This is a genomic window from Yersinia alsatica (assembly GCF_902170305.1).
Lineage (GTDB): Bacteria > Pseudomonadota > Gammaproteobacteria > Enterobacterales > Enterobacteriaceae > Yersinia > Yersinia alsatica.
Map to the genome: position 1 here is coordinate 1 of NZ_CABHWW010000013.1, position 40,882 is coordinate 40,882.

A 40,882-nucleotide genomic window follows, 5' to 3' on the forward strand; every position below is an offset into this window, starting at 1 on the left:
TCGCCAGCGACGTTCAATCCCGCTGCGCGGGTTGTCCGAGTCCGGGCACCCTATTTAGAGAAACCAGCCTAACAGCTGGTTTTTTGCTTCCTGGCGTTTGGACTCTTCATCGAACATGCCTGGTCAGGGGTGGCGAATCTGGAACGCAGCATTCGCTCCCCCATGTCGCTACCATCAAGTTGCCATCCGGTGTCAATGCCAAACTAACGGGGCTGCTCAGCCCGTCGGCGATGACGGTACGAACACCTTGCCGATTAACCCGGCTAGCGGCTCAGCACTAGCAGACGAAGTTAATGAACACGCCATAATGAGAGCAAACCACACAGAATAGAGAGATGGCCTCATAGGCTCGTCTCATGGGAGAAAACTTCTTTTGCTGCGAACAAACCGTTGAGCGCGGCAGGAAAACCCGCATAAACAGCCATTTGGATAATAACTTCAATTATTTCTTGCTGGGAGCAACCAACATTGCGAGCGCCATGAAGATGGACTTTAAGCTGTGGCGTAGCATTCCCCATTGCAGTCAAAGCAGCCACCACCGCAAGCTCTCGAGTTTTGAGGTCAAGCCCTGGCCTTGAATAAATATCACCAAATGGAAACTCAATGAGCAACTGTGCAAAGTCAGGGGCGATGTCTTTCAGACTGTTAATCACGCCCTCTCCAGCCTGACCATCTATCTCTTTGAGTTTTGCTAACCCTCGGGTATATCGTTCGTTATTCATGGACTCACTCCTTCAGTTTTTGATGACTGAAGTATATGTTTTGTCCAAAACACTCATCCAATACCATTTATGTGATACCTTTTCGGTATAGATATGTTTCCTCCACCCCTGATACCAATAGCCGCAGCGTGCCCATCAGCTTGGATTTTCTCGCTTCATGTAAGTGAAATTTACTTTCGCTCCCCATCACCATTTTGTTTGAATGTTGAACTACTCTTAAAAAAAATCAATAAGTAGCACTTTTACACAAGCACGCTATTAACCTATTGGACTAAAACTGTAAATGCGAATTATTTCCATCTAGAGGAGCGATAACATGTCTTTAAATGGTAAAGTGGCGCTGGTGACAGGTGCTGGACAAGGGATCGGTAGAGGGATTGCGCTTCGATTAGCACGTGATGGTGCTGACATTGCATTGGTTGATTTAAAAGATGAAAAAATCAAAGCAGTCGCGGATGAAATTCGTGCGCTAGGGCGCAAAAGCGTGACTTTTAAAGCCGATATTAGTGTACGTGATGAAGTTTTTGCCGCAGTTGACTACGCAGAGAAAGAGCTCGGTGGCTTTGATATCATGGTGAATAACGCCGGTATCAGCCAAACTAAAAACCTGCTGAGTGTTACGCAGGAAGAAGTCGAGAATATATTTAAAATCAACGTTCAAGGTACCCTTTGGGGTATTCAGGCAGCAGCGACAAAATTCAAAGCTCGCCAGCAGAAAGGCAAAATTATCAATGCCTCATCAATTGCCGGTCATGAAGGCTTTGCCCTGCTAGGCATTTATTCTGCTACCAAATTCAGTGTACGAGCACTCACTCAAGCAGCGGCAAAAGAGTTGGCCAGCTTCGGCATTACCGTCAATGCCTATTGTCCCGGAGTGGTCGGGACCGATATGTGGGTGGAGATCGATAAAAGAATGGCCGAAGAAACCGGCGCACCAATTGGCGCAACCTATAAAAAATATGTGGATGGCATTGCACTTGGTCGTGCAGAAACGCCGGAGGATGTCGCAGCCTTTGTTTCATACCTCGCCGGGCCGGATTCTGACTATATGACGGGACAAGCGCCATTAATCGACGGCGGTTTAGTGTTCAGATAATTCAGATCGCATCAGATCATGTTGTGATAAAAACCAGCCATTGGCTGGTTTTTTACGTTTAGCCGCCTACCCCTTCATGGTTAAAAAATGTTCAGCAGCCGCCCGACTATCTGCTAAGTTATCATTTTACGCCCACAGGAAGGAGCATGCCGATGTCCCGTCTTACCGCAAAAGATTTCGCCCCTGAATTGCTTGAACTCTATGACTATTATGCCCACGGCAGGATTACCAAGCGGCAGTTCCTTGAACTCGCGGCAAAATACGCCGTCGGTGGCCTGACAGCCATAACCATTTTGGGCCAACTCAGTCCAAATTATGCGCTAGCTCAGCAAGTTGAGTTCACTGATCCAGATATCATTCCTTCGTATATTACCTACCCCTCACCCAACGGGCACGGTGAAGTACGGGGCTATTTGGTGCGTCCCACCAAGGCAACTGGCCCCCTTCCTGCTGTGGTCGTTGTCCACGAAAATCGTGGGTTAAATCCGTATATTGAAGATGTGGCCCGCCGCGTGGCGAAAGCTGGCTTTATTGCACTCGCCCCTGATGGGCTCAGTTCTGTAGGTGGCTATCCCGGTAATGATGATAAAGGCCGTGAATTGCAGCAACAGATCGACCCAACCAAACTGATGAATGATTTTTTTGCGGCAATAGAGTTTCTGATGGCGAGTAAAGAAACCACCGGTAAAGTCGGGATTACAGGCTTTTGTTATGGTGGCGGTGTTGCCAATGCCGCCGCAGTGGCTTATCCCGAGCTTGCCGCCGCAGTGCCTTTCTATGGGCGTCAGGCGAAATCAGAAGATGTTCCCCGCATCAAAGCCCCGCTATTACTGCATTACGCCGAATTGGATACCAACATTAATGCCGGTTGGCCCGCTTATGAAGAAGCCCTTAAAGCGGCGGGTAAAACCTATGAAGCCTATATTTATCCGGGGGTAAATCACGGTTTTCACAACGATTCAACGCCGCGCTATGACAAAGCCGCTGCTGACCTTGCTTGGGAGCGCACAATAGCCTGGTTCCAGCATTATTTGGCCTAAACATGAGTTGGACTGAGCTAATGTCAATCTCATGGCGTTAGCTCGCCTTTCTGCCGTAGTCAGTATTTTCAATATTAAATGAAGATAATTCCACTTATCGGACGATAAAATTCCACAGAAAACTATCCAATAATCGCCAAACTTGTCAGATTTGAATGTTTTTCATTCTCATTTACTGATGCGGATCAAAATCTCTCACTTTAGCTGTTGATCAAATGATTATTATTATCATTTAATTCATCAACTACAGCTTAATGAGCCAACTATGAATATTGATCTGATGCCGTACCATGCCCGATTAGGGCCGCTGCCTTTTCCCAAACGCTGGGCAACGATGCCGTGGCGCGACAGCCGACCACTCCCTGCGGAGTCACTCCATGATAGCTGGCAGGCTTTGCTACAAAACGCACTTCCTCGCAATAAACGTTTGCTTTACTTACATATTCCGTTCTGCGCCACTCACTGTACTTTCTGCGGTTTTTACCAAAATCCGCTAAAATCTGACAGCACAGAGCGCTATACAGATTATCTGTTGCGAGAGCTGGGCATGGAGGCCGACAGCCCACTGCTGCAAGGCGGACCGATTCACGCAATCTATTTCGGGGGCGGGACACCAAGCGCCCTGTCTGCACAACAATTACATCGTATTATCAGCCAGTTGCGTAAAATATTGCCCTTAGCACCCGATTGTGAAATCACCGTTGAAGGGCGAATCTTTAATTTTGACGATGAACGAATTGATGCTTGTCTGGAAGCCGGCGCTAACCGTTTTTCCATTGGAGTTCAAACCTTTAATACTCGAATCCGTCAACGAATGGGCCGTAAAGCAGATCGTGACCAGACCATTCGCTTTCTGACTGATTTAGCGAGCCGGGATCGCGCTGCCGTCGTCTGTGACCTGATGTTTGGTTTACCTCATCAAACCCCGGAAACCTGGCAGGAAGATTTAGCCATTGTGCGTCAGTTGCCGCTGGATGGCGTTGACCTGTATGCCCTCAACTTGTTGCCAACCACTCCTCTTGCCAAGTCAGTGGAGAATAACCGGGTGGAGCTGCCGACATTGGCACAACAATGTGATTTTTACTGTAGCGGTGCCGATAGCCTTGCACAGGCGGGTTGGCATCAGTTGAGTAACAGCCACTGGGCGCGCACTACCCGTGAGCGCAACCTATATAACTTGTTGATTAAGCAAGGTGCTGATTGCCTCGCACTGGGTAGCGGTGCCGGTGGGTCTTTGCAAGGGCATGCCTATATGCAGCATCGCAGCTTAGATAACTACTACCGATTAATCGATAGCGGGCAAAAGCCCCTGATGATGATGACGCAAGCCAGCGGCGAGCATCCGTGGCGCGCCAAATTACAAAGTGGCATTGAAGTGGGTCGTTTAGATCTGAGCGAATTAGTGGCGAACCCGAATCCTTTGATGCCACTGATCGCGCAGTGGCATCAGTGCCACCTGCTGAAAGATAACAGTTTTTGCTTGCGCCTCACGGATAGTGGGCGTTTTTGGGCCAGCAATATGATGCAGGCACTGCAACACCTAATTCCTTCACTTATCACCGCGGAAAGCCACTCATGAATAGCCAATCACCAAATAATAAATTGCCACTCGCCGAGTTCCTTGCCACTCAACCGGACGGCACTCTTGAGCAAATTGCACAGGATTATCAGGTTAGCCCATTGGATGTGGTGCGCGTATTACCGGAACGAATATTGGCTGGAGCAGAGCAGTTTGGTCGCGTCTGGGACAGCATGACGGAGTGGGGGGATGTCACCACATTGGTGCATACCGCCGACATTATTCTGGAACACAAAGGCCCATTGCCGAGTGGTTTTCATCGCCACGGCTATTTCAACCTGCGTGATAAGCAAGGCCTCAGCGGCCATATCAGAGCACAAAATTGTCAGGCAATTGCCTTGCTGGAGCGCCCATTTATGGGGATGGCAACCGCATCGGTCCAGTTCTTCAATCAGAAGGGCGAAGTCATGCTGAAAGTGTATGTCGGCCGTGATGAACATCGTCAGCTACGCGCTGATGGACTTGCCGCATTTCATCAATTGGCGCAACAGCTTCAAGCTGAGCAACAAGTTGCCGCAAAAACAGCCGAGGAAACACCATGAAACCTTGGCTGATATTCGGCGCCGGTCATGGTGTAGGGGCGCATTTGCTGGCACTGGCAAATCAACATGCCAATGCGCCACTGAATCCTCGTCCCATCACCCTATTGATACGTCATCCGCAGCACGCTGAAGTGCTGCGCAGTCAGGGTCTGACGGTAGTCTGTGGCGATGCTTGCGATCCGGACGCGGTGCTTGAGGCCTGTAAATTAGCCGGCCCGGAAGCCGCGATTATTTCGACATTGGGTAGCCGCAGTGCCGACTATCAAGGCAATCGACTGATCATAGATACCGCCGAGAAACTTGGCCTGAAACGCATGCTTTTGGTGACGTCAATTGGCTGTGGTGATAGCTGGCCGACACTCTCTCCTGCGGCCCGTGCTGCTTTCGGTCAGGCGGTGCGTGAAAAATCGCTGGCCGAGAGTTGGTTACAGACCAGTAGCCTGATTTATACCCTGATTCGCCCCGGCGGTTTACTGGATAAGCCCGCGACGGGTAATGCCATCCGTCTGCAAGCTGAGGCTCATGGCATGATCACTCGGGAAGATGTAGCACGTCATATCAGTCAAATGATTGAAGACCCTACCACATATCACCAAATTTACGCGTTAATTGAGCCGGGATTAGCTCGTTAATTAAAAGCAAATTAACAATAAATATGTCTTGATGTAACATCGAGTCATGATTGATAATACTTATCATATTGATAGAGATTATCATTACTGGTTATATGGATAAACAGTTGAATAAGACGCCAATATTGAACGACGAACCTGCTGTCGAGTATCCGACGGCAAGTAAACCTTTGTCTGTCACCAGCGAACAGTTGCTGAGAGGGCATGGTGTGGCCTTTATCGTCCATCAGGGCGAGTGTTATCAACTGCGTCAAACTAAGGCCGGGAAACTGATACTGACTAAATAATATGCATCTAAACCTGAGTGATTGATGTTGCCGTAAACAGCGCATCAAGGCGAGGGGATGATGCTCAATGCAAGCCACCCAGATTCTATAATCAAGGCAGCCAGCAACCTATCTATTTGTTTTTGCATATTAATTTTTTTGCATAGAAAAATATGGAGAATTGCCGACATGCCTCGTTCCACCTCTGACCGTTTCCGCTGGTCGCCACTCAGTTTGGCAATCGCTTGCGCCCTGCCCCTTGCTGTTCAAGCTGCGGATACCACCACCAGCAGCAAAAAACACGCCACCGACACGATGGTAGTCACTGCTACGGGCAATGAGCGCAGTAGCTTTGAAGCGCCGATGATGGTGACAGTGGTCGAGGCAAACTCACCGACCAGCGAAACCGCCACTTCTGCCGCAGACATGCTACGCAAAATACCGGGACTGACCGTTACCGGAAGTGGCCGTGTTAATGGCCAGGATGTGACCTTGCGCGGCTATGGCAAGCAAGGCGTATTGACGTTGGTTGATGGGATCCGTCAAGGCACTGATACCGGCCATTTGAACTCGACTTTCCTCGATCCCGCGCTAGTCAAACGTGTCGAAGTGGTTCGTGGCCCATCCGCACTGCTCTATGGCAGCGGCGCATTGGGTGGGGTTATTTCTTATGAGACGGTCGATGCTGCGGATTTGCTATCACCGGGCCAAAATACCGGTTATCGCGTATATAGCTCCGCCGCCACTGGCGACCACAGCTTCGGTCTGGGTGCCAGCGCATTTGGTCGCACTGACGATGTTGATGGCGTTATCTCATTTGGTACCCGCGATATCGGCAACATCCGCCAGAGTGACGGTTTTAATGCCCCCAATGATGAAACCATCAGCAATGTTCTGGCAAAAGGTACTTGGCGCATTGATCAGGTGCAGTCATTGAGCGCAAATCTGCGCTACTACAACAACAATGCGATAGAGCCAAAGAACCCGCAAACCAGCGCGGCGTCTAGCAGCAATGTTCTGACAAACCGCTCAACTATCCAGCGCGATGCACAGCTCAGCTACAGCCTTAAACCTCTCGATCAAGAATGGTTGAATGCTACGGCGCGGGTTTATTACTCCGAAGTAGAAATCAATGCTCGCCCACAAGGTTCCCTTGAAGAGGGGCGCAAGCAGACAACGAAAGGCGGGAAGCTGGAAAACCGTACCCGCCTGTTCACTGATAGTTTTGCCTCACATTTACTGACTTACGGTACTGAAGCCTACAAACAGGAACAGACGCCGGGTGGAGCCACTGAAAGCTTCCCACAGGCAGACATTCGTTTTGGTTCTGGTTGGTTACAAGATGAAATCACTCTGCGCGATCTGCCGGTGTCCATTTTAGCCGGGACTCGCTATGACAACTATCGTGGTAGTAGTGACGGTTACGCTGATGTCGATGCGGATAAATGGTCATCACGCGGTGCGGTTAGCATTATGCCGACTGACTGGTTGATGCTGTTTGGCTCCTACGCCCAAGCATTCCGCGCCCCGACCATGGGTGAGATGTATAACGATTCGAAACACTTCTCTATGGGCCCGATGAGGACCAACTATTGGGTGCCAAATCCCAATCTGAAGCCAGAAACCAACGAAACGCAGGAATATGGTTTTGGTTTGCGCTTTAGCAACCTGTTGATGGCCGATGATGACCTGCAATTCAAAGCCAGTTACTTCGATACCAATGCTAAAGACTATATCGATACCAAGGTGAATATGGCAGCCATGACCACCACCTCGGTAAATATCGATCGAGCAAAAATCTGGGGTTGGGATGCCACCATGACTTACCAGACCAGCGTGTTTAGTTGGGATCTGGCCTATAACCGTACCCGCGGCAAAAACCAGAATACCAATGCCTGGCTCGAATCCATTAACCCGGATACCGTCACCAGCACTGTAGATGTTCCGGTGGCCAATAGCGGTTTTGCGGTCGGCTGGATTGCCACCTTTGCTGACCGTTCTCAGCCGTTAAGCACCGGTAAGCGTCAGGCAGGCTATGGCCTCAATGACTTCTATGTCAGCTATAAAGGGCAGGAACAGATGAAAGGTGTGACCACCACCGTGGTACTGGGTAACGCATTTGATAAAGAGTATTACGCGCCACAGGGCGTGCCTCAAGATGGGCGCAACGCTAAGTTTTTCGTGAGTTATCAGTGGTAGTCCAGAGAAAAAAGATAGTCTGAAATATCGCATCCGGTAATCCAATCTGTGGATTACCGGATTATCATTTAACACTGTCACCTGCATATAAAAAATCAATAGAACGAGGAAGTCATTATGAGCAAGTCAATATATGAGCAGTACGTCCAAGCCAAAGCAGATAATCCGGGCAAATATGCGCGCGATTTAGCCACCCTGATGGAGATTTCAGAAGCGGAACTGACCCACAGCCGGGTTGGCCATGATGCTAAACGTTTGCATGCTGATGCTCGCACTCTGCTGGCGGCCTTGGAAGCAGTGGGTGAAGTCAAAGCGATCACCCGCAACACTTATGCAGTACATGAGCAAATGGGCTGCTACGAGAATCAACACCTGAATGGCCATGCCGGATTGATCCTCAACCCGCGTAACCTGGATTTACGTTTGTTCCTCAATCAGTGGGCCAGCGCCTTTACTTTGACAGAAGAAACGCGCCACGGCGTGCGCCATAGCATTCAGTTCTTCGACCATCAGGGTGATGCTTTACATAAAGTGTATGTCACGGAAAAAACTGACATGGCCGCTTGGGATGCACTGCTGGCGAAGTTTATCAGTGCAGAAAACCCAGAATTACAGTTAGAGCCACTGCGTGCCACTGAGGTTACCGAACCGACTGCCACAGATGATGCTGTCGATGCTGAATGGCGTGCCATGACTGATGTGCACCAGTTCTTCCAGTTGCTCAAGCGCAATAATCTGACTCGCCAACAAGCCTTCCGTGCCGTCGGCGATGATCTGGCTTATCAGGTTGATAACAGCTCACTGACGCAACTGCTGCATATCGCACAGCAAGAGCAGAACGAAATCATGATTTTCGTCGGTAACCGCGGTTGTGTGCAAATTTTCACTGGCATGATTGAAAAAGTCACTCCACATCAAGACTGGATTAACGTTTTCAACCAGCGTTTTACGCTACATCTGATCGAAACAGCCATTGCTGAAAGCTGGATTACCCGCAAGCCGACCAAAGACGGATTTGTCACCAGCCTGGAGCTGTTTGCTGCCGATGGCACCCAGCTTGCTCAACTTTATGGTCAGCGTACTGAAGGCCAACCAGAACAAAACCAATGGCGTGAGCAGATTGCTCGCCTAAACAATAAGGATATCGCCGCATGAGACTAAGGTTGCTGTCACTCCCTTTCATTCTGTCACTGAGTGCCTATCTTCTGCCGCTGAATACATTAGCCGCAGAACGTATTGTCACCATTGGTGGCGATGTAACAGAAATCGCCTATGCACTGGGTGCCGGTGGCGAGATTGTGGCCCGTGACAGTACCAGTCTACAACCTCAGGCGGTGCAGAAGCTGCCTGATGTCGGCTATATGCGCATGCTCAATGCCGAAGGGATTCTGGCAATGAAGCCCACCATGCTGCTGGTGAGCGAACTTGCGCAACCTTCACTGGTGCTCAAACAAGTTGCTGACAGCGGTGTGAACGTCGTCACCGTCCCCGGTCAAACAACGCCGGAAAGTGTGGCGGTGAAGATAAATGCAGTTGCCGCAGCACTGCATCAGCAGGAAAAAGGGCAAGAATTGATTAAGGACTATCAGCAACGTTTGGGCGCAGTGAGCAATACGCCGCTGCCAGTCAAAGTGCTGTTCGTCATGAGCCACGCCGGCTTAACGCCAATGGCCGCTGGCCAAAATACCGCCGCCGATGCCATGATCCGTGCTGCGGGTGGCAACAATGCAATGCAAGGCTTCAGCCGCTATCGTCCATTATCGCAAGAAGGGGTTATTGCCAGCGCACCCGATTTATTGCTGATCACCAGTGACGGTGTAAGAGCACTGGGGGGCAGTGAAGGTATCTGGAAATTACCGGGCATGGCTTTAACACCTGCAGGTAAAAATAAACGCCTGTTAGTTGTCGATGATATGGCATTGCTCGGCTTTGGTCTGGAAACACCGCAAGTGCTGGCGCAACTGCGCAAAGGCATGGAACAAGCGCAATGAATTGCCGTGTCCATCCACGCCTGATGCTCGGCATCTTGCTGATGATTCTGATTCTATTAGCGCTCGGCTCGGCCAATATGGGGGCATTAACCCTCTCGTTTCGCACGTTATGGCATGCATCATTAGATGATGCCATGTGGCATATCTGGCTAAATATTCGTCTGCCCCGCGTGCTATTAGCTGTGGTTGTGGGTTGTGCGCTGGCGGTTTCCGGCGCCATTATGCAGGGGTTATTCCGCAACCCGCTAGCCGACCCAGGCCTACTGGGTATCAGCAGCGGCGCGGCCTTGTGTGTCGGGCTGATTATTGTCATGCCATTTAGCCTGCCGCCACTGTTGGCACTTTATAGCCATATGGTGGGAGCCTTTATCGGCAGTCTGGCCATTTCTGCCATTATCTTTACCCTCAGCCGCTGGGGGCATGGCAATTTATCGCGCCTGCTGTTGGCGGGTATCGCGATCAATGCGTTGTGTGGTGCCGCAGTCGGCGTGCTGACTTATATCAGTGATGACCAGCAGTTACGCCAATTCTCCTTATGGAGCATGGGGAGCTTGGGTCAAGCACAATGGTCGACACTTCTGGTCGCCGCATCGTTAATCCTGCCCGCTTGTGTGCTCGGTTTATTACAGGCGCGCCAGTTGAATTTATTGCAGTTAGGGGATGAAGAAGCGCATTACCTTGGCGTCAATGTGCGGCAAGCTAAGCTGCGCTTGCTGTTACTCAGCGCAATATTGATTGGTGCGGCAGTGGCGGTCAGTGGCGTTATCGGTTTTATCGGCCTGGTTGTCCCACATCTTATCCGCATGCGGATTGGCGCTGATCACCGCTGGCTATTACCCGGTGCTGCACTGGGTGGAGCTTGCTTATTATTGACTGCGGATACATTGGCGCGAACTTTAGTTGCTCCGGCTGAAATGCCTGTCGGGTTGATAACCAGTCTCTTAGGTGGGCCTTATTTTCTGTGGCTGATTTTACGTCAGCGGGAGCAACGCAGTGGTTGATATGGCAGGAATGAATAGCGCGGCAATAACATCGACGGCGTTATTAGAAGCAAATCAGCTGTCCTACCAAGTACAGGGGCGAAAACTGATTAATAACGTTTCACTACAAATTGCCAGCGGTGAAATGGTGGCGATTATCGGGCCAAACGGTGCAGGGAAATCCACGTTACTGCGTTTGTTAACCGGCTATCTGACGCCGTCAGATGGCGAGTGTCAGTTGCTGGGGAAAAACCTCAATAGCTGGCAGCCACAAGCATTGGCCCGCACCCGTGCGGTGATGCGCCAATACAGTGATTTGGCGTTTCCATTTAGTGTCAGTGAAGTGATTCAGATGGGGCGCGCACCTTATGGGGCGGCGCAAAACCGGCATGCATTACAAGAAGTGATGGCACAGACGGATTGTTTGGCACTGGCACAGCGTGACTATCGTGCACTGTCCGGTGGTGAGCAGCAACGTGTACAGCTTGCACGGGTATTAGCACAATTGTGGCAACCCGAACCAACGCCGCGTTGGCTGTTCCTTGACGAACCGACATCCGCATTAGATTTGTATCATCAACAACATACGTTGCGTCTACTGCGTCAGCTCACTCTCCAGGAACCTTTGGCAGTGTGCTGTGTGCTGCATGATCTGAATCTGGCGGCACTGTATGCCGATCGTATTTTGTTGCTGGCACAGGGTGAACTCGTTGCCTGCGGCACACCAGAAGAAGTGCTCAACGCCGAAACACTAACCCGCTGGTATCAGGCCGATTTGGGCATTTCACGCCACCCTGAAACTGCCCTGCCGCAGATTTATTTACGTCAATAAATCTGCGGCAAATTAAATGATGCCCAGAGCCAGCCTATGGTTGGTGAGCTTGATGACAAACTTATTTTGTCACTCCGAAACTAGCGGGGCGACTGCGCCGATGGGCGCTCCGACGGCTCACACCGTTACGACCCATTCGGCACATTTCCCCGCTTATCAACTTTGTCAGTTGCCAGAGCCAGTCTATGGCTGGTTCTGCTTTTCCAGCACTTGCGGAGATTCAATCTCTGCCAACAATTCATAAATCGTTTTACCCACTTTTTGCACTGCCCGCTCAATTTCTATCGTCATCGGCTTACTGTAGCTTAAGCGCAAACAGTTACGGTATTTCCCCGAGGCCGAACTAATAAGCCCGGCAGCAACCTGCACACCCAGCGGTAACAAGCAGCGATTGAGTCGCTGGCTATCAAATCCGTGTGGCAATTCGACCCATAACATAAAACTCCCCTGCGGCCTGCTCAGGCAAGTATTCGGTGGGAAATACTTCATCACCCAGCTGGTCATAATGTCGCGATTACGTTGGTATTGGCGGCGCATCCGGCGCAAGTGCTGCATGTAATGCCCTTGCTTGATAAATTCAGCCATTGCCAATTGAGGCAGAGAGGCGACCCGCCCGGCGGAAATATATTTCATATGCAGCGCTTTATCTAAATAGCGCCCAGGGGCAATCCAACCGATACGCAAACCGGGGGCGACGGTTTTAGAAAAGGAGCTGCACAGCAATACACGCCCATCATCGTCAAATGAAGCTATCGTGGGAGGGCGCGGATATTGATACGCCAAAGCACCATAAACATCGTCTTCGATAATCGCGATGTCATAGCGCTGGGCGAGTATCAGCAGCGCTTTTTTTCGCTCATCTGGCATATTGTAACCCAGCGGATTATTACATGTCGGTGTAAGCTGAACCGCCTTAATTGGCCATTGATCCAAAGCCATTTCCAACGCTTCCAAACTGATCCCGACCACTGGATCAGTTGGGATCTCAATGACTTTCATACCCATTCCTTTCAAGGTTTGCATCGCACCATGAAAACTTGGGGAGTCAACGGCAACAATATCACCGGGTTGGCAGACTGCACCCAGTGCCACAGCCAATGCGCCATGGCAGCCAGATGTAATAATGATATTCTCAGCCGATTGATGATTACCACTGTCCAGCATCAAGCGAGCTATTTGTTCACGCAATACCAAGGAGCCGTAAATATTGTCATACTCCAGCACTTCTTCACTCTGATGGAGGCTAACGCGGCTCAACAAGCGACTCAGTATTTTAAGCCCCGGAGCAGAAAGATCCGGCGAGCCAGCACCCAGATAAATAATATTTTCCTGCACACTTCTTTGCAGGAAAGCCAAGGTATTTTCCCACTGAGAGATTTCTACTGGCCGCTGTGCATGGGTGCATGTCGCAGGTAAAGAAGGTAGGTTTGAGCAGCAACGAACGAAATAACCTGATTTCGCTCGCGCTTCGATAAGCAAGCGTTCTTCCAATTGTCGATAAGCCTGCTGGACAGTACTGATGCTGACACCATGTTCGTCACTCAACACTCTGACGGAAGGGAGTCGTTCACCGGCGCTATACAACCCTTCTTTAATACGCTGACTAAGAATGTCAGCCAGTTGTTGGTAACGAGTCATTGATATCACCTAATCAGTAGTAACCAGTACAGATGGCATTAATTTGCACCATTCAGTTCATATATCTCACATCTGTATGGAAATAATAGTCCTAATTTGCATCTGTAATGTTTTACGCCAAAGCTTCATTCTAATGACTCAGCGACTGACGAGGAGTCATAATGAATAATATAATTGAAAATCAAATAGATGAATGCTGTTCGTCAACCATGCAGGCTGTAAAAAAACGCCGCAATATTTTTATTCGATTGTGGGGAAAAGCATACAGATGTGCATATCAATGGAATGAACGGCGTAAAACAGCCTATACACTGGAGCGATTGAGTTCAGCTCAACTAAAGGACATTGGCCTAAGCCGTGATGACATCAAACGAGATTACAGCCGCCCATTTTGGCGCTAAATGTGACTTGATGGACAAAAACGGGCTGCCCATTCAAATAAAGAGTCTCGTGTTATTACTTTATCCTTAGAGCGGGCAGCTCAGTTTTACGACTATTATTCCTCATTAGCTTGCCAATATGGTGCTACTGAGGAAGTTGGCTCTAATAAGGTTCAATTTTTTTCTTATCAACTAGATCTGAGAGTGGAAATAGTGAGCACAAATTAATATTGCTTCACTATCTTATTTAGCGCGGATATAAAGAAATCAATATCGTCCAGAGTGTTATACACCGCAAATGAAACTCTGACGGTTTCATTGACGCCAAAGAAAGCCATTAATGGCTGAGCACAATGACGACCGACCTGAACGGCAATTCCGGCCTTATCGAGTGCCAGGCCAATAACTCGCGCGGGAATACCTTCGGCAATAAAACTGACAACTGCGGCTTTTATCGGTGATTGACCTAAAATATAAATAGCAGGCAATAAGGAAAGCTGCTGCGTAAGATAATCTAGTAATTTTTGTTCATGCTGGGCAATAGCTTTAATCCCAAGCTCTTGCAGCCAGGTAATAGCGGCCCCCAATCCGATGATTCCAGCAATATTTGCAGTGCCAGCCTCAAAGCGCCGTGGAGGGTCAACAAAAGTAGATTGTTCAAAGTTAACATCTGCCACCATTCCACCACCACATTGCCATGGCGGCATATTCCGCAGAATATTGCTGCGACCATACAACACGCCAATACCCGTAGGCCCATAAACTTTATGGCCAGAGAAGACATAAAAATCTGAATCTAGCTCTTGCACATCAATGGCGATATGAGGCACTGCCTGGGCACCATCAATCAGTACTATGTTTCTTCTTTTTTGCCCCAATGCCTTTTGTCGTATGCCCTTACTGCTTGAATAATAGCCACTACTGGATTGATGGTACCCAGCACATTTGAGACATGAGAAAGTGCTAAAATCCGCGTGCGATGACTCAGTAATTGTTCAAGAAAACCGGTCTGTAATATCCCATTGTTATCTACCGGCAGAATTTTTAGCTGCGCGCCAACCTCTCGGCATAGCTGTTGCCACGGGATAATATTACTGTGAGGCTCCAGAGCCGAAATCAAGATTTCATCACCTGCATGCAAATATGTCTTCCCCCAACTTGCCGCCACTAAATTAATAGCCTCTGTTGTTCCTTGAGTAAAAACTATTTCATCTACCGACTGAGCATTAAGAAACAACCGCACTTGTTCTCTAACTTGTTCTAACTCTGTGGGTGCGAGTTGGGTGAATGTATCGACTCCCCGATGTGCATTTGCATAATATTCGCTATAACATTTTGTTATTGCATCAATGACCACCTGTGATTTTTGGACAGGAAGATGCATTATCTAAATAAACTAATGGATGACCATTTAACTGTTGTTTGAGAATGGGAAACTGTCTATAAATAGCATCAATATCCAATATCCCCCCATCTATTTGAGTATTTACCATAAGACACCTCAATATTGTAAATCTGCTTTAATATTTTCACGAAAATCTGTCCTCTCCAATGGATGTGAATTATTATTCATTGTGAAAATGCTAGCTTGATATTAATTAATTTATAGGTACAGAATCATCTTATAATGATTCCAATTATAGTGTTCCTTTTTTAATTAGTATGTTTTTATTTTATTTTTTATTTAAATAATAAACCCGCTATATAGCGGGTTAGGTAATTAATGTTTTGATACTAATGCATTAGAAGTCATAACCTACTGTCGCCTGTACCGAGCGCTCTGCCCCCCAGTAGCAGTAAGAAGTGCTGTAACAGGCCGCAACGTATTTCTTATCGGTAATATTATTTACATTCAATTGGACGAATGCCCCCTTCAGTGATGCTGCCCAAGTGCCCAAATCGGCGCGAACCGAAGCATCGCCCAGCGTATAAGAAGGCACACGTAAGGTATTAGCATCATCGGCCCACTGCTTGCCAATATAACGGATACCTGCACCAACATTAATGCCGTAGCCCGCCTCATATTGCGCCCACAGTGACGCCATATTTGACGGCGCTAACACCGGCGTATTGCCATCATTACCATCAATAGCATCTTTGAATTTCACGCGGTTATAGGTGTAGCCCGCAATCACACTTAAACGGTCGTTAATCTGGCTGCGCGCTTCCAACTCCAGCCCCTGTGAATTCACCTTACCTGCTGGCACATAATAGGTCGCCGGAACGGCACGGTTTGCCACATCATTCTGTGTCAGGTCGTATAACGCGGCGGAATAGAGTGAAGAACTGCCCGGTGGCTGATACTTGATACCCACTTCATACTGCTCGCTGGTCATCGGTTTCAGCAGTTTTTGCTGTGCATCTGGGAATAGACTTGGCGTGATGGCTTGGCTGTAACTGACGTAGGGTGAAATACCGCTATCGAAGCTATACAGTAATGAAGCGCGCCCACTGGCGTGTTTATCCGTACGCTCATCACTGGTATTGGCAGTCTTATTAATATTTTCCGTTTTCATTCGATCATAACGGCCGGACAAATTCAGATGCCAATTATCCCACTTCATTTCATCTTGCAAATAAATGCCACTCTGCTCATAACGGCGACTTAAATAGGATGAATTGATGCCAGGGGTTGTCAGCAGATAATCGCGGTACAGCGTACTGCCGCCAGAAATACCGGTGTAAGGATTCAATGTGGTGGCAAACGCGCTGTCGCTACGCAGATTATTGCGGAACTTCTGGAAGTCGCCCCCCAACATCACCTTATGCTCGACTACCGCCGTCGCAAAATTGGCCTGCAATTGGTTATCCACCGCAAATGCATTGAGTGAGGAATCTTCACCAGAGTAATAGCGGTTCATCAGCGTGCGATCGCTATTCCAGCCCCCCTGATAAACCTGTTCTAACTGACTATTAGAGTGGGTATAGCTGGCATTTTGCCGGAAAGACCAGACTTCATCGAACTGGTGCGCAAATTCGGAACTGTAGATTTGCTGCCAACGTTTAAACACATTGTGGTTAGTTTCGCCATCAAAGAAACCGCGACTTAACTTCTGCCCATAAATACTGCCATCCGCAGGAACCGCACTGTGATAACCACCAGAGGGGTCTTTTTGCAAATTTGCGCGCAATAATAATGAGGTATTTTCATCTGGCTGCCACAACAATGATGGAGCAATCGCATAGCGCTCTTCACGCTGATGGTCATACATGGTGTCACTGTTGCGCGTGATACCGGTCAGGCGAAATGCCCAATGCTCGGAAATCGCATCGGTATAATCAAAGGCGACATCTTGCGTATTGTGATTACCCGCCGTCAGACGGAAGTGGCCTTCAGAGGCAAATTGCGGGCGCTTGGATGTCATCATCACTACGCCACCGGGGATACTTTGACCATACAATGCCGAGGACGGGCCTTTGATCACGTCAATGCGCTCAAGAAACCACGGATCGACCTGTAACACATTATAACTGCCGCCATCACTGAGCAGTCGCAGGCCATCAAGGAAGGTATTGTTCACATCCCCGCCATGGAAACCGCGCAAAGCGACAGTGTCATAACGGGTTGCGCCGCCAGAAAAACCAGTGAATACACCGGGCGTATAATTCAGCGCCTGGTTAACCGTCGCCACATTTTGATCATCCATTTGCTGACGGGTAATTACCGACACCGACTGCGCTGTCAGAATTAACGGCTGGTCGGTTTTGGTTGCCCCTTTGGTAGTTTTGGCGGTGTAGCCTGAAGTGGGTAAATCAGCTGCCTGACCGGCTTTGGCGGTGACTTCTATCGTATCGTCAGCCATTGAAGCGAATGGAATAAAAATAGCCAGTGAGCACAAAACAGCAGAACGCTTTATTAAAAAAGCCGAGAACATAGTTATCTTCCCCAGATAATTATCCCCAAAGAACGTGCCGTTATTGGTTGGCGGCAAGTAAGAAGGGTATAGGCATATAAAATAGATGGTGATTAATCAGCGTCCATGCTATTTCCGCAGCGCAAATTCTGTTGTCTGCGAGCCACATATCGTGGGTCCATAAGTGCAGCGCACAATTTATTAAATGAGAGTATTAATTACAATGATAATTATTATCTTTCTTATTAAATTTAAGATAGTAATTATCAGAGTAAGATTATTCCGTCGCTCAGCGTCTGTGCCACAATAGCTTTCTGCTAGGCTTAACGGCATACCTCTACTTATTAACGGGTTTATTGTGGCACTCACTTTGGGGCTGATAGGTTTTATGGAAAAGAATGGGTACTTGGTTTCACGGCGATATGATCCCCTACAATTTTTGCTACGAACATGCCCGACACGAGCATCTCTGCGGCTAACATTTCTGCTAATCACACTTATTTTTGCCTCAACAACGGGCGCTGTTTTTGCGGCGACCTCCTCAGATTCCGCGACAGAAAACAGTGACGCACCAGCAAAACCTGCGGTGTCAGTACAATTAATTACCCTGCAAAAACAATTAGATAAACTAAAGCAGAATGTTTCTGTCAGTACATCTGATAACGAATTGAATGCATTAAAAGAGACATCGTTGGCACTGGTTCGGGATGCCGATATACTGCTTGAAGATCTGAAACCCAAGCGAGAGCAACTGCAAACCCAGTTGGATGTTTTAGGCCCGCCGCCTGCGGCTGGATCATTGGCTGAAACCCCGGTAGTGGCGCAACAGCGCCGAGTATTGAATACCCGTAAAGTCCAGTTGGATGGTCAGAATGACCAAGCTCAGGCCATCAAGACCAATGCAGAAAATCTGGCAACGCAAATTATCGCCTTGCGCCATTCGGCATTAAAGACCCAAATCGCCCTAAACTCCGGCAGTATTCTGGGTGCCAATTTCTGGGCCCCCATCATTAGTCCCAATCCAGATGACGATCGGCGGCTGAAAGATTTTATTCAAGAACTGAGTGATGCTTGGAGTGCTGCCTGGGAGCCAGAGTGGCGTTTTGGCACCACAATATATCTGCTACTGGCGCTGTCTATCAGTATCTTTGGCTTTAAGTTCCTCGACAGCCTGACCGCCTGGTTCTGTACCAAATGTCTGCCGCCCGGCCCATTGCGCCGCAGTTTTATGGCTTCGGCAACCACGCTTTATACCGTGTTGATTACTGTCACAGTGGCTCAGTGCATCACTCAGACTTTCACCCGCATGCCGGATACATCACCGGTAGTGATGAACTTTTCGCAGGTTTTTGTTCAGTTAATGTTTTTCTCTGCACTGGTGGCCGGTCTTGGGCGAGCATTTTTATCGAATCAGCGCCCCTCATGGCGATTGCCCGCTATTGCTGATGAAGTCGCTGCCTCACTGAAATTATTTCCACCGCTATTAGCCAGCTGCATTATGATTTTTGGTGCGATTGATCAGATGAACAATATGATCAATGTCAGCGTGTCAGGAACCATTTTTGGTAACGGTATATCGGCAATGTTAATGGCACTCACTGCGGCCATTATTCCCTTACGGGCCAACCGAATACGGCGTAATTTGGTGGCAAATGGTGAAAAACCCGAGGCCTATTCCACACTAGCCGGGTTGATTCATTTCGCTATCGGCATGACGGCACTCGCCATATTAGTGTCACTGTTGATGGGCTATATCTCACTGGCAAAATTCTTGAGTTATAAACTGGTATGGAGCTGTTTGGTTCTCTCCTGTTTGTATTTACTGACCCACCTGTGTGTTGATTTAGCCGAGAGTATTTTTTCACCCACCAGCCGTGCCGGTAAGGCGATTAAACAGTCACTGAATATTGACGATCGTCATTTGTCACAAGCCGCCACATTATTATCTGCCACCAGTAAAGTATTGCTGATATCGCTGGCTATTCTTGCTCTGCTTGATGGCACTTTTGGCTCTACCACCCCCATTTCACTGCTACAAAAGGCCGTCGGGCTATTAAGTGGTGAAGGGTTGGAAGAATTGAATATTGTTCCAGCCAATTTACTGAATTCAGTGATTTGTTTGCTGGTCGGGTTATATGTGCTGAAAGCGGCGCGTCGTTGGCTAAGTCATGAATTCCTGCCAAAAACCCAAATGGATTCTGGCATAAAAACCTCGGCGGTAACGCTATTCAGTAATATCGGCTATGTGTTGGTCATTCTGTTGACCTTATCGGTGCTGGGTATTCAGTGGAATAAATTAGCCTGGATTGTCAGTGCCCTGTCAGTGGGCATCGGCTTTGGCTTACAAGAGATTGTGAAGAACTTTATTTCCGGCATTATTTTGCTGACCGAGCGACCAGTCAAAGTGGGGGATTTGATCAGTATCAGTGGTGTTGAGGGAGATATTCGCCGCATAAATGTTCGCGCCACCGAAATTCAGCTCAGTGACCGCTCGACAGTCATTGTGCCGAACTCTCAATTAATTTCTCAGAATGTGCGCAACGCCACCATGGCCAATGCCCAAGGGGTGGTGACCATTGCCCTAACCTTCCCGCTGGATTTAGATATTGAACTGGCGCAATCGCTGCTGATAGAGGCTTATAAAGAGCATGAGTCAATATTGGAGACGCCAGAACCGTCGGTGAAATTCAGCCAGTTAAGCCCGGATGGTATTGTGCTCAGTGTCACCGGTTTGGTGCCAAGTCCACGCATGGTCAGCAACACCAAAAGTTCGTTGTTATACAGTATCTTAAAACGCCTCCGCGCATCGGGCGTTTCACTGGCCACCGCAGCACCGGCCCGAGCCACGACGACGGCAAACTAGACTTGAGTGGGCCATCAGTATTATCCAGAAGATAACGCTAATGGCCCCGGTATTATTTATTTGGTTGAACTCGAACTAAACATCTTAGGATTACGCCCTATCCATTTTAGCGCTGAATCAGATAGCGGATCGTCGGGCCATCCTGCTGAATATCGAGCACGGTATAGCCGTAATTTCGGGCATCCAGCGGGATATTATTGATGGATTGTGGGCAATCACTGATCACTTCCAGAATTTCACCGGGTTTCAATTGCGGCATCGCTTCCAGTGTCGCCACCGCAGGGTATGGGCAAGGTTCGCCCACCATATCCAACCGGTAATCAGGCACAATAGCAGTGCCAGCTGGCGAATGATTAGTCGATGAAGTGTTGCTCATGATGGCTCCTTAGCCAGTGTTGATGCGGTTGTTTTCTGTTTGCGGAAGAAGTGCTTTTCCCACCACAACATGGCAGCAAAGGCGATGGCTAGCATCAGGTAAGTCACTAACAATCCCCCCATTGGCCCGAAGGTTTCCAACAGATTAACCTTGTCATAATGGGTCGCCAGCGTTGGGGCAAAATCATCCCAGTAATATGCCAGCAGGGTCGCACCAATAATGTTACCCAACCCTACCCACCAATAGTGAATTTGCCCTTCTACCGCGCGGTACATCCAGCCGGTTTCACAGCCCCCCGCCAGCACAATCCCAAAACCAAACAGCAAACCACCAATGACCGCATTTGGCCCAGCCCATAAAATCTTAGGTGCCACGCCCAGTTGAACATAACTGAAAATGCCAATCGCACTGGCCGCCATCCCCAGAATAATGGCCTTGGCCATATGAGTGCGCCCGGTTATCCACAGGTCACGGAACGCGGAGGTAAAGCAAATCTGTGCCCGCTCAATCAGCACGCCAAAACCAATGCCGCACAGCATAGCAATGCCCAGTTTTGGGTGGCGGAATAACTCAATCAGTGACCAGCTCAGCGCCAGAAAAAATACCACCATGCCGAGACGAAAACGACGCGCAGCCCTGGCGGTATGCTGTGTCAGAGGCGAAGCCGCTGTCACTTTTTGTAATTTCACCGGGATACGAAACAGCGGTAACAGGGTAAATTTGGCGCCAAAGTAGGAGCCCGCAGCGGTCGCCAGTGCGAAAAACCATGCATGCAGTGAAAATTGCGGAATCCCCGTAAAGAAGGCCGCCAAATTACACCCCATTGCCAACCGAGCACCAAAACCGGCAATAATGCCGCCAACCAGTGCTTGGGCGATGCGAATACCGTGCTGGGGTTTACGCAGCTTCACATTGTTGGCCCACAGCGCCGCAGCAATGCATCCAGCAAACATGCCAATGATCATCATGCCGTCGATGCGATCCAATGGCGTCCCTTCCAGCCCGATAACTTTAAAGTAACCCCACTCCTGCGGATGCGCGCCAAACAGCTGCATCAGATGGCCACCCCAGCGAGTGAACTCGCCGGTAACAGCCCAAAAAGTGCCGGTCAAACCAAAGTAATAGGTCGATAAAATACCGGCGGCAATGACCGCAGGCAGCGGGGCCCAAAAACGTATCAAATATTGCGACTTAAACATCTGCCAGCTCACACTGACACCTCCAAAATGTGTGTTGTCACGTGCGATACCGGGGTTTACGCGGCGACGGGGAAATAGACCTAATTATAATAAGCCAATTATCTATTCAATGGCGCGAAATGTGTTAATCAAAAGTTAACCAAGGAGGGCCGAATTTACTGCGGATAGTGCTTTGTCGCCTATCATGAGGGTTCATCATCATCTGATGCTTGATAATCCAGCGCCATTGCCATGCGCAAGATGGCAGCAACGGGCTCAAATAAAGGTTCTGGAATAGTATTGCCGCAATCCACATCGCGGTGTAATGCGCGCGCCAGCGTAATATTTTCAACCACCGGAATACCCTGCTGCTCCGCCAATTTAACAATCAATGCAGCCCGCTCTCCTTGACCTTTTTCAATCACTATCGGCAGGGGCGCATCATCGGGATGATAAAACAGGCAAACTGCAAAATGGGTGGGATTACGCACCACGGCGGTGGAACGTTGGACATTTTTAGCGAAGCTGCCACTTTGCACCTCCTGCTGCAACTGCCGCCGTTTCTGTTTGATATGTGGATCGCCATCGCTGTCTTTGTGCTCCCTTTTGACTTCTTCATGAGACATTTTTAATTGTTTCATGGTGTTATAGCGCTGAAAGCTATAATCCATCAGGGAGAAAACCACATAACAGGCAATCAATGCCCCCAAAATCCAACTCATTAATGTGGTAAATACCGGAATAGCACAAATACTGCCGCAATAAGCCAAATAACCAAAAGAAGGGGCGTAATGTATTAATAAATAACCAAAAATCAGGGTTAACACCCCCACTTTCAGTAAAGATTTACTCAGCTCAAATAAACTGTGTAGTGAAAAAAGCTGCTTGGCATTATTGATTGGATTAATGTGCTCGCCTTTAAACTCCACGGCTTTGGTGGCTAATAATGGCCCGACCTGCGCAATACCGGAAAGAATAGTCATTAAAACCAGCGCCCCTCCCAGTATCCCCATAATATGGATAAATACCGCCATGCACTGTGTGCCAATCCGCGCTAATGCCATGACAATGGGTTGTTGTAATTGAGCAATGGAACTACGAATGAGTGCTGATGCCTGATCAATTAGGGTGTAGCCCGTCAGGAGGAAGTAAGCCACCAGCACCAGCAATTGTATCCCAGAGGTTATCTCAACACTCTTGATTACCTGCCCTTTTTCCCGAGCTTCCTTGAGGCGTTTAGCGGTAGGTTTTTCATTCTTTTCACTGCTCTCTCCGCTCATCAGCAACCTCATTTATCAGTGGGATAAGGGCACTTATCTTCTGTTCGGTCTGATTAATACCGACCAAATAGTGGTGTAGGGCGTAGGGCAAACTAATCACGAGCAGAAACAGCGCCAATGCACTTTTAATCGGCATCGCCAGAAAGAAAACATTCAGTTGTTGGGACGAGCGATTGATTAATCCTAAAGCTAAATCCGCTAGCACCATCACCAATAGCGCGGGTAATGCAAAGTTGAGGCACAGCTCATACATCAGTTGCCATTCACTTTGTAGAAAATGCAGCATTGCCGGTGAGGGCTGAATGCCACTGCCTGCGGGCAAAATGCTATAAGAGCCGTAGAGTGCTGCCAGTACCAGATTGAACCCGCCAGAGATCAGAAACAGTACCGTAAGGAGTTGGGTAAACAACACACCAAAAATCGAGGATTCCATCCCCATACTGGGGTTAAACAAGGTGGACATCGTGGCACCGCGCAAGGTGTCAATCAGGAAGCCCGCCATATCAATGGCCCAAAAAGGTAATGCGGCGACAAAGCCAATCATCACTCCAATCAATAACTCCATGCAAAGTAACCAGAACCATGTGGTGAGACTATCTTGGGGCATCAATGAAGCACTGAAAAACAGCGGCGTGACGGGCAGAGCAATGGCAAAAACCAGGCTATTTCGTAATAGGCTGCTGCCCAAGCTGCGGGCGGTAAACAGAGGCAATATCAATAACATGCCATATGGGCGCATCATCGCCAGCGCCAAAGCACCTAACCAATGCAGAGAATCATGCATATCAAGACCGCATACTGGTGATTTGTAAAAAGGTCTGCTGGGTGTAATTCAGCAATGTCGAGCCCATCCAGTGATAAGTCACCAATAACGTGGCTGATACCGCCAGCAATTTAATCAAAAACTGCAATGTCTGATCTTGTATTTGGGTCAGCGCCTGCAACAAACTGACGACTAACCCGACTACCGATGCCACCAGCACCACTGGCATTGATAGCAGCAAAACAATCCACAAAAGTTGGGTCGCCAGATGAACAACAATGGCATTACTCATTGATGTGCCCTCTGATGATGATTCATAAATAAGATCCCACCAGTTGCCCCAGTAGCAATCCCCAGCCATCAATCAATATAAAAATTAATAACTTAAATGGCAGCGAAATAGTAATGGGGGAGACCATCATCATGCCCATAGCCAGCAAAATATTGGAAACAATCAAATCAATTGCCACAAAAGGCAGATAGAGCAGCAAGCCGATTTTAAAGGCTTCAGTCAGTTGGCTCAGGGTAAACGCGGGCATTAATATCAGCAGTGAATTTGATTTGATGGTGTCTCGGTAGCGCTCAGGCCATTTGGTTTGGACTATATCGTTGAAAAAACTGGCCTGTTCGGCATCGGTATTACGTTGTAAAAAATCACGATATGGCCCCAGAGCATGCTCATCAATATGGTGTAGCAAAGGGCCGATTTCAGTCGGTAGTGGCTCATCCTGAAGCCGGGCATGCACATCCAATCCGACCGGAGCCATGATAAAAATGGTCAACACTAACGCCAAACCGTAAATGGCAATATTGGGGGGAACTTGCTGAACACCCAGCGCATTGCGCAGTAATGAAAAGACAATCGATAGCTTGAGAAATGATGTTCCCATCACCATCAGCAGCGGCAGGAGTGACAGAAAGAAAAGCAGGACAATCAATTGAGAGGACGAGTTCAATAGCTCCATAAGCGGTTCCGCAAAAGGCCGGCCTGTTTAGTAAAAAGAATATCGATAGTATTTATCCACTCATCCTTTTCCGGTATCGGGTCATGACCCCAATAACATCAATACCCGTTATCTTTCAAAAATTCAGGAAACAGATTTCGAGTATTGATCCAAAGTCATGGGGTATGGCTAAACCACTGTTCTATCCTCACCACCAACTCCCCATCACAGCTCAACAAACTGCCACTCCCTACTGGTTGCCCCTGCAACCGAATATTCACTTCGCCGTAGCAGTGAGTTTGGCACGCCAATGTTTGGCCGACGGCAAGCTGTTTAATATCTCTCAGGGGCAGAGTTAGACGACCAATTTCCATCACCAATGTTTGCGGTAAATCCTCAAGCCTCACGACCTGTGATGCTTGAGGCCTAGCAGCTACGTCCAGTTCCAACAGTTGATCAATATCGTCATTAACTTGTTGAATTGTCATTTTATTTCCATCCTCTAACTTGATGTAAATCTGTGGTGACGCCATTTGCCATAGCCAACAACGCTGTTGGTCTAATTCAGCCGCTGAACTGATTCGGACCCCATCCCCCGGCCTGATTTGCTGCAACTGATGTAGAGACAAACGGCTCCACCCCACCACTAAACCGGCTTGCCACAGTAAGTTATGCTCGGGAGCTGGCTCGCTGCACCAATGAGACAAAGTTTCGGCTAATGCCGTCAGTGGCCAGCCAAACAACACGCCGCGGAGTTGCTGCCCCTCCAGCTCGAAAGTCAGCACCACCGCCCATTGATTCAATAGCGTCATGGCCCGTGGTGCGGGGTCGTCAATGGTCAGTTCCGGTAGCACGGTTAATAGTGGGCTGGCGGCCCAATGGGCCATAGCGGTCACCAATTCGGGGGCCAGAAAATGATGGTCATCGGTAGCCAATGAAGATGTCAGCCAGCTATTCCAACAAGATTGGGATAACCAAAAACCGCACTCTGTGGCGGTGTTTCCCGGTGCCCTATAGTGCAATGGTAAATAAACACCCGCCCCATCAACCTGCATCAAGGTGGCTGAAATATCAGCATTATTTCGCCCACAACCTATCACTGTACTGAGTTGGCGTAGCTCAGCCGATAACATCCCCAACATGAGTCACCTCCAGTAAACAAGGAAAACCCAATTGATGTAGTTGCCGCTGCCAGCGCGCTTGCATCCGCTGCACACGGTCGATCAGTTCACGGCTGGTATGACTGAGCACAATATGCAAGCCATTGGCGGCTAAACTGACATGGATCTTAGCCCCGCGTAGCGGCCCACTGACCAGGTGATATTCCGCCTGCATCAAGCCATCGCCCCCGGTACTGGCAACGGCACCGGCCGCCTCCGGCATCGCAGATGAATGAGCCGTCAGATAGCGAGCAAACTGCTGTTTTTGCTTTTCATTACCTAAGTATTGCGGCTGACTCTCCTTAAAGTAGCGCTCGCCTAGCGGCGGTAATGCTCCCTCAATATCGATTCGTCTCATTTTTTATTAGCATCCGTATTTTTTCCTGTTCCCGCTGATTAATCCTTAACAGCGTCTGTTGTGATTCAATGGCTACCTGCTGTTGCAACTGCTGCTCTGCCAATTCACAGAGTGACTTTTTCAGCTCTCGCTCCGCCTGATAAACCTTATGCTGCAAAGCTCTTTGCTCATTGGCCTGATCAGGAAGTAACTTACCGCGCCAGTCTGTAATCTGTTGTAATTGCAGACATAACTGCTGACGTTGTTGGCGGAAATCGATCATTTGTTGTTGCTGTTGCTGATATATCCGGCGCAGTTCCATCAATTGCCGACGCAACCGGCGCTCTTTGCGTTGCCGCAATATCAACAAGCGCGGCAGCATATCTAGTGCTCGGTTGACGCCCCGAGTGCTTGCGCGAGTTGTGCCAATGTATAACCGAGGTCGGCGGGGGTTGTGCACAATGATGAATTCTCCTGTTGCAAGAAGGCACAGATGGCCGGGTAGCGTTGCAGCGCTTCATCAGCGTGTAAGTCTTGCCCTTCCTGATACTCACCCACCCGCACCAGCAATTCGATCTCCTGATAGCAGGCCTGCATTTGGCGCAGTTTTTGTGCCAAAGCCAGATGCGCTGAACTGACGATTTGCGGCATGATACGGCTGACACTGGCGGCAATATCAATGGCCGGATAGTGCCCGGCTCCCGCCAGTTGCCTGGATAACACAATGTGCCCATCCAACAGCGAGCGGGCTTCGTCGGCTACCGGCTCATTCATGTCATCGCCTTCAACCAAAATTGTGTAAAAAGCGGTGATGCTGCCACTGTCACTGTTGCCCGCCCGCTCCAACAACCGAGGCAATGCCGCAAAGACACTGGCGGGGAAACTGCCCATCGCCGGTATCTCACCTGCCGCCAGACCAATTTCGCGCGCTGCTCTGGCATAGCGCGTCAGAGAGTCGGCCATCAGCAACACTTTTAGCCCACGTTCGCGGAAATACTCCGCTACGGTAGTGGCGGTATAAATACCTTTGAGTCGCTCCAGCGCCGGACGATCCGAGGTTGCCACCACCACCACGGTGCGGGCGCGGGCTTGCGGCGTGAGTACCTGCTCAAGAAATTCCCGCACTTCGCGTCCGCGTTCGCCAATCAAGGCCAACACGGTGATATCTGCGCTACAGCCTGCGCATAGCATGCTCAGCAAGCTACTTTTCCCCACACCGGCGGCGGCAAAAATACCGATACGCTGCCCCTCGCCACAACTCAATAGGCCATCAATGGCACGAATACCGGTGGTTAAGAATTGCTGTACCGGCTGACGGGTTAAGGGGTTTGGAGGTACGGAATCCAGCTCACGCCAATGCCCAGCAAGGGGGGGGCCGTCATCGATGGGCACCCCTAAACCATCCAGTACCCTTCCTGCCAAATCAGGACCAACTCTGACGCGGTGGGCATGTCCAAGCGGCGATACCCATTGCCCACATCGCAAACCGGCAGAAGACGCAAATGGGGATAGCAGTGCCGTTTGCTGCTCAATGGCAACCACCTCCGCCAACATATTCGCTGAGGCGATACGGCATAACTCCCCGAGTGCAATACCGGGCAAGTGGGCGCGCAGCAGTGTCGGACCAATATCCAAAATCTGTCCGCGAGACTCCACACCCTCTGGCGGCGAGGAGGTTAAGCACAATTGCTGCTGTAACAGAGGGCCAAGTGTCGAGACATCAGGCAGCTTCATCAAGCTCATCTCCAATAAGCTCAATGGTGCCAGCCACTTTAATGTTCATTTCATCCCCCAGTTCCTGCCATGACAGCACCGGCAGCGCAAAAATATCCCGCTCAATAATCTTGCGCAGAAAGCGCCGCACATCGATGGCGGTCAGCAGGACAGCATCACTGTTTTCGGCATAAGCGCTCTTAATTTTGCCGAGGATCAGCTGCGAGTGCCTATCTCCCAAGGCCGAATAAGTCCCCGCCGATGTCTGGCGAATAGATTCACGAATCAAGTTTTCAGCCCCTTCCCCTAGCCGCAATACCGGCAGCCAAGCTTTGTTTTTACTGAATCGGCCGCACACATGGCGGCGCAGGGCGATCCGCACATATTCAGTCAACATCACACAGTCTTTCTCTTTGGGTGCCCAAGCCACCAGTGCGCCAAAAATGGCGCGTAAATCGCGGATAGAGACATCCTCCTCCACCAGCCGTTGCAGTATTTCCGCCACTTTACCGACCGGCATCTGGCGCTGTAGCTCTTTCACCAGCTCACCGTAGCGCCCTTCCATTGCATCCATCAGATAGCGCGTTTCCTGTACACCGATAAACTCGGCGGTATGCCGCTCAAGCACTCTAGTTAAACAGTGAATTATTCGCTGCTGCCCTTGCGCATAAGGAAGGCCCAAAGTGCTGGCATGGCTGCCCTGTTCCGCAGGCAACCACTCAAAGGTGCCCATTTTTACCCCCAGAGATTGACTGCGTGTTTCCAGTTGAGCGCTGGGCTGAATCAGCAACAGATCGTCTGGGGGCAATGTCAGTTGCAAGACCTGCTCTTGGTAGACTCGAATCGATAACGTGTTCTCAGCCAATGCCGGATCGCTGCGAACCACCACCTCTGGCAATGGCACCCCCAGATATTCAAACCAGCGCCAGCGCAAGCCATCAATATCGCGGCCCAAGTGGGGATAATGTAAATTGGGGGCGCAATACAGGATTAACGGCACTGCTCCGGGGGTCATGGTATTGGTGGAGGACGATATATTTTCGCCGCTGCTGCTGGCTCCGGCGCTGTGCTTCTTTTTGCGATAAAGTAGAAATGCAGGAGCGGCAACCAGTGCCGCCAACGTGATAAAAATCAGGAAAGGGAAACCCGGTAATAGGGCAAAAACAGTCAGAATACCTGCCGCCAGCCACAAGGCATCGGGCTGACGTCCCACCTGCATCACCAAGTCTTTAGCCAAACTCTGTTTATCACTGCCGGGAACGCGGGTCACAATAATCCCAGCCGTAATTGAGATCAGTAACGACGGGATTTGAGCACATAGCCCATCACCGACAGAGAGCACCGCATAAGTGGTCATTGCTTGCTCGGCGGACATATTATGTTGCAGCACGCCGATAGTAATGCCGCCAATAATATTCACCAGAATGACAATTATCCCGGCGATGGCATCCCCTTTAACAAACTTCATTGCCCCGTCCATGGCACCAAATAGACGGCTCTCTTTCTGCACCCGCTCGCGCAATCGGCCCGCTTCGGCTGAGTCAATTACCCCCGCGCGCATATCGCCGTCAATGCTCATCTGCTTGCCGGGCATACCATCCAGTGAAAAGCGCGCGCTCACTTCGGCGACCCGTTCCGAACCTTTGGTAATGACGATAAATTGCACCACAGTGATAATGGTAAAAATAATCAACCCCACCGCCAGATTGCCCCCGACCACAAACTGGCCGAAAGCCTCGACAATCTCGCCAGCATCATGCTGTAGCAGCACTAAGCGCGTGGTACTGATAGTCAGCGCCAACCGATAAAGTGTGGTGATAAGTAATAACGACGGGAAGACTGAGAATTCGAGCGGATCGCGCAAGTAAATCGAGATCATCAACAGGATGACGGAGAATGCCAGATTGATCGCAATCAGCACATCCACCATCACCGTGGGCAGTGGCAAGATCATCATAAAGATCGCCACCAGCAGCATGATCGCTAAAAAGATATCTTGCCGCGCGGTGATCAACATCAAAGCACGTGAAAATGCCGAGCCTCTCATCGGTATTCTCCCGGTAAGCGGCGCAGCAAAGCACGTTGTTGCTGATAAAGCTGAAACCAGAATTCGGCATCGGACGATGGCGGAGGTGAGCAAGTGACCATCATGCCCATTTTGAGCAAATAGATGCGCTGAGGTACGCCATTGAAACGTTCGAGCTGCCAACACTTCTGGAGCTGTACGACGTCATCCTGATGATAATGACGATGCTGAACCCCGCATGTCAGCAGCAATCTTGCATTGCGCCACTCCAGAAAAACCAGTTGCGCTCCCATTTGCCACTGCATGCGGGCGGCTAATTGGGTGCAGGGTAATTCTGCCATGCGGATAAACCACTGTAGGTTACGGGTGACCACTAAATCCATTTCCATAGCCCACCCTCTTGATATGACTAATTGATAAGCAAACAAAGGAAATAGTAAGGAATCCGCCCGCCAGCCACTATCAGGCGTTGGCCTGAACCCGCGAGCTAAATCGCCAATCATGGGTTTCTACCAAGATTTATCTCGCTAACAATTTATATTTTCAGCAATTTATATTTCGAGCAAGGTCGCCAGAATTTGCCCCTGCTGCTCCTGATCATCGAAACAATCAATAGGCATAAGATTGAATAACTCATAGAACCGGCGAATAAAGTTGCGGCGTGCGCTGACGTCCGAACCCACAATGGCCTCGATACGTGGTTGCAACCAACCACTAAACAACCAGTGCTGGCCAATCACCGCCAAGACTTCACTGAGGATGATATCCCCCGCCACGCCACAAGCCTTCCCCATCCGGTTACAGTGGTCTTCCAACCCCAGAAACATCAGTAAGCGGCGCAGTTGATAAAGCGTGGCTGACAAACGCTCGCCGTGCTTCGGGGGCGGTAGACAAGACAATTCAAATGCTATCGCGCGCATCAGTACCCGAACACGCTGTTGGCGTTGTGGCCAGCGGCTGACGCGAGTGAACCACTCAACGATAGAGAACTCGTCTTGATAAATACTTTGTGTAAACAGTTGTTTGACGGCACTCAGCTCGCCGCTTTTTTGGGTACCCAACTCCAGCAAACCAAATAGTTCGATTTCCCAACCGGCGTCTTCCAGTAGTGGCGCCATTAATTGCGCCAGGCTGCGGCGACGTAATGGATTACCTGTCGTGTGTGCCATCATTGCCGCTAATAACAAGATTTGCTGCCCTGCCGATAAATCCCCCTGGCGTAGCTTGCTGGCCAGCAAAGAGATATCCAGATCCAGCGGAATATTGGGTTGCAACAAGTGGTCTGAGCCACCGGATAACTGGGTGATTAGTTTCACCAACAACTGCTGACGGCGCTGGTTCCGCTTTTCGGCTTCAATGGACTTTTGATCTCTTAAACGGGAGCCCAAGCTAAGACCAATTCCCTCCATGGTCTCTTCCAGCGCGGTTTGCCTCACTTCCTCCAATTCCAAACTGGCTAACTGCATGACCGAATGTGCGGGGGTTATTTCGCCTTGCTGCCTCGCCCCCTCCAGAAGATCGCCATGAACGGCAACAACATCAGATATATTATTGGTATTGATCATAAGTGACTTCCGGATGCGGTGGCGGCTCTTGCAGCCAAAGGATAAGTTGCGATAAGTGCTGCTGAAGGGAGAGTGTGAGCTGAAGCAGCGGGGAAGCTAATTGTGCCTGATCTTGCGCCATGCTCTCATCAGCCACGCACTGCACGCGCGCCCCCAAAGCAGAAACCACCGCGGGCAAATGTTGCGGATGAACCCGTAAAACCAACTCATTATGGTGCGCCATTTTTTCTACCTGCGCCCCCAGACGGTCAATCAGAATTTGGCTCACTGATTGCTGGCCAGCCCAAGTGGTCACTACCGATGTAATGGCAGCCAGAATATGCTCCCGGGCTTGGGCGACCAATGAGGATTCCACGCGCTCCGCGGCCACCAACCACGCCACATGCTGTGCCAATACCGCAGTTTCCATATCATGGCGAGCCTGATGTATTAGTTTGTCAGCTTGCTGTTGCGCCAGAGCCAATAGCGCATCTCTTTCAGCTGCCGCAGCATGGACAATTTCAGCCGCCTGCTGTCTGGCATCAGACAGCAGATCCCGACCTTGTACCATGGCCTGCAACTGAGCCGCAGGGATAATCCTGCCTCCTGACAGCGAATAATCGAATTTTTCCACCCGAATATGAAAAGGATTCATAGCAAATGCTCCAGGCGGGTTAACCAACTATCAACCGAAATTGATAGCGCCGACGACAGAGGCAACGCGCGTGGCTGGGGAGGTAAAGAAATAGATAGCGCACGCCAAATCATGCAGTTAGAACGAACCTGATGAGCAAGGCTATGCCCCAGTCGTAAAGCTACATCGGGCAGAGACGGTGGACTTAACTTTGCGGAAAACTGACCCCGATATCCCATCCCCATCAGTTGCTGAATGTCGTCTTCACTCAATAACGGTGAAAGTCCCTGTCGGTAACAGCGAAGGCGCAGATAATCATCACATTGCAAATAAACCAGCCCCAGCGCCACGCAGCGGGCGGATAAGCGCTCGGCCCCGACTATTTGGCACTGTTGTCTCTTATCCAGCACGGCGGGTAATGCTTGCTGGGGAAAGTTTCTCAGCCGATTGAGCGCACTATCTAGCACCAAATCCAGCTCGCGGTGGCGACCATAGCGGTAATTGTCTGTTCTGATGCCGACCGCCGCCAACCATAATGGATGAGCAAATTGCGCAGGCCGCCAGGCTAACTGGTGCAAATAGCGGATATCGGCGGTTAGAGGTAATATCATCCTGCTCTCCTCACCGCGATTTATCGCCGCAGATACCGTAACAAACAAGCCATTGATAACCCGACTAACAGCACCAGCAGCAGACCCAATGCTATCTGTACTGTTTTGGCATGGCGCAATAACCACTGCAAACTGGCTTCTGCATGGTTTGGCTGCTGTGGTGCTGAGGCACTGAACCGATAATTGGCAGGCTGCATCACCACACTGATTTGTGAATAATCGATGCCGGGGATCCCATCGCGGATCAAATTCTTGATTTGTGATTGATAGCTCAGCAAGTTGACCTCAGGGGAATATTTGATAAACACTGAAGCGGCATGAGGAACAGTGCTTTTCCCATCGGTAGGCGCGGGCATGGCAATAGTCACATCAGCCCGAATCACCCCGTCCATATGGCTCAGCATGCTTTCTAGCTGCTGCTCTTTCAAATAGACCATCTTGGCTTGTTCCTGCCCGGGCGACGTTACCAACTGATTTGGCGGAAATAACTCATCTACCGAGGTAAATCGTTGACGAGGAAAACCATGTTGGCGCAACAGCTCCACCGCATTGATAAACTGGCTTTTATCGACACTTAGCCCAACCGTCCCGCCCTTTTCTGACTGCTTTTCCGCTTTGATTTGATGCAACATCAATAACGCCAACATCTGATTAGCCTCCCCCTCTGAGAGCCCGGAATACAGCTCCATACCGCAACCTGACAGGGAGAAGACGACCAGTAAGAGCGCTATCGCGCGCTGCATCTGTTTCATTGCATATTAACCAGTTTATTGATGTTCTGACCGACCACTCCAGCAACTTTCGCAGTTAAATCTATGCCCAATGAGGCATGCATCCATTCAGACTGCATAGTGAGCAATTGCTCTGGGGGCATCATGGTTGTCATCGGCTCTGTCTGCTGCATTAACTGAGCAAATTTAGCGACTTGCTGGGCGTCAACTGGGGGTTTAAATGATGTAAACTGCGCGGCAGTGGCCTTAATGGCATCAATATCCATCGAATGCTCCCTTATCAATAAATTGGATCAATTAACTCTGTTCTGCGGCTGCGGAGTTACCTCTTCATCCGATGAAGACATTCCTTGTTGCAGCAGCGCCAGCATGGTCTGCGCCTCGGTTGACGGCGAGGCCGCCAATAATGCCAACGCTCTATCCTGCTCATTCAGCCCAAACCGCAGCATAGCTTCAAGAATCAAACGCGGCTGTGGATCTGGGACTAATTGGGGTAGAGCATTAAGAATATCGCGCGCTTCTTTCAGCACACTGTGGTTGACTCCCGCCAAGGCTGCCTCAACGACTAATTGGCGGCACTGTTTTGAAAGTAAAATCATATTTTGGCAATAATCCCACTGGTCATATCCTTAATATTTTTCATCAAGGCACTACTGAAATTGATATATGAGGAATACTGCTGCATAGCGAATTGCATTTTTAGCATATGTTCGGGATCAGTAGGATTACCGGACACCATCTGACTCTGAAAGTCCTGCCCCATCTTGCTGATACTTTGTGTCAACTCATTCATTAATGCACTTATATCCATCAGACCCCCTACTCCATCAGCGACCGCATGTGTGATGGGCACTGCTGAAAACGGCGACGAAAACTATCGGAGAAATGAGCGTGATTACTAAAGCCACACTCCATGGCAATATCAGCCACCCGTAACCGGGTAGATAGCAGCAGCTCACAGCCTTTTTTCAAACGTTGATCCAGTAGCCACTGCTTTGCAGACATTCCGAATTTCTCATAGAACAGAAAGTTTAATTTACGCGTCGAAATCCCCAACTCATCGGCATAACGCGAAACAGTCCATGGATTAAGGCGATTCTTCTCAAAAAATTCCAGCAATTCGTTATTCGTACCAACCATTGATTCCAGTAATCTAGAGAAATAAGTTGGATCCAATCCTAAACAATAGAGATAAAGAAATCGTAATGATGCATTTCTTTCAATATCAGCCAGCTGTTCAGTGGCACAAATAATATCATCGCTTACGGGTAATATTTTATAACGGTCATATATCTGATACGGCAAGCGGAATTTATTCGATTGCACCATCTTGCTGGCTAAATCCTGATATATAGGTAAAAGATCTATGGAATGACACAAAACTGAGATAAAAGTACTCTGTGAAAATGAAGAGACACTGGCCTGCTCGTTGGTAACCACTAAATTCCCCGCTGGCACACTGTGACATACCCCTTCACTACGTAATATCCCATCTTGCCGAAATAGAATAAACTGTATTGATTTCATAATATTCCTTCCAGTGTCACGATCCTTCTGTAAGATTGACAAATAACACAGTAAGGCGATATCCGGTTTAAACCTTAAATCCTATTAAGACAATTTCAGTGATTCTTCCTCAGGCGATATTGTTGAATTATTCCATTTAGTGAGCAAGTCACAAATTATATCAAATTTAGCTAACTCTTTGATAATCCCTTTCTCATTTGTAGTTAATTTTTCCTCAGCGACCTCTTTTTCATCATTATGATTATTAATCCAAATGCCTAAAGCACCAGAAGTAATCACACTCAGCATCGATGAAAATATTGGCGCATAATTTTTTGCGAGCACACATAAACTATTATACACAGTAGGGTGAATAATCACGCCAAGAGTCCCTAAAGAAACCACCATCCCTACACGGACGAAATATGATGTAAAACGCGCGATTTTTTTTGCACTCTCGGGTGAGGCCTGATAATACCGGGCTAAGGTATAAACCGCCTGCTGCATGGCATCACTGCCCATTATCAGTTCATCTTTATTTTTACTGGCACAGTTCCAGTTATGATAGGCGCAGGCAAGATTAGATACAGATAACATCAGGTTCAGCCCAGTTATTACCGCAATCGGTGTAGTGGCTCCCCCGCTACAGATACTAATTCCAACACTGACGGCAAATGACGCCAGAGACACCGTCAATTCAACAATATTAATGAAAAATTGTTTTTTGGCTAACTTAACTCTGACATGGTGTAATTCATCTAATTCATTATCCTGGTCATCGCAAAGTTTATTGACTGCAACCTGTATGTCTTCAATATCTTTAGTGATAGATTCAGGCGGCCATAATATAGGCTTTTCACTTTTAACGATTTGAGCAGGCTCTATTATATAGGGAGAACATTCAGGAGGGGAGGTTTGACATTCGGCTATTAGGCTCATAGTTATCCACCTTAAAAATTACTCACATAAAATTGGTTATCTGTTGCAGATGCTGTCTAACAATTGATTGGCTTTTTTAGCCGTCGTTGCATATTCGGTATTAAAATAACTCATTTCGATAGCGGTCTGTAATGCCTCTCTGGCATCAGCGCCTTTATCTAGTGCTAACAAACAAATAGCCATCTGATAAAGTGGCTCAGGATCTTTCGCATCTAAAAGCAGTGCGCAAGCATAAGCCTCCAGCGCCAGCCTAAATTCCTGCTGCATTTGCATGACTGCTGCCAGAGCTAAGTGGAATCGTGGTTCTAACGGGCAACATGATGTAAGCCAAGAGAAATCAGCCATAGCAGCGGCATAATCATCCGCTAACCATGCCTGATAACCTTGAGCATACCGAGTCTGTATCTCTAAAGCCGTCACTTGCTGATGGTCACTCACCCTTTGTGGGCGAATACCCCTCTGGCCTTTTAATTCATTATCTATTTTAGCGAAAGCAGCCCGCATATCATTGAAACTATAATGACTCATTTCATCCCTTTGTCGATTTGCCAGAGCTAACATCAAATAGCAGCCAATCATCACCATCAATATTTTTACTGAATGCGCCTTTTGCAATGAGTAATTTAATTAACCGATGCCGCATTGATTGCAGCATCGGATTAGCAATGTTATCAATAATCAACATTCTGACGGTCGACAACTCAGTAATATCGCGCCCTAAACTGCGCAGAAAATTAAAAAGTCTTAAAAAATCACCGGGCAGAGCGCGACTATCACTGGATTCCAGAGAACAAATAATAAATTCATTGTTCTCTATGCGATAAACAATTAGATAGCCATAAAGAGAAAATTCATTGCCTATCTTTATTTTGCTCTTTTCAAAATAGGCCATTTTGACTGTATGGCCTCTATTCGTCAGATACCGTGTTACATCAAGAGGATTAGCACTCATAGATCATAACTTCACAGCCATGGAGATTTGCCCCATCATATTATTAATGGTATTCCCCAAATCCTTCATATTTTGTCGAGATTCGCTTAGCTTATCTAATAACTCGCTAATATTTTTATTATATGTTTGTGCGCCACTGCTTTGCAGATCACTGGTCATGCGAAGCAAGTCCGCACTTCTAGTCATATCTGCCTCAACCCATTTACTACTGCCGGAACTAAATAGCCCAAAGGCTGCACTACCATGTGATGCAATATCACCGACCTTAATACTGGCTACGGCTCCAACACCACTAACAACACCAGAAAGGATAGAACAGACACCACTGGTAATAGCCCCGGAAGCGGTTTTGTCGATCGCCTCACGCTTATTATTCATTGAATTGACTTGAATATCCCAACCTAATACTTGCTGTTTTTGATTATACGTATTAAGTAATTCCCGCATTTTTTTAAATAGAAGGGTCATTTGGAAAATAATATCTGATAAATCTGACATGATATTTTCAGCATTATTGCCAACGCCGACTTTTCCTTGTGGAGAAATGGCATCTTGCCCTGACATTACTATCTTATCATTGACTGTCATATTCATAATAACCTCGCTATACTAGTGAACCAGCAATTTTCACCTGCAACATACTGTTCTGATGGATGTTATCGCCTAATTTTGTCAATAGGTTTTGTGCATCCTGTGACGTTTCTTTGAGTTGTTTAAGTTGGTGTTGCTTATTTCTCTCAACCCATTCATCCATAAACTGAGTAAAATCCTGATCAAGAATTAACTTTTCGATCTCTTTTTGTAAATGTGAATTTTGTATTTTAAGTTGACCACTATTAATTAACACCGCTGCATTACTGCATTTCTGCATGATCATTAATGGCGAAGTGCAAATATCCTTTAAAATAGTCGTAATAGATTTTTTCATAATAGCTTTAGTACATTGTTTACTTAATTCTTCTGCCGTCAGGGTGACACCTTTTTTGATTGCTTCCTTAAGGACATTTTTCGTCACTTCGGTGACCATTTTTTCTATTCCAGCCTGGGTAAAAGACTTGGTGATGTTATTGACCAACGTCATTTCCGCCTGAATTGCCTGTTTAGCGGCGGCAGAAGCCATCTCACTGGCTTCTACCATCTCGATTTCCATCGCTTTCATTGAGATATCGCGACTAACCTGCTGGCTGACATCCTTACCAAACTGTTCTGCTAACTTGCCAACTTCTTCGCTGGCACCGCGCTTGACGACATCGGTCAGCACTTCGCTGCTCCCCGCTTTCAGTACATCGCCAGCGCCTTTGGTCACAGCTCGCGCCGCATTGATCGCCCGTGCCGCCTGAAACAGGTCAATTACCATGGCAAAGCATTCGAAGGACAGCTGAACTTTAGATGCTACATCAATAACTTGCTGACATTTATCCTTCGATGCGCCCAATAACATAGCGGTTTCTGCTGCCGCTTTGACTAAACCTGCGGTGCCTGCCGCCAAATAAGCAACACCTGATGCCATCGCGACCGGATCTCCCGTCAACACACCTTCGGCGACTTTAAATGCCCCATAGACCACTTCAACTGCACCGATAATCCAATCAAATACAGCATTGAAGATGCCGGCTTTTTTGGCTTTATCGGCCTGTTCAATCGCTTTATCAATTTGTTGTTGGTATTCAGTAACACGCTTATCCCGCAGAAAAGTCTGAACATCTGTCGCCCGTTCCATCTGCTTGCCAATCGACTGGCACAAGTTGGAGAACACCCCAAGGCTCAGATTACCGGCCATCGACATGATGAGCTGCATATCCGTGCTGCCCAACCGATCAAGAGATATGTGGTTTCTGCCCTGCTCTTTGGCATCAGTGCGCGGTAAAGAGGTTAGCAAGCGATCGAGTGCTCCCTGCGCATCTTGCTGGGTGACTCTGGAGGAACTTATATTGGCAGCCATCATGGGAGGTAACCCAGCAATACCCCGCCAATCTGACATTTTTATTGATGATGGCGCCGGAGTTTTATCCGCCATTAGCAGTGCCCAATCATTTTGAGCTGTTACTTTAATTCCGATGGCATCAGACATGTCGTACCTCCAATAATAAAGCCGCTAACCCACGCTCGGCTTGGTGTTGTACTTGAGCCCATTCAGAATGTGAATTGCACCAATTCAATGCCATGCGAAAAGCTTTTTCCGCATAATCTGTATTACCACAAGCCATATAGCACTCAGCTGCCGAGCAAGATGGGCGAGGATCATCTATCTGAATTTGTCCCGCTCGACTAAAGCAATATATTGCCTGATGAAAATCTGCGGTCTGTTGATAACACAACCCTAAGGTCAGCCAATAAGAGAAATTCCAATGATCCAATCTCACTAATAGATTTAACAGACGTTTGGCACTGTCATACTCTCCGCCTTGGCACAATTGCACGGTATATTCATATACCAGAGCCAAATCTTGCGGATCCATTTTGGCTAACATACGCAGGGAGCCACCCCGGCGCATAAAGTTAATAACTTCTTCACTCGGTTGAATATTCATCTCACACCGACCTTACTATCGTGACTTGATTAGCAAAGATTGCGGGCAATCGTCATCAGTAAATCTTTTAAACCTGACTGCAATGTGCTGATGTTATTGGCGCAAACGTTATAACTCTGCATCATTTTCTGTAGCTGTAATTGATCCTGGCTCATGGTATCTGTGGCGCGGTTTTTCTCATTATCGAGTGACGCTTTTACTGCCTGTAATTGGCCTTTATCTAACTCTGGCCCATTCTTTTTTAAATATTGATCAATGCTCATTCCATCAACGGTAATACCGTTCTTCCGCATAAAATCGATGACTGAGTCAGGGAGTGGTTCTTTAGTTTTGTCATCCCCCTTCGCAGCTTTTGCAATAATCTCATCAACTTGATTAGAGATATTCTGTGTATCATTGGCATATTTTGAACGCGCCTGCATACCTTTAAAATTTGCACTAGCCAGATTAGAAAGCACATCAAGAAAAGAATATAAAACCTGAAGTCCTATACTGAAAATATCATCAGCATCATGAACAGCATCTGGCGCAGCATTATTTATGGTGTCCTTGCCTGATGGCTTAGCGGCATAGGTTGAAAAATGCTCAGGTAAATTGATCTGGGTATTAGTTGACATATAGATACTCCTGCATTTCTGGCGAAATGAGTTTTACGGGAGAATGTAACTATTAACTCTCGTTAGAATTGATATTTTTAAGTTGCGTTTCCATTTGTTTAAACTGGATCTTCATCTGTGAAATACAGATCATCAGCTTAGCTTTTTCTTGTTTAAAACCATTTGGAAAGGCCGAGTTCAATCGTAACAATGCTTCTCTTGCCTTATCGTCCTGACTCGCACGATCTTTGATCGTCTCAATATCCTTTTGAAAATTATTAAGTTTTTTTAGATCAGATTCTAACTTCTGATATCGCCACTGTAAGTCACCTAATATAGATTGCATGGGGTTATTATCATTCATATAACACTTCCTTATCTATCCACCAAAACCCCCTGTTGGCGTAATACTAACAGGGGGTATTTATTTTTAAGTGTCATAAAGAA

General features: G+C 48.3%; 47 protein-coding genes. 14 read left to right on the forward strand and 33 right to left on the reverse strand.

What is annotated here, in order from left to right; translation table 11 throughout:
* A partial coding sequence (locus FTA96_RS23395) for a hypothetical protein (protein ID WP_222424310.1) occupies positions 1-281 on the forward strand: 281 nt, incomplete at its 5' end.
* A 60-nt stretch (positions 282-341) separates the two neighbouring features.
* Here FTA96_RS23395 and FTA96_RS09235 read toward each other — a convergent pair.
* Entirely contained in the window at positions 342-722 is a 381-nt protein-coding gene (locus FTA96_RS09235) for a carboxymuconolactone decarboxylase family protein (protein ID WP_145573669.1), read from the reverse strand.
* A gap of 316 nt (positions 723-1,038) precedes the next feature.
* On the opposite strand from FTA96_RS09235, the gene FTA96_RS09240 reads away from it, so the two are divergent.
* From FTA96_RS09240 to FTA96_RS09290, 11 genes are all read left to right on the forward strand, one after another.
* Positions 1,039-1,818: an acetoin reductase gene (locus FTA96_RS09240; protein WP_050110505.1), complete on the forward strand. Its 780-nt coding sequence runs from the start codon at positions 1,039-1,041 to the stop codon at positions 1,816-1,818.
* Between the two features lie 152 nt (positions 1,819-1,970).
* Entirely contained in the window at positions 1,971-2,858 is an 888-nt protein-coding gene (yghX, locus tag FTA96_RS09245; protein ID WP_145506474.1) for a YghX family hydrolase, read from the forward strand.
* A gap of 265 nt (positions 2,859-3,123) precedes the next feature.
* On the forward strand, positions 3,124-4,437 hold the full coding sequence (gene hutW / locus FTA96_RS09250) for a heme anaerobic degradation radical SAM methyltransferase ChuW/HutW (RefSeq protein WP_050136441.1): 1,314 nt from the start codon (positions 3,124-3,126) through the stop codon (positions 4,435-4,437).
* Positions 4,434-4,979, forward strand: coding sequence for a heme utilization cystosolic carrier protein HutX (hutX, locus tag FTA96_RS09255; RefSeq protein ID WP_145536496.1), 546 nt, complete (start codon positions 4,434-4,436; stop codon positions 4,977-4,979). Before hutW ends, hutX begins: the two co-directional genes overlap by 4 nt.
* Positions 4,976-5,611, forward strand: a complete 636-nt coding sequence (locus FTA96_RS09260; RefSeq protein ID WP_145506466.1) for an SDR family oxidoreductase — start codon at positions 4,976-4,978, stop codon at positions 5,609-5,611. The genes hutX and FTA96_RS09260 overlap by 4 nt, the downstream gene beginning before the upstream one ends.
* Positions 5,612-5,706: 95 nt before the next feature.
* A complete protein-coding gene (gene hemP / locus FTA96_RS09265; protein ID WP_050110512.1) occupies positions 5,707-5,898 on the forward strand; it encodes a hemin uptake protein HemP in 192 nt (63 codons plus the stop codon).
* Between the two features lie 168 nt (positions 5,899-6,066).
* Positions 6,067-8,076: a TonB-dependent hemoglobin/transferrin/lactoferrin family receptor gene (locus tag FTA96_RS09270; protein WP_145573671.1), complete on the forward strand. Its 2,010-nt coding sequence runs from the start codon at positions 6,067-6,069 to the stop codon at positions 8,074-8,076.
* Positions 8,077-8,193: 117 nt separating this feature from the next.
* Positions 8,194-9,231 (forward strand): hemin-degrading factor, encoded by a 1,038-nt coding sequence (locus FTA96_RS09275; RefSeq protein WP_050121775.1) that lies wholly within the window; start codon positions 8,194-8,196, stop codon positions 9,229-9,231.
* Positions 9,228-10,067 carry a heme/hemin ABC transporter substrate-binding protein gene (locus tag FTA96_RS09280; RefSeq protein WP_145573673.1) on the forward strand — a complete coding sequence of 280 codons (840 nt, stop codon included), beginning with the start codon at positions 9,228-9,230 and terminating at the stop codon, positions 10,065-10,067. The genes FTA96_RS09275 and FTA96_RS09280 overlap by 4 nt, the downstream gene beginning before the upstream one ends.
* On the forward strand, positions 10,064-11,068 hold the full coding sequence (locus FTA96_RS09285; protein WP_050110516.1) for a FecCD family ABC transporter permease: 1,005 nt from the start codon (positions 10,064-10,066) through the stop codon (positions 11,066-11,068). Before FTA96_RS09280 ends, FTA96_RS09285 begins: the two co-directional genes overlap by 4 nt.
* Position 11,069: 1 nt before the next feature.
* The gene (locus FTA96_RS09290) at positions 11,070-11,879 is read left to right on the forward strand and encodes a heme ABC transporter ATP-binding protein (RefSeq protein WP_391592627.1); all 810 of its coding nucleotides are present in this window, start codon (positions 11,070-11,072) and stop codon (positions 11,877-11,879) included.
* A 183-nt stretch (positions 11,880-12,062) separates the two neighbouring features.
* Here the strand turns inward: FTA96_RS09290 and FTA96_RS09300 are convergent, their stop codons facing one another.
* Positions 12,063-13,517 carry an aminotransferase-like domain-containing protein gene (locus tag FTA96_RS09300; protein WP_050146723.1) on the reverse strand — a complete coding sequence of 485 codons (1,455 nt, stop codon included), beginning with the start codon at positions 13,515-13,517 and terminating at the stop codon, positions 12,063-12,065.
* 161 nt (positions 13,518-13,678) lie between these two features.
* On the opposite strand from FTA96_RS09300, the gene FTA96_RS09305 reads away from it, so the two are divergent.
* A complete protein-coding gene (locus tag FTA96_RS09305; RefSeq protein ID WP_050110518.1) occupies positions 13,679-13,918 on the forward strand; it encodes a DUF1127 domain-containing protein in 240 nt (79 codons plus the stop codon).
* Positions 13,919-14,121: 203 nt separating this feature from the next.
* On the opposite strand, the gene FTA96_RS23480 is transcribed toward FTA96_RS09305, so the two are convergent.
* From FTA96_RS23480 to FTA96_RS09315, 3 genes are all read right to left on the reverse strand, one after another.
* Positions 14,122-14,727, reverse strand: coding sequence for an aminotransferase class V-fold PLP-dependent enzyme (locus tag FTA96_RS23480; protein WP_235897464.1), 606 nt, complete (start codon positions 14,725-14,727; stop codon positions 14,122-14,124).
* Between the two features lie 23 nt (positions 14,728-14,750).
* Positions 14,751-15,281, reverse strand: a complete 531-nt coding sequence (locus FTA96_RS23485; protein WP_235897466.1) for an aminotransferase class V-fold PLP-dependent enzyme — start codon at positions 15,279-15,281, stop codon at positions 14,751-14,753.
* 358 nt (positions 15,282-15,639) lie between these two features.
* Positions 15,640-17,772, reverse strand: coding sequence for a TonB-dependent siderophore receptor (locus FTA96_RS09315; RefSeq protein WP_145573675.1), 2,133 nt, complete (start codon positions 17,770-17,772; stop codon positions 15,640-15,642).
* Positions 17,773-18,109: 337 nt separating this feature from the next.
* On the opposite strand from FTA96_RS09315, the gene FTA96_RS09320 reads away from it, so the two are divergent.
* On the forward strand, positions 18,110-20,614 hold the full coding sequence (locus tag FTA96_RS09320; protein ID WP_186372866.1) for a DUF3772 domain-containing protein: 2,505 nt from the start codon (positions 18,110-18,112) through the stop codon (positions 20,612-20,614).
* A gap of 106 nt (positions 20,615-20,720) precedes the next feature.
* Here FTA96_RS09320 and yedF read toward each other — a convergent pair whose 3' ends face one another.
* The 28 genes from yedF to FTA96_RS09460 form a co-directional block, all read right to left on the reverse strand.
* Positions 20,721-20,990: a sulfurtransferase-like selenium metabolism protein YedF gene (gene yedF, locus FTA96_RS09325; RefSeq protein ID WP_050110521.1), complete on the reverse strand. Its 270-nt coding sequence runs from the start codon at positions 20,988-20,990 to the stop codon at positions 20,721-20,723.
* Positions 20,987-22,201, reverse strand: a complete 1,215-nt coding sequence (yedE, locus tag FTA96_RS09330) for a selenium metabolism membrane protein YedE/FdhT (protein ID WP_145573679.1) — start codon at positions 22,199-22,201, stop codon at positions 20,987-20,989. The genes yedF and yedE overlap by 4 nt, the downstream gene beginning before the upstream one ends.
* Positions 22,202-22,371: 170 nt before the next feature.
* Positions 22,372-23,448, reverse strand: coding sequence for an EscU/YscU/HrcU family type III secretion system export apparatus switch protein (locus tag FTA96_RS09335; RefSeq protein ID WP_145506436.1), 1,077 nt, complete (start codon positions 23,446-23,448; stop codon positions 22,372-22,374).
* Entirely contained in the window at positions 23,429-24,232 is an 804-nt protein-coding gene (gene sctT / locus FTA96_RS09340; protein WP_050110524.1) for a type III secretion system export apparatus subunit SctT, read from the reverse strand. Before sctT ends, FTA96_RS09335 begins: the two co-directional genes overlap by 20 nt.
* Position 24,233: 1 nt before the next feature.
* Positions 24,234-24,503, reverse strand: a complete 270-nt coding sequence (locus tag FTA96_RS09345) for an EscS/YscS/HrcS family type III secretion system export apparatus protein (protein WP_004706952.1) — start codon at positions 24,501-24,503, stop codon at positions 24,234-24,236.
* A 22-nt stretch (positions 24,504-24,525) separates the two neighbouring features.
* The gene (gene sctR, locus FTA96_RS09350) at positions 24,526-25,176 is read right to left on the reverse strand and encodes a type III secretion system export apparatus subunit SctR (RefSeq protein ID WP_050110525.1); all 651 of its coding nucleotides are present in this window, start codon (positions 25,174-25,176) and stop codon (positions 24,526-24,528) included.
* A gap of 155 nt (positions 25,177-25,331) precedes the next feature.
* A complete protein-coding gene (locus FTA96_RS09355; protein ID WP_050110526.1) occupies positions 25,332-26,297 on the reverse strand; it encodes a YscQ/HrcQ family type III secretion apparatus protein in 966 nt (321 codons plus the stop codon).
* Positions 26,275-26,673 carry a hypothetical protein gene (locus FTA96_RS09360; protein ID WP_050110527.1) on the reverse strand — a complete coding sequence of 133 codons (399 nt, stop codon included), beginning with the start codon at positions 26,671-26,673 and terminating at the stop codon, positions 26,275-26,277. Before FTA96_RS09360 ends, FTA96_RS09355 begins: the two co-directional genes overlap by 23 nt.
* Complete coding sequence (locus FTA96_RS09365; protein ID WP_134957255.1) at positions 26,654-27,034, reverse strand: type III secretion protein; 381 nt, start codon at positions 27,032-27,034, stop codon at positions 26,654-26,656. The genes FTA96_RS09360 and FTA96_RS09365 overlap by 20 nt, the downstream gene beginning before the upstream one ends.
* A gap of 2 nt (positions 27,035-27,036) precedes the next feature.
* The gene (locus FTA96_RS09370) at positions 27,037-28,386 is read right to left on the reverse strand and encodes an EscN/YscN/HrcN family type III secretion system ATPase (RefSeq protein ID WP_145573681.1); all 1,350 of its coding nucleotides are present in this window, start codon (positions 28,384-28,386) and stop codon (positions 27,037-27,039) included.
* A complete protein-coding gene (locus tag FTA96_RS09375; protein ID WP_145573683.1) occupies positions 28,373-30,412 on the reverse strand; it encodes an EscV/YscV/HrcV family type III secretion system export apparatus protein in 2,040 nt (679 codons plus the stop codon). Before FTA96_RS09375 ends, FTA96_RS09370 begins: the two co-directional genes overlap by 14 nt.
* On the reverse strand, positions 30,409-30,780 hold the full coding sequence (locus tag FTA96_RS09380; RefSeq protein ID WP_186372867.1) for a type III secretion system protein: 372 nt from the start codon (positions 30,778-30,780) through the stop codon (positions 30,409-30,411). The genes FTA96_RS09375 and FTA96_RS09380 overlap by 4 nt, the downstream gene beginning before the upstream one ends.
* 162 nt (positions 30,781-30,942) lie before the next feature.
* Positions 30,943-31,956 (reverse strand): TyeA family type III secretion system gatekeeper subunit, encoded by a 1,014-nt coding sequence (locus FTA96_RS09385; protein ID WP_145573685.1) that lies wholly within the window; start codon positions 31,954-31,956, stop codon positions 30,943-30,945.
* A complete protein-coding gene (sctL, locus tag FTA96_RS09390; RefSeq protein ID WP_050136407.1) occupies positions 31,940-32,590 on the reverse strand; it encodes a type III secretion system stator protein SctL in 651 nt (216 codons plus the stop codon). Before sctL ends, FTA96_RS09385 begins: the two co-directional genes overlap by 17 nt.
* Complete coding sequence (locus tag FTA96_RS09395) at positions 32,587-33,180, reverse strand: type III secretion system domain-containing protein (RefSeq protein ID WP_145573687.1); 594 nt, start codon at positions 33,178-33,180, stop codon at positions 32,587-32,589. The genes sctL and FTA96_RS09395 overlap by 4 nt, the downstream gene beginning before the upstream one ends.
* A gap of 20 nt (positions 33,181-33,200) precedes the next feature.
* Positions 33,201-33,932, reverse strand: a complete 732-nt coding sequence (ssaJ, locus tag FTA96_RS09400) for an EscJ/YscJ/HrcJ family type III secretion inner membrane ring protein SsaJ (RefSeq protein ID WP_050110541.1) — start codon at positions 33,930-33,932, stop codon at positions 33,201-33,203.
* Positions 33,929-34,177 carry a type III secretion system inner rod subunit SctI gene (gene sctI / locus FTA96_RS09405; protein ID WP_050110543.1) on the reverse strand — a complete coding sequence of 83 codons (249 nt, stop codon included), beginning with the start codon at positions 34,175-34,177 and terminating at the stop codon, positions 33,929-33,931. Before sctI ends, ssaJ begins: the two co-directional genes overlap by 4 nt.
* Before the next feature lie 27 nt (positions 34,178-34,204).
* A complete protein-coding gene (locus FTA96_RS09410; protein ID WP_050110545.1) occupies positions 34,205-34,510 on the reverse strand; it encodes an EscG/YscG/SsaH family type III secretion system needle protein co-chaperone in 306 nt (101 codons plus the stop codon).
* Positions 34,507-34,722, reverse strand: coding sequence for a type III secretion system needle filament subunit SctF (gene sctF / locus FTA96_RS09415; protein ID WP_050110547.1), 216 nt, complete (start codon positions 34,720-34,722; stop codon positions 34,507-34,509). Before sctF ends, FTA96_RS09410 begins: the two co-directional genes overlap by 4 nt.
* A gap of 8 nt (positions 34,723-34,730) precedes the next feature.
* Positions 34,731-35,438 (reverse strand): helix-turn-helix transcriptional regulator, encoded by a 708-nt coding sequence (locus FTA96_RS09420; RefSeq protein ID WP_050110549.1) that lies wholly within the window; start codon positions 35,436-35,438, stop codon positions 34,731-34,733.
* Between the two features lie 84 nt (positions 35,439-35,522).
* On the reverse strand, positions 35,523-36,356 hold the full coding sequence (locus tag FTA96_RS09425) for a hypothetical protein (RefSeq protein WP_050121793.1): 834 nt from the start codon (positions 36,354-36,356) through the stop codon (positions 35,523-35,525).
* Positions 36,357-36,392: 36 nt separating this feature from the next.
* Positions 36,393-36,884 (reverse strand): tetratricopeptide repeat protein, encoded by a 492-nt coding sequence (locus FTA96_RS09430; protein WP_080987109.1) that lies wholly within the window; start codon positions 36,882-36,884, stop codon positions 36,393-36,395.
* Between the two features lies 1 nt (position 36,885).
* Positions 36,886-37,308, reverse strand: a complete 423-nt coding sequence (locus FTA96_RS09435) for a type III secretion system effector protein SseE (protein ID WP_050110553.1) — start codon at positions 37,306-37,308, stop codon at positions 36,886-36,888.
* Between the two features lie 3 nt (positions 37,309-37,311).
* Positions 37,312-37,902 (reverse strand): type III secretion system translocon protein SseD, encoded by a 591-nt coding sequence (locus FTA96_RS09440; protein WP_145573689.1) that lies wholly within the window; start codon positions 37,900-37,902, stop codon positions 37,312-37,314.
* A gap of 10 nt (positions 37,903-37,912) precedes the next feature.
* A complete protein-coding gene (gene sctE / locus FTA96_RS09445) occupies positions 37,913-39,379 on the reverse strand; it encodes a type III secretion system translocon subunit SctE (RefSeq protein ID WP_145573692.1) in 1,467 nt (488 codons plus the stop codon).
* Positions 39,372-39,839 (reverse strand): SycD/LcrH family type III secretion system chaperone, encoded by a 468-nt coding sequence (locus FTA96_RS09450; protein WP_050110558.1) that lies wholly within the window; start codon positions 39,837-39,839, stop codon positions 39,372-39,374. The genes sctE and FTA96_RS09450 overlap by 8 nt, the downstream gene beginning before the upstream one ends.
* Positions 39,840-39,868: 29 nt before the next feature.
* Positions 39,869-40,456 carry a type III secretion system translocon protein SseB gene (gene sseB / locus FTA96_RS09455; RefSeq protein ID WP_050110561.1) on the reverse strand — a complete coding sequence of 196 codons (588 nt, stop codon included), beginning with the start codon at positions 40,454-40,456 and terminating at the stop codon, positions 39,869-39,871.
* 52 nt (positions 40,457-40,508) lie between these two features.
* Positions 40,509-40,799 carry a chromosome partitioning protein ParA gene (locus tag FTA96_RS09460; protein ID WP_145573694.1) on the reverse strand — a complete coding sequence of 97 codons (291 nt, stop codon included), beginning with the start codon at positions 40,797-40,799 and terminating at the stop codon, positions 40,509-40,511.
* Positions 40,800-40,882 lie beyond the last annotated feature (83 nt).

Excerpts from the sequence above, each read along its gene's own strand:
- FTA96_RS09235 (WP_145573669.1), bottom strand. The coding sequence starts at position 722 with ATGAATAACGAACGATATACCCGAGGGTTAGCAAAACTCAAAGAGATA.
- FTA96_RS09240 (WP_050110505.1), top strand. The coding sequence starts at position 1,039 with ATGTCTTTAAATGGTAAAGTGGCGCTGGTGACAGGTGCTGGACAAGGG.
- yghX (WP_145506474.1), top strand. The coding sequence starts at position 1,971 with ATGTCCCGTCTTACCGCAAAAGATTTCGCCCCTGAATTGCTTGAACTC.
- hutW (WP_050136441.1), top strand. The coding sequence starts at position 3,124 with ATGAATATTGATCTGATGCCGTACCATGCCCGATTAGGGCCGCTGCCT.
- hutX (WP_145536496.1), top strand. The coding sequence starts at position 4,434 with ATGAATAGCCAATCACCAAATAATAAATTGCCACTCGCCGAGTTCCTT.
- FTA96_RS09260 (WP_145506466.1), top strand. The coding sequence starts at position 4,976 with ATGAAACCTTGGCTGATATTCGGCGCCGGTCATGGTGTAGGGGCGCAT.
- hemP (WP_050110512.1), top strand. The coding sequence starts at position 5,707 with ATGGATAAACAGTTGAATAAGACGCCAATATTGAACGACGAACCTGCT.
- FTA96_RS09270 (WP_145573671.1), top strand. The coding sequence starts at position 6,067 with ATGCCTCGTTCCACCTCTGACCGTTTCCGCTGGTCGCCACTCAGTTTG.
- FTA96_RS09275 (WP_050121775.1), top strand. The coding sequence starts at position 8,194 with ATGAGCAAGTCAATATATGAGCAGTACGTCCAAGCCAAAGCAGATAAT.
- FTA96_RS09280 (WP_145573673.1), top strand. The coding sequence starts at position 9,228 with ATGAGACTAAGGTTGCTGTCACTCCCTTTCATTCTGTCACTGAGTGCC.
- FTA96_RS09285 (WP_050110516.1), top strand. The coding sequence starts at position 10,064 with ATGAATTGCCGTGTCCATCCACGCCTGATGCTCGGCATCTTGCTGATG.
- FTA96_RS09290 (WP_391592627.1), top strand. The coding sequence starts at position 11,070 with ATGGCAGGAATGAATAGCGCGGCAATAACATCGACGGCGTTATTAGAA.
- FTA96_RS09300 (WP_050146723.1), bottom strand. The coding sequence starts at position 13,517 with ATGACTCGTTACCAACAACTGGCTGACATTCTTAGTCAGCGTATTAAA.
- FTA96_RS09305 (WP_050110518.1), top strand. The coding sequence starts at position 13,679 with ATGAATAATATAATTGAAAATCAAATAGATGAATGCTGTTCGTCAACC.
- FTA96_RS23485 (WP_235897466.1), bottom strand. The coding sequence starts at position 15,281 with ATGCATCTTCCTGTCCAAAAATCACAGGTGGTCATTGATGCAATAACA.
- FTA96_RS09315 (WP_145573675.1), bottom strand. The coding sequence starts at position 17,772 with ATGTTCTCGGCTTTTTTAATAAAGCGTTCTGCTGTTTTGTGCTCACTG.
- yedF (WP_050110521.1), bottom strand. The coding sequence starts at position 20,990 with ATGAGCAACACTTCATCGACTAATCATTCGCCAGCTGGCACTGCTATT.
- FTA96_RS09335 (WP_145506436.1), bottom strand. The coding sequence starts at position 23,448 with ATGAGCGGAGAGAGCAGTGAAAAGAATGAAAAACCTACCGCTAAACGC.
- sctT (WP_050110524.1), bottom strand. The coding sequence starts at position 24,232 with ATGCATGATTCTCTGCATTGGTTAGGTGCTTTGGCGCTGGCGATGATG.
- FTA96_RS09345 (WP_004706952.1), bottom strand. The coding sequence starts at position 24,503 with ATGAGTAATGCCATTGTTGTTCATCTGGCGACCCAACTTTTGTGGATT.
- sctR (WP_050110525.1), bottom strand. The coding sequence starts at position 25,176 with ATGGAGCTATTGAACTCGTCCTCTCAATTGATTGTCCTGCTTTTCTTT.
- FTA96_RS09355 (WP_050110526.1), bottom strand. The coding sequence starts at position 26,297 with ATGTTGGGGATGTTATCGGCTGAGCTACGCCAACTCAGTACAGTGATA.
- FTA96_RS09360 (WP_050110527.1), bottom strand. The coding sequence starts at position 26,673 with ATGAGACGAATCGATATTGAGGGAGCATTACCGCCGCTAGGCGAGCGC.
- FTA96_RS09365 (WP_134957255.1), bottom strand. The coding sequence starts at position 27,034 with ATGCTGCCGCGCTTGTTGATATTGCGGCAACGCAAAGAGCGCCGGTTG.
- FTA96_RS09370 (WP_145573681.1), bottom strand. The coding sequence starts at position 28,386 with ATGAAGCTGCCTGATGTCTCGACACTTGGCCCTCTGTTACAGCAGCAA.
- FTA96_RS09375 (WP_145573683.1), bottom strand. The coding sequence starts at position 30,412 with ATGAGAGGCTCGGCATTTTCACGTGCTTTGATGTTGATCACCGCGCGG.
- FTA96_RS09380 (WP_186372867.1), bottom strand. The coding sequence starts at position 30,780 with ATGGAAATGGATTTAGTGGTCACCCGTAACCTACAGTGGTTTATCCGC.
- FTA96_RS09385 (WP_145573685.1), bottom strand. The coding sequence starts at position 31,956 with ATGATCAATACCAATAATATATCTGATGTTGTTGCCGTTCATGGCGAT.
- sctL (WP_050136407.1), bottom strand. The coding sequence starts at position 32,590 with ATGAATCCTTTTCATATTCGGGTGGAAAAATTCGATTATTCGCTGTCA.
- FTA96_RS09395 (WP_145573687.1), bottom strand. The coding sequence starts at position 33,180 with ATGATATTACCTCTAACCGCCGATATCCGCTATTTGCACCAGTTAGCC.
- ssaJ (WP_050110541.1), bottom strand. The coding sequence starts at position 33,932 with ATGAAACAGATGCAGCGCGCGATAGCGCTCTTACTGGTCGTCTTCTCC.
- sctI (WP_050110543.1), bottom strand. The coding sequence starts at position 34,177 with ATGGATATTGATGCCATTAAGGCCACTGCCGCGCAGTTTACATCATTT.
- FTA96_RS09410 (WP_050110545.1), bottom strand. The coding sequence starts at position 34,510 with ATGATTTTACTTTCAAAACAGTGCCGCCAATTAGTCGTTGAGGCAGCC.
- sctF (WP_050110547.1), bottom strand. The coding sequence starts at position 34,722 with ATGGATATAAGTGCATTAATGAATGAGTTGACACAAAGTATCAGCAAG.
- FTA96_RS09420 (WP_050110549.1), bottom strand. The coding sequence starts at position 35,438 with ATGAAATCAATACAGTTTATTCTATTTCGGCAAGATGGGATATTACGT.
- FTA96_RS09425 (WP_050121793.1), bottom strand. The coding sequence starts at position 36,356 with ATGAGCCTAATAGCCGAATGTCAAACCTCCCCTCCTGAATGTTCTCCC.
- FTA96_RS09430 (WP_080987109.1), bottom strand. The coding sequence starts at position 36,884 with ATGAGTCATTATAGTTTCAATGATATGCGGGCTGCTTTCGCTAAAATA.
- FTA96_RS09435 (WP_050110553.1), bottom strand. The coding sequence starts at position 37,308 with ATGAGTGCTAATCCTCTTGATGTAACACGGTATCTGACGAATAGAGGC.
- FTA96_RS09440 (WP_145573689.1), bottom strand. The coding sequence starts at position 37,902 with ATGAATATGACAGTCAATGATAAGATAGTAATGTCAGGGCAAGATGCC.
- sctE (WP_145573692.1), bottom strand. The coding sequence starts at position 39,379 with ATGTCTGATGCCATCGGAATTAAAGTAACAGCTCAAAATGATTGGGCA.
- FTA96_RS09450 (WP_050110558.1), bottom strand. The coding sequence starts at position 39,839 with ATGAATATTCAACCGAGTGAAGAAGTTATTAACTTTATGCGCCGGGGT.
- sseB (WP_050110561.1), bottom strand. The coding sequence starts at position 40,456 with ATGTCAACTAATACCCAGATCAATTTACCTGAGCATTTTTCAACCTAT.
- FTA96_RS09460 (WP_145573694.1), bottom strand. The coding sequence starts at position 40,799 with ATGAATGATAATAACCCCATGCAATCTATATTAGGTGACTTACAGTGG.